The sequence below is a fragment of the Brevibacillus sp. NRRL NRS-603 genome (assembly GCF_003013445.1).
Classification (GTDB): domain Bacteria; phylum Bacillota; class Bacilli; order Brevibacillales; family Brevibacillaceae; genus Brevibacillus; species Brevibacillus formosus.
This window is the reverse complement of record NZ_PXZN01000031.1, coordinates 1-57,671: the sequence shown is the minus strand read 5'-3', so window position 1 is coordinate 57,671 and position 57,671 is coordinate 1. Positions and strand designations below refer to the sequence as shown.

General features: G+C 44.9%; 48 protein-coding genes and 1 pseudogene (1 of these 49 running past the window's edge). 35 read left to right on the top strand and 14 right to left on the bottom strand.

The genetic code is table 11. From position 1 onward, the window contains the following. The 5 genes from C7R94_RS22300 to C7R94_RS22280 all read left to right on the top strand — a co-directional run. On the top strand, positions 1-677 hold the 3' portion of the coding sequence (locus C7R94_RS22300) for a DUF4253 domain-containing protein (protein WP_106784830.1). 85 nt of this gene lie to the left of the window's left edge; only the last 677 of its 762 coding nucleotides appear in the window; the start codon falls outside the window, past its left edge; its stop codon occupies positions 675-677. 87 nt (positions 678-764) lie between these two features. Further along, a complete protein-coding gene (locus C7R94_RS22295; RefSeq protein ID WP_106784828.1) occupies positions 765-1,202 on the top strand; it encodes an SRPBCC family protein in 438 nt (145 codons plus the stop codon). A 138-nt stretch (positions 1,203-1,340) separates the two neighbouring features. Continuing rightward, positions 1,341-3,962 (top strand): winged helix-turn-helix domain-containing protein, encoded by a 2,622-nt coding sequence (locus tag C7R94_RS22290; protein ID WP_106784897.1) that lies wholly within the window; start codon positions 1,341-1,343, stop codon positions 3,960-3,962. Positions 3,963-4,044: 82 nt separating this feature from the next. Next, entirely contained in the window at positions 4,045-4,974 is a 930-nt protein-coding gene (locus C7R94_RS22285; protein WP_106784826.1) for an NAD(P)-dependent alcohol dehydrogenase, read from the top strand. 97 nt (positions 4,975-5,071) lie between these two features. Then, entirely contained in the window at positions 5,072-7,996 is a 2,925-nt protein-coding gene (locus C7R94_RS22280; RefSeq protein ID WP_106784823.1) for a DEAD/DEAH box helicase, read from the top strand. 65 nt (positions 7,997-8,061) lie between these two features. Here C7R94_RS22280 and C7R94_RS22275 read toward each other — a convergent pair whose 3' ends face one another. The 3 genes from C7R94_RS22275 to C7R94_RS22265 all read right to left on the bottom strand — a co-directional run bounded on the left by C7R94_RS22275 (position 8,062) and on the right by C7R94_RS22265 (position 13,094). After that, positions 8,062-8,907 carry a DegV family protein gene (locus tag C7R94_RS22275; protein WP_106784821.1) on the bottom strand — a complete coding sequence of 282 codons (846 nt, stop codon included), beginning with the start codon at positions 8,905-8,907 and terminating at the stop codon, positions 8,062-8,064. 219 nt (positions 8,908-9,126) lie between these two features. Continuing rightward, positions 9,127-9,984, bottom strand: a complete 858-nt coding sequence (locus C7R94_RS22270) for an amidohydrolase family protein (RefSeq protein ID WP_106784819.1) — start codon at positions 9,982-9,984, stop codon at positions 9,127-9,129. A gap of 14 nt (positions 9,985-9,998) precedes the next feature. After that, positions 9,999-13,094, bottom strand: coding sequence for a GNAT family N-acetyltransferase (locus C7R94_RS22265; protein ID WP_106784817.1), 3,096 nt, complete (start codon positions 13,092-13,094; stop codon positions 9,999-10,001). 136 nt (positions 13,095-13,230) lie between these two features. On the opposite strand from C7R94_RS22265, the gene C7R94_RS22260 reads away from it, so the two are divergent. After that, on the top strand, positions 13,231-13,950 hold the full coding sequence (locus tag C7R94_RS22260; RefSeq protein WP_106784815.1) for a metallophosphoesterase: 720 nt from the start codon (positions 13,231-13,233) through the stop codon (positions 13,948-13,950). A 72-nt stretch (positions 13,951-14,022) separates the two neighbouring features. Here C7R94_RS22260 and C7R94_RS30730 read toward each other — a convergent pair whose 3' ends face one another. Further along, entirely contained in the window at positions 14,023-14,214 is a 192-nt protein-coding gene (locus C7R94_RS30730) for an SGNH/GDSL hydrolase family protein (protein WP_233220632.1), read from the bottom strand. After that, complete coding sequence (locus C7R94_RS22255) at positions 14,215-15,237, bottom strand: GDSL-type esterase/lipase family protein (RefSeq protein WP_233220631.1); 1,023 nt, start codon at positions 15,235-15,237, stop codon at positions 14,215-14,217. It lies immediately after the preceding gene. Between the two features lie 164 nt (positions 15,238-15,401). Between C7R94_RS22255 and C7R94_RS22250 the strand changes: the two are divergent. The 6 genes and pseudogenes from C7R94_RS22250 to C7R94_RS22225 all read left to right on the top strand — a co-directional run bounded on the left by C7R94_RS22250 (position 15,402) and on the right by C7R94_RS22225 (position 21,595). Continuing rightward, positions 15,402-15,777 (top strand): annotated as a pseudogene (locus C7R94_RS22250) (3'-5' exonuclease). A 108-nt stretch (positions 15,778-15,885) separates the two neighbouring features. Next, positions 15,886-17,082 (top strand): DUF418 domain-containing protein, encoded by a 1,197-nt coding sequence (locus C7R94_RS22245; RefSeq protein WP_106784813.1) that lies wholly within the window; start codon positions 15,886-15,888, stop codon positions 17,080-17,082. A 159-nt stretch (positions 17,083-17,241) separates the two neighbouring features. After that, entirely contained in the window at positions 17,242-18,714 is a 1,473-nt protein-coding gene (locus C7R94_RS22240; RefSeq protein WP_233220630.1) for an S-layer homology domain-containing protein, read from the top strand. A gap of 300 nt (positions 18,715-19,014) precedes the next feature. Continuing rightward, positions 19,015-20,397, top strand: coding sequence for a TraB/GumN family protein (locus C7R94_RS22235; protein ID WP_106784810.1), 1,383 nt, complete (start codon positions 19,015-19,017; stop codon positions 20,395-20,397). Positions 20,398-20,539: 142 nt separating this feature from the next. After that, positions 20,540-21,043 carry a tellurite resistance TerB family protein gene (locus C7R94_RS22230; protein WP_106784808.1) on the top strand — a complete coding sequence of 168 codons (504 nt, stop codon included), beginning with the start codon at positions 20,540-20,542 and terminating at the stop codon, positions 21,041-21,043. Between the two features lie 150 nt (positions 21,044-21,193). Beyond that, positions 21,194-21,595 carry a DoxX family protein gene (locus C7R94_RS22225; protein WP_106784805.1) on the top strand — a complete coding sequence of 134 codons (402 nt, stop codon included), beginning with the start codon at positions 21,194-21,196 and terminating at the stop codon, positions 21,593-21,595. A 52-nt stretch (positions 21,596-21,647) separates the two neighbouring features. Here the strand turns inward: C7R94_RS22225 and C7R94_RS22220 are convergent, their stop codons facing one another. Beyond that, positions 21,648-22,622 carry a helix-turn-helix domain-containing protein gene (locus C7R94_RS22220; RefSeq protein ID WP_106784803.1) on the bottom strand — a complete coding sequence of 325 codons (975 nt, stop codon included), beginning with the start codon at positions 22,620-22,622 and terminating at the stop codon, positions 21,648-21,650. 181 nt (positions 22,623-22,803) lie between these two features. On the opposite strand from C7R94_RS22220, the gene C7R94_RS22215 reads away from it, so the two are divergent. The 3 genes from C7R94_RS22215 (at position 22,804) to mleBRB (ending at position 26,237) form a co-directional block, all read left to right on the top strand. After that, complete coding sequence (locus C7R94_RS22215) at positions 22,804-23,526, top strand: energy-coupling factor transporter transmembrane component T (protein ID WP_106784801.1); 723 nt, start codon at positions 22,804-22,806, stop codon at positions 23,524-23,526. Further along, positions 23,523-25,004 (top strand): ABC transporter ATP-binding protein, encoded by a 1,482-nt coding sequence (locus C7R94_RS22210; protein WP_106784798.1) that lies wholly within the window; start codon positions 23,523-23,525, stop codon positions 25,002-25,004. Before C7R94_RS22215 ends, C7R94_RS22210 begins: the two co-directional genes overlap by 4 nt. Before the next feature lie 387 nt (positions 25,005-25,391). After that, positions 25,392-26,237, top strand: a complete 846-nt coding sequence (mleBRB, locus tag C7R94_RS22205; RefSeq protein ID WP_106784795.1) for a BRB family alpha/beta fold macrolide esterase — start codon at positions 25,392-25,394, stop codon at positions 26,235-26,237. Between the two features lie 170 nt (positions 26,238-26,407). Here mleBRB and C7R94_RS22200 read toward each other — a convergent pair whose 3' ends face one another. Further along, positions 26,408-27,460: a 2,3-butanediol dehydrogenase gene (locus C7R94_RS22200; RefSeq protein WP_106784792.1), complete on the bottom strand. Its 1,053-nt coding sequence runs from the start codon at positions 27,458-27,460 to the stop codon at positions 26,408-26,410. 326 nt (positions 27,461-27,786) lie between these two features. On the opposite strand from C7R94_RS22200, the gene C7R94_RS22195 reads away from it, so the two are divergent. Continuing rightward, complete coding sequence (locus C7R94_RS22195; protein ID WP_106784790.1) at positions 27,787-28,818, top strand: LacI family DNA-binding transcriptional regulator; 1,032 nt, start codon at positions 27,787-27,789, stop codon at positions 28,816-28,818. 74 nt (positions 28,819-28,892) lie between these two features. Here the strand turns inward: C7R94_RS22195 and C7R94_RS22190 are convergent, their stop codons facing one another. Further along, positions 28,893-29,630 (bottom strand): cyclase family protein, encoded by a 738-nt coding sequence (locus C7R94_RS22190; protein ID WP_047070713.1) that lies wholly within the window; start codon positions 29,628-29,630, stop codon positions 28,893-28,895. Positions 29,631-29,846: 216 nt separating this feature from the next. Here C7R94_RS22190 and C7R94_RS22185 point away from each other — a divergent pair, with 216 nt between their 5' ends. The 8 genes from C7R94_RS22185 to C7R94_RS22150 all read left to right on the top strand — a co-directional run bounded on the left by C7R94_RS22185 (position 29,847) and on the right by C7R94_RS22150 (position 39,413). Continuing rightward, a complete protein-coding gene (locus C7R94_RS22185) occupies positions 29,847-30,263 on the top strand; it encodes a VOC family protein (protein WP_106784892.1) in 417 nt (138 codons plus the stop codon). Between the two features lie 144 nt (positions 30,264-30,407). Further along, entirely contained in the window at positions 30,408-32,411 is a 2,004-nt protein-coding gene (locus C7R94_RS22180) for a serine hydrolase domain-containing protein (RefSeq protein WP_106784788.1), read from the top strand. A 50-nt stretch (positions 32,412-32,461) separates the two neighbouring features. Next, a complete protein-coding gene (locus C7R94_RS22175; RefSeq protein ID WP_197241963.1) occupies positions 32,462-33,169 on the top strand; it encodes a response regulator transcription factor in 708 nt (235 codons plus the stop codon). Then, complete coding sequence (locus C7R94_RS22170) at positions 33,156-34,535, top strand: HAMP domain-containing sensor histidine kinase (protein WP_106784782.1); 1,380 nt, start codon at positions 33,156-33,158, stop codon at positions 34,533-34,535. The genes C7R94_RS22175 and C7R94_RS22170 overlap by 14 nt, the downstream gene beginning before the upstream one ends. Before the next feature lie 188 nt (positions 34,536-34,723). Further along, entirely contained in the window at positions 34,724-35,383 is a 660-nt protein-coding gene (gene catA, locus C7R94_RS22165; protein WP_106784779.1) for a type A chloramphenicol O-acetyltransferase, read from the top strand. Between the two features lie 81 nt (positions 35,384-35,464). Next, complete coding sequence (locus C7R94_RS22160; protein WP_106784777.1) at positions 35,465-36,628, top strand: PstS family phosphate ABC transporter substrate-binding protein; 1,164 nt, start codon at positions 35,465-35,467, stop codon at positions 36,626-36,628. A 187-nt stretch (positions 36,629-36,815) separates the two neighbouring features. Further along, positions 36,816-38,696, top strand: coding sequence for a molecular chaperone HtpG (gene htpG / locus C7R94_RS22155; RefSeq protein ID WP_106784775.1), 1,881 nt, complete (start codon positions 36,816-36,818; stop codon positions 38,694-38,696). A 114-nt stretch (positions 38,697-38,810) separates the two neighbouring features. Next, the gene (locus tag C7R94_RS22150; RefSeq protein WP_106784773.1) at positions 38,811-39,413 is read left to right on the top strand and encodes an MSMEG_1061 family FMN-dependent PPOX-type flavoprotein; all 603 of its coding nucleotides are present in this window, start codon (positions 38,811-38,813) and stop codon (positions 39,411-39,413) included. Positions 39,414-39,566: 153 nt separating this feature from the next. Here C7R94_RS22150 and C7R94_RS22145 read toward each other — a convergent pair whose 3' ends face one another. The 4 genes from C7R94_RS22145 to C7R94_RS22130 form a co-directional block, all read right to left on the bottom strand. After that, positions 39,567-41,615, bottom strand: a complete 2,049-nt coding sequence (locus C7R94_RS22145; protein WP_106784770.1) for a serine hydrolase domain-containing protein — start codon at positions 41,613-41,615, stop codon at positions 39,567-39,569. Positions 41,616-41,752: 137 nt separating this feature from the next. Beyond that, complete coding sequence (locus tag C7R94_RS22140) at positions 41,753-43,024, bottom strand: sensor histidine kinase (protein WP_106784768.1); 1,272 nt, start codon at positions 43,022-43,024, stop codon at positions 41,753-41,755. A 1-nt stretch (position 43,025) separates the two neighbouring features. Next, positions 43,026-43,766: a LytR/AlgR family response regulator transcription factor gene (locus C7R94_RS22135; protein ID WP_106784766.1), complete on the bottom strand. Its 741-nt coding sequence runs from the start codon at positions 43,764-43,766 to the stop codon at positions 43,026-43,028. Positions 43,767-43,968: 202 nt separating this feature from the next. Continuing rightward, complete coding sequence (locus tag C7R94_RS22130) at positions 43,969-44,634, bottom strand: DUF5701 family protein (protein WP_106784763.1); 666 nt, start codon at positions 44,632-44,634, stop codon at positions 43,969-43,971. A gap of 161 nt (positions 44,635-44,795) precedes the next feature. Between C7R94_RS22130 and C7R94_RS22125 the strand changes: the two genes are divergently transcribed. Beyond that, a complete protein-coding gene (locus C7R94_RS22125; protein ID WP_106784761.1) occupies positions 44,796-45,503 on the top strand; it encodes a MerR family transcriptional regulator in 708 nt (235 codons plus the stop codon). A 56-nt stretch (positions 45,504-45,559) separates the two neighbouring features. On the opposite strand, the gene C7R94_RS22120 is transcribed toward C7R94_RS22125, so the two are convergent. Next, entirely contained in the window at positions 45,560-47,389 is a 1,830-nt protein-coding gene (locus C7R94_RS22120; protein ID WP_106784759.1) for an adenine deaminase, read from the bottom strand. 108 nt (positions 47,390-47,497) lie between these two features. On the opposite strand from C7R94_RS22120, the gene C7R94_RS22115 reads away from it, so the two are divergent. Then, positions 47,498-47,839, top strand: coding sequence for a hypothetical protein (locus tag C7R94_RS22115; protein WP_106784890.1), 342 nt, complete (start codon positions 47,498-47,500; stop codon positions 47,837-47,839). A gap of 49 nt (positions 47,840-47,888) precedes the next feature. Here C7R94_RS22115 and C7R94_RS22110 read toward each other — a convergent pair whose 3' ends face one another. Next, positions 47,889-49,259, bottom strand: coding sequence for an amino acid permease (locus C7R94_RS22110; RefSeq protein WP_106784757.1), 1,371 nt, complete (start codon positions 49,257-49,259; stop codon positions 47,889-47,891). Between the two features lie 411 nt (positions 49,260-49,670). Here C7R94_RS22110 and C7R94_RS22105 point away from each other — a divergent pair, with 411 nt between their 5' ends. The 9 genes from C7R94_RS22105 to C7R94_RS22065 form a co-directional block, all read left to right on the top strand. After that, positions 49,671-50,414, top strand: a complete 744-nt coding sequence (locus C7R94_RS22105; protein WP_047070745.1) for a metal ABC transporter ATP-binding protein — start codon at positions 49,671-49,673, stop codon at positions 50,412-50,414. Then, complete coding sequence (locus tag C7R94_RS22100) at positions 50,414-51,274, top strand: metal ABC transporter permease (RefSeq protein ID WP_106784754.1); 861 nt, start codon at positions 50,414-50,416, stop codon at positions 51,272-51,274. Before C7R94_RS22105 ends, C7R94_RS22100 begins: the two co-directional genes overlap by 1 nt. A gap of 15 nt (positions 51,275-51,289) precedes the next feature. Then, positions 51,290-52,234 (top strand): metal ABC transporter substrate-binding protein, encoded by a 945-nt coding sequence (locus tag C7R94_RS22095; protein WP_106784752.1) that lies wholly within the window; start codon positions 51,290-51,292, stop codon positions 52,232-52,234. Between the two features lie 160 nt (positions 52,235-52,394). Beyond that, positions 52,395-53,114, top strand: a complete 720-nt coding sequence (locus C7R94_RS22090) for a YebC/PmpR family DNA-binding transcriptional regulator (protein ID WP_047070752.1) — start codon at positions 52,395-52,397, stop codon at positions 53,112-53,114. A gap of 1,063 nt (positions 53,115-54,177) precedes the next feature. After that, positions 54,178-55,302: a TIGR02391 family protein gene (locus C7R94_RS22085; RefSeq protein ID WP_106784749.1), complete on the top strand. Its 1,125-nt coding sequence runs from the start codon at positions 54,178-54,180 to the stop codon at positions 55,300-55,302. Between the two features lie 382 nt (positions 55,303-55,684). Further along, positions 55,685-55,885 (top strand): hypothetical protein, encoded by a 201-nt coding sequence (locus tag C7R94_RS22080; protein WP_106784747.1) that lies wholly within the window; start codon positions 55,685-55,687, stop codon positions 55,883-55,885. Between the two features lie 9 nt (positions 55,886-55,894). Next, entirely contained in the window at positions 55,895-56,437 is a 543-nt protein-coding gene (locus tag C7R94_RS22075; RefSeq protein ID WP_106784745.1) for an ABC-three component system protein, read from the top strand. After that, a complete protein-coding gene (locus tag C7R94_RS31035) occupies positions 56,418-56,672 on the top strand; it encodes an ABC-three component system middle component 6 (RefSeq protein WP_369835019.1) in 255 nt (84 codons plus the stop codon). Before C7R94_RS22075 ends, C7R94_RS31035 begins: the two co-directional genes overlap by 20 nt. Next, a partial coding sequence (locus C7R94_RS22065; RefSeq protein ID WP_199197955.1) for a hypothetical protein occupies positions 56,659-57,671 on the top strand: 1,013 nt, incomplete at its 3' end. The genes C7R94_RS31035 and C7R94_RS22065, both read left to right, overlap by 14 nt.

The window sequence follows — 57,671 nt, the reverse complement described above, 5'->3', positions numbered from 1 at the left end:
AAGATAAGCACAGTATTTTGGTCCTGCCTAGCTATAATATACTAGAGATGATAGAAGAAGCAGTGGACGAGGAGGGGTCACTCTCTGATTATGTACATAACCAGCTAGAGGAAGTTCACCGTTTATCCGTTGAGGATGTCTTTCGGCGAATTGTGGAATCTCGCCTGTTGTATACAGACATTGCATCTGAGTTGAAAAGCTTGGAAGGAAAGAACTTTGAAAGCATCTATAAGGCATATTCCCTTATATGGGAAGGGGATGAACTGCTCAATGAACAACTCAGTGAAACAGAGACGGAGTCTTTTCTCATAAGTGAAAAATGGGTGCAGGATCGGTTAGAAGATGATGCCCTGATTGTCATGGAATTGCCGATAGCATCTGGTTATGAAGCGCCGTTGTGGGTCCCAATGGGCGGCTATAATGAATGCCCACTGCCCCTTTACCAGTCCGTTATCGTAAAGCACTGGCAGGAGGCGTATGGGATCAAGATTCTCGCTGTGACAGAGGATACCTGGATTTTTCAAGCGGGTTCAAGACCGCAGACCTACCAGGAGGCCCTTAAGCTGGCGCAAGAGCATTTTATCTTTTGTCAGTACGTCTTGGATGAGTTGCCTTCATTAGGGCATTACGCTGATTATCTAATGAAACAGGATGTTTGGTATTTTTGGTGGGATTAACCTGCCATATTCCTGAAATATCTCCCGTGTTCCGACAATAAACATAACAAGATACCAAAGAACGCTGGGGGAAGGAATGAGCAAATCATGCCTCAAGGAATACATGATGTGGAGCTGAACCAGCCTATCGGGGCGGTATGGCAGTTTGTGAGTATAGTGGAGAATTGGGTTCCACTGGTACCTGGCTACATCAGCCACGAGGTAAACAACGAACGTCGTGTCGCTTGGACGTTTACAGGCGATATCGGCATCATGAAAAAGACGATCAGCCTGCAAGTGGATATCACCGAATGGACGCCTCCGACCGAGGTGAAGTTTACCTTGACGGGGATCAGCGGGAATTTTACTGGACATGGCTACTTCAAAGCAAAAGCATTGGGGGAGGCACGTACAAAAATGACGGGGTGTCTCGACATCACTGCCCATGGTGTGAAGGGCCCCATGATTAACTCCATTCTGAAATCCAATCTTCCCAAGACAACGAGAGAGCTCGTGGAGGCTATTGGAAAACGTATAACGAAATAGCATCCTTGCCACCAAAACGAAACACGCCAGCGCGGCGTGTTTTTTTGTGTCATGCATAAAGGAGGCGGCGCCAATACCGAATAAATCAAAAAGTCGGCGGAGTTGACGCTCAGAGACAGCGATCCTTATAATTTCTTTATGACGATTCCAATTGTAACCACCAAGCTGTATATGCCCCCGCCACGGTTGAAGACCGTTACCCGTCCTCGTCTGATTGAGCAGTTAAACGAGGGACTAAACCGTAAGCTGACGGTCATTTCAGCACCAGCAGGCTCCGGGAAAACAACACTTGTCAGTGAATGGCTCGACAGCGGTGAACGACCCTTCGCTTGGATTTCCATGGATGAAGGGGATAATGACCCTGCGCGTTTTTTTACATATCTCTTCACAGCGCTGCAAAATATTGGCCCGAATATTGGATTGGGCATATTGCCTTCGCTCCATTCTCCTCAACCTCTACCAATCGAATGGATGATCACGACTCTGCTTCATGAAATAATCGCAATACCAAACCCTTTTGTTCTTGTCTTGGATGATTACCACGTATTGAAAACGGGGCCGCTTGATGATGCCATCTCATTCCTGCTTGAACGCATGCCCCCGCAGATGCATCTGGTAATTGCGACCCGTGAGGAACCACGACTGCCTATTGCCCGGCTACGAGTACGGAACCAATTGAATGAAGTACGCGCATCCGATTTGCGCTTTACCTATTCGGAAGCAGCTGAATTTCTGGAGAAGGTGATGAAGGTAGAGTTGTTACCGGAAAACATCGCTCTGCTCGAATCCCGCACAGAAGGCTGGATTGCCGGTCTACAGTTAGCCGCTCTTTCCATGAAAGAACAAATAGATGTCGAAACCTTCCTTCCAACTTTTTCGGGCAGTCACCCTTTTATCCTCGACTATCTGGTGGAAGAAGTGCTTACCCAGCAATCTGCAAGCATTCAAGCATTCTTGCTGCATACATCCATCCTCGACCGATTGTCCGGTCCTCTTTGTGACGCCGTTTTGGGACAAAGTGATATCTGCTCAAGTTCTGGCCAGGAAACGTTAGAGTTCCTCGAACGCGCCAACTTGTTTATCGTCCCGCTGGACAGTGAGCGGCGTTGGTACCGCTATCATCATCTTTTTGCTGATTTGCTGCGGCAGAGGCTCCGTCAACGTTTTTCATCGACAATAAGCGAAGGCGAGCGAATCGTCAAAGAATTGCATATCCGTGCAAGCATCTGGTATGAAGACAATGGTTTTGAAATGGAAGCCTTTCATCATGCAGTGGCAGCCAATGATACATCGCAAGCAACAAGACTCGTAGAGGGGGAGGGGATGCCGCTGCTCTTTCGTGGAGGGGTAATCCCTGTACTGAACTGGCTGGAGTCGTTACCACACGAGGAGTTGGATGCAAGGCCAGCGCTGTGGGTGATGTACGCTTCTGCTTTGCTGATGACTGGTCAAATAACTGGCGTTGAACCGAAGCTGCTAGCCGCTGAAAAAGCAATGCAAGGGTTAGCGCAAGATGCAGGGTCCAGAGATACTCTTGGGCATATTGCTGCCATACGCGCCACATTGGCTGTGAGCAAGCATCAATCAGAGATCATTATGGCGGAGGCCAAGCGAGCCTTAGAGTACCTGCACCCTGACAATTTGCCTGTCCGTACAGCCACTACTTGGGCGCTGGGGTATGCCTATCACCTTCAAGGGAATCGTACCGCAGCCAGCATGGCTTACCATGAGGCATTATCGAACAGTGAGAGGCTTGGCCATGTCGTGATCACCATGATGGCTACGCTTGGACTAGGGAAGCTACAGGAGGCAGATAATCAGCTCCATATGGCGGCAAAGACTTACCAGCATGTACAAAAATTGGCTGGTTCTCCTCCCATACCAGCTGCTTGTGAAGCGCATCTGGGCTTGGCCCGAATTTTTTATGAATGGAACGACCTGCGTACAGCGGAGCATTATGGTCAACAGTCCATTCAATTGGCACGTCAGCTGGAACAAACGGACAGAGTCGTGGCAACACAGGTGTTTCTCGCAAGACTGAAGCTAGCACAGGGAGACGTTAGTGCAGCGGCTGCTATGATTGCAAATGCTGAGTACGTGGCTCGTAAGCATGGCTTTTTCATGCAGATGCCTCCTATTGCCGAAGCACAAGTCCTTATCTTGCTTAAGCAGGACAATCTGACAACGGCAGCCCGATTAGCACAGAAGCACGACCTTCCCATACTCCAAGCCCGTGTACTTCTGGCACAGGGAGATACGTCCACAGCACTTACGGTGCTCGAACCATTGCTCGAGCAGGCAGAGGCAAAACAGTTAGAGGATGAACGACTCAAGATCATGCTTTTGCTAGCGATTGTTCTGCATGTGCATGGTGATCAAGCAAAAGCTGCGCAAATGGTGAAAGATGCTTTGGTACTAGCGGAGCCAGGTGGATTCACTCGCATTCTTGTCGACGAAGGTATCCCGATGAAAAGGTTATTGTGTGATGCGGTAGCTTATGGAAAGATGCCACGTTATATAGAAAAGCTGCTTGCGGAATTAAAGCCCCACCATGCTGATTCTCTCATTGAGCCGCTTAGTGAGCGAGAACTTGAAATTTTACAGCTCATCGAAAAAGGATTATCGAATCGTGACATTGCCCAGCAGCTGTTCCTCGCACTCAGTACGGTGAAAGGGCATAACCGGAATATCTTTGACAAGCTGCAAGTACAGCGGCGGACGGAAGCAGTCGCACGCGCTCGCCAGTTGGGCTTGCTGTAAATTCCAAAACAATACTTAAGTATCTGTATATCAATACCGTGCTCCCGCTATACTCATGGCAAAGCAGAATAGGGGGATGTCAATGAGAGCCGTGGTATGCACGAAATACGGATCGCCCGATGTTTTGGAGCTAAGAGAAGTAGAGAAGCCTATCCCTAAGGAGAATGAAATCCTGATAAAAGTGCATGCAACAACGGTTACATCAGGAGACTGTAGAATACGCGCCTTCAAAAGTCCGTTCTTGCTCTGGATTCCCATGCGCCTGGTGCTCGGTCTCACAAAACCGAGAAATCCGATTCTCGGTGTGGAGCTATCTGGGGAAGTCGAAGCGATCGGAAAACATGTAAAACGATTTAAAACAGGCGACCAAGTCTATGCATTAAGCGGGATGCGATGCGGTGCACATGCAGAGTACATCTGTCTGCATGAAAACGCCATCGTAGGGTTAAAACCGACAAATGTTACACACGAAGAAGCCGCCGCGATTCCTTTTGGGGGAACGACCGCCTTGCACTTTTTTCGAAAAGGAAAGCTGCAAAAGGGACAGAAAGTGCTGATCTACGGGGCTTCCGGATCGGTAGGTACCTCCGCAGTGCAGCTTGCCAAGTATTTTGGCGCTGAGGTGACAGCGGTATGCAGCTTTGCCAATTTCGATTTGGTGAAATCGTTGGGGGCCGATACCGTCATCGATTACAGGAAAGAAGATTTTACGAAAAAAGAAGAGCGGTATGACGTTATATTTGATGCCGTTGGGAAAGCAACGAAGTCCCATTGCGTAAAAGCACTGGCACCCAACGGGATATTCCTGACAGTGGATGGGCAAGGGATTGCAAAGGTGCGGACGGAGGATTTGGTTTTCCTCAAAGAGTTGATGGAGGCAGGGCAGGTAAGAGCGGTTATTGATAGACGTTATTCGCTGGAGCAAGTACCGGAGGCACATCGATATGTGGAGACAGGGCGGAAGAAGGGGAATGTCGTGATTAAGGTGGAAGAGGTTAAAAAGGAAAATTGAAAAAGAGGAAATAACTGTATTATGATAGCTTTAGGGAAGGCGTTCCTCGGCCTTCTTTTTTTATTGTCTACTACTTGCGAAGGATTAGGAGAATGATATGGGGGCAATAGGTAAAGAAATCACACGGTATTTCAGGAGCGTAGTCGCGGCGAATACTCATACTGGAATTGACTTTAAGGTGGACCCATTTTATATTTTGAATCCAGTTGAGCTTATCAACGGACAGTTGGAAGCCGACGTCTGTAATAAAATCTTCTTGGGAGGAAACAAGGGTTTCGCAAATGAAGAAAACAAGTCTCAGAAGGACACTATCAATGTCCTGATTTGTGCCAAAACAGTGAAAACTGTCTTTGAGGCTTATGTCAAGATTCAAGAAGAAATAGAAGAATTGACTGGCCTATTTTTTATTCCAGCGATTCTTCATAGAGATGGAAAGCTTAGGTATGATAGCAGCGATAAGAAACTGCCATGGTTTCCAAGAGAGTACCTTCAGCCCATGGTGGAGCCAAAGCTGTCTGTTGGCTATGCGGATGAGGTTGACCAATTTATTAGTAACCATGTAGATCGAATAGAACAACTCAAGACTTGGTCCGATTACGTTGAATTTTTCAAAGCGTTTTATGAGTCTATTACCGGAGCTAAATTCGAACAAAACGAAATTCCAAATCGAGGCGATGATTTACCGATCGAGTTGGAGAGTAATGTGTATCTCTTTGTTGATAACACTGTAAATTCTACCTATCATGTCATGAATTTGTACAACCATTTGCTGGAAAATGATCTGCCTAAGGGTCTATATGAACGTTTCATTTCAACCAAGCCTGCTAAACTTGATTCGCTAATCGAGAATAGTCTGTCGAATATGAAGCTGCACGCTGGTCAAATGGGAGGAGAATTTCCTTTATCCCCTTCGCAAAGAGAGGCAGTCAATCATTTTAACCACATGAGAGACGGCGATATTCTGGCAGTCAATGGGCCACCGGGTACGGGGAAAACGACTCTCTTGCAATCTATTGTTGCCGATATGTATGTCAAAAGGGCAATAAAGAAAGAAAAAGCACCGCTTATTGTAGCGACATCGACGAACAATCAAGCAGTTACGAATATAATCGCTTCATTTGGAAAAATAAATAAGGTTGGGCTTTCTAATCTAGAGGAACGTTGGATTGAAGGGGTAACTAGTTTTGCTACATATTTTCCATCGGGACAAAAAGAAAAGGAAGCACGAAATAATGGTTATCAATTCACGAATTCTAGAGGAGAGCATTTTGTTGCCAGTGTTGAAGCGAGAGAAAATCTCGAAAAATCAAAGAGCAAACTGCTACAAAATTGCAATAAATATTTTGATACTGAGTATGTACAAATAGCTGACTGCCAAACAAAGCTACACGAAGAATTATTGTATTTTGAAGAGAGAAAACAAGCACTATTGGTTTTGTGTGACACGTTAAATCAATTTGAATGCAATGGGGAGAGAATAGATAGCTACCTCAATTTGTTGGAGGAAGGGATCGAGCAGGTTCAAAGGTCGATTCGAGACATTTCCAAGAGAGTTAAGGAGTGGGAAGGGTGTTACAAAAGAATTCCATTTTTCTTTAGATGGTTCTCGAAGCGTGTACAAACAGAGTTCACGCTATTCATGAACGAAGAAGAGTGGACTTTCTTGCAAGGCACTATGAAGCTAATCGAAATCAAAGAAATTTACAGCGTGCGTCTTGCTGAATGTAATCGAAAGCTTGCTGATCTTCAAAAGAAACGAGATGCTGTAAAGAAATGGATTGAGCAGTATGATAACGAATTAATTCTATTAAATCAACATGGAATCGAATTGCATGATGATGAAGCAAGCAAATATGATGTTTCAATTGACAAGATGAACGATCTGATAGATAAAAAGATTCGATACGTAGAGTTTTGGCTAGCTGTTCATTATTTTGAATGTCGGTGGGCAAGCGGGGAAGATGCATTAACCGAGAAGCAAGTTGGGAAATCTTTTAAAAATGTTTTGGAGAAGTTCTATAACCGGCTTGCGATGATTACTCCTTGTCTGGTGATGACTTTTTTCATGCTTCCGAAACAATTCTTAGCATATGGCGACCAAACTAATTTTTTTCTTTATAACTACATCGATTTGCTAATTGTGGATGAGGCGGGGCAAGTATCTCCAGAAATCGGTGCAGGTGCATTTGCACTGGCAAAAAAAGCGATCGTTGTTGGGGACGTCTATCAAATTGAGCCAGTGTGGAGCATAAACCGGGCATTGGATAAAGCACTTGCCCTTTCCAGTGGAGCGATTAAAGAATTGGGCAGTTATGAACAACTAGAATTATGCGGATTAAATGGATATGGCTCAAGTGTGATGAGAGTGGCCGCAAAAAGCTGCCGTTATCAAAAATATGAAGAGAGGGGATTGTTTCTATCTGAGCATCGTCGCTGTTATAACGAAATCATTGATTATTGTAACAAGCTCGTTTACAAAGGGAATTTGGAGCCGAAACGAGGAAAAGGGACGGAACATGCAGGGCGAGCCTTAAAACAGTGGCCTCAAATGGGATTTCGACAGATTAACTCTGAAAACTCTAGCAAGCAAGGAACGAGTCGATACAATCGACAGGAGGCAGCCAAGATAGCTGAATGGTTGAACGAGCATTTTGCACTCATTCAGGCTGCATATTCAAAGGAAGCAGAGCACAATTTGATTGGAATCATTACTCCGTTTAAGGCACAGGTTCGATGCATCCAAACAGAAATTGGAAAGCAAGCTCCTCATTTGCGTTCGAAGATAAGTGTCGGTACCGTTCATACTTTCCAAGGTGCCGAACGAAATGTCATTCTCATGTCCACCGTATATGGAAGGAACGAAGGTTGCTTTTTTATTGATGCAAACAAGAGTTTGATGAATGTTGCAGTGTCTAGGGCTAAAGATCACTTTTTTGTATTTGGCGATAATCAGTGTTTGAAAGACGAGCCTAGTAGTGCAAGTGGGTTGCTTATGGCAAGTCTAGTGGGGAATTCCATATAGAAGTTCAAGAAAAAGTCGCTTAGGTACTATCTTTCAATACCTGAGCGACTTTTTACGTTCAAGCCCTACTCATTTCTCCACGCAAGTGCCAACGTCCCCATCCCAGCATGCGCCCCAATCGTGGAGCTGATCGGCCCAACCAACACCTCGACATCGGAGTATTTGCTCTGAATTTTCTCTTTCAGTTCCAGCGCTTTTTCCAAGACGTTGCCATGCAAAATCTGCACGTGCTTCACGGAATAATTCTGTTTGGCGTTCTCCAGCTGTTCCAGCATGCGCTTGACCGCTTTCCCTTCGGTACGAACCTTTTCATATACTTCAAACAGCCCGTCTTTAATTTGGAAAATTGGCTTGATCTGAAGCAGATTGCCGATGAAATATTGCAAACCGGTCATTCGGCCGCCCTTGTAAAACTGGTCGAGACTGCCGACCAGGATGTAGTTCTCGAAATTTTTGTACTCTTCTCGCAAGGAAGCCGCGATCGCTTGATAGTCTTTTCCTTCTTTGGCTTGCTCGATTCCGTTTAAAATAATCGAGGTAATCGGGTACGACATCAGCTTGGAATCTACCGACTCGACAGGGAAGTCTACCATCTTGGCTGCTGTTGCACTTGTATTGTAGGTCCCACTCAGATTAGAGGAGAGGTGGACAGCAATCGCGCATTCATACTCTTCCTTTAATCGTTCGTAGAGCGTCACAAATTTTCCTAAGCAAGGCTGCGACGTTTTGGGAGCATAATTGGCCTTCACAATTTTTTGATAAAGCTGTTCAGGCTCTAAATCAATGCCGTCTTCATAAGTGCCATCTTCGAAGATAATCTCCAGTGGAACGACGTAGATGTCATGCTCTTCCATGAGGTGATCAGGTATGAGTGCGGTACTGTCTGTAACCCAGGCAATTTTTTTCTTCAAGGAAACATGTCCTCCCCCAATTTAGTAGAAACCTTGCTATCTCTTTACTAGCGAAAGCTTTGGGTCATAGTGGTCCGAGCCTGACCGTGTATAAGCAAACTCGCATATACTATCATAATACGGAAACTGTCGTTTTTTGTCGTAAATAGAAGAAGTTTTATTGAACAAATGAAAAATCCCATGTTTCTTCGAGAGGAAGACATGGGATTTGTATGCGGTCTACTCAACCAATGGCTTGATTTTGGGAAACACCTTCAATGCTGTCTTGTAAAACACATCCTCGTGATACTCCACGGGGATCAGGTCCTGGACAAACTGGATATACGGCTTCACTGGAGCCAACGGCCAGTCTGTTCCGAACAAAAACTTGTCGTAATGATCACAATAGGTGATCGCGTGGCGCAGATGGGAGAAGAAGAGAGGGGATTCGGCAAGTCGCTTGCAATTGGCTGCGTCACCTACCATTAAGCCGGAGAGATCTGCAAACATATTGCGGTTTTTATAAACAACTTCTGCCCCATCGAGTACCCACGGGTCGCCAAAATGGGCCATCATGAAATTGACGTCTCGATGCTTCACCGCCACCTCGTCCATTGTGAGAGGGTGGGAGTATTTTAAGAGTCCGCGCTCCGAGTACGTATCTCCGGTGTGGAAGACGACAGGCATCTGGTATTTGGCTGCGAGCGCATAGACGGGATCGTAGACGCTATCATAGGCGTAGAAGGGATAATAGCCCAGATAGATTTTCAACCCGACCACGTTGGGCTTTTGCAGGTCAGCTTCCAAGCGTGCCACTGCTGCTTCATCCAGTTTAAACGGGTTGATTCCCAGACAATAGACGAACTGCGGCGGCAGCTCGTCTGTCAGGTCTAGTCCCATAGGAGTGACAGCTTCCACATCGGGAAAGCCGTCTGGCTGAGTCTCTGTCAAGCCCATGCCGATCCCAAGGACTACGCCATTTTCGGCATATTCTTGCAAGAGACCAGCGACGGAGTAATCGACAAACGACTTTTCTGCCGCCGTCCGCTTGAATTCCTCGATATGGGATAAATGCATGTGCGCATCAATGATTTTCATTGTGAAGCCCTCCCTTATTTGGCAAAGCGAATCGCACGTAAGTCAGATAAGGCGTTGGATGGAAGCGTGTTGTCGGCAAACAGGAAAAAGACAGGCGGAGTAAAGGTCGTGCTGTTGTTTGGCAGATTCAGTTCGCGTATGACAGAAGCTACGGCCACTTCCTTGTTTGCGTATACCTGGAGGTCCGCAGTATCGAGGTCAGTAACGATATGCATCTGATCCTTGCTGTTAGCTCGCCTGAGTACATAATCGGAAACTTCAAGGACATCCAATTCACCTTGCGCCAGCTTGTAGCTGAGCTCCTCGCCATTCGTACCGACGGTTTTCAGCCATACCGCTTCGTCCTCGGTTCCAGGCTGCAAAAAGATGTCCGTGGACAATTCCTTGCCAGCAAAGTACGTTCCGGTATTCTGCTCGATCTCAACGGTGTGACAGAGGACAGGTGCTCCTGGCAGCAGCAAGTAATACTGGTGGCAAGTCAACCCGCGATACTTCTCCTGCTTTTTCACATGGTAGCTGACCTTGATTCCCTGCCACGCATTTTGCTTGTTGTCGACTAGCTCGACAAAGGAAGCCGTCCGCTCTTCCTTAACCAATGAAAACGCGCTTAACTCCTCCATATAGTTGCCAATTCCACCTGTCCACGGATTCCACCAAGATTTCGGCTTCCGCTCAGGGAATGCGCTGTCCAGCCACTCCTGCCCATTGCTTGTGAGCGAGTAGAGTGTCGAAGCAAAATCTGGAGCGGCTTTGATCCGCAATCGTCCATTGTCCGCGATATAGACCTGCTGTCCCTCTTCCACTGTTTGCTCCTGGATGATCTTGCCTTGACCAATTGGAAAAATCGCGCTCTGCAATTGCGACACATGCGTGGCAAAACGTCCTTCTACTTGCACGAGGTCATATGGTTTTTCCGGTGTCTTGAAGGTGAAGCCAGATTCCGTCTCTTCCTCAGCTTCTGTAAAGCTCTGCGTTTGTCCAGAAGCTGACTCGCTCAAAAGAGATGCCATCAGTTCTCCGTCCAAATATTGCTGCTTGTATTCTTTTACTTGTACATCCAGTTCCTTGCTTGTGACAAACGGATTTTGCCCATTCGCACTCAACTCCAGATGAGAGGTCAAGCTCAGGTCTGCTGGCAGTGGTTCTTTACGGGCAAAGGCGCGGAATTCTTTCCAGTCGGTATAGCTACCATGCGAGAAGTGAATCGGGCCAAACGATTTTTTTTCCTGCGGAGCAAGCATGCCGAGAGTGGTTTCAAGTGTGACGTACCAGCCTTGAATGTCAAAGCGGTATTCAGGAGGCCAGCACATTCCCCATGGGGCCGTTTCATCCTGTGTAAACAGCCAGTTTTCACTGACTAACTCAGCATCCCAATAGTCCATATCGCTGCCGTAGGAGGACGGTGTTTCCACATAACGGCCTTGGTACGGCACAATGGGGCGATGAAAACTGTGATGAAAGCCTTGGTTTAGCCACAGCTCAGCAGCCAGCTTGTCAGCAGAGTGGTTTTCTATCTCCAATCCGTGTTCTACGGTGCCATCTCCGAACAGGAGCGTTTTGCTAATCAACGCAATTTGCGGGTATGCACCGGAGCGGTACGTTGCCCGGATTCCGATGGCTCCTTTTTCTGCGATAAACGCAACTTTCTCGGCACGTTTCTTCGAGAACTCGCTGGAAAACGGTTTGCCGAGCTTGGGATAGAAGAGATTGGTTGGCTCCCCGCCTGTCCCGCCGACAACGGTCATCTCATTATCTTCTTTGTTCAAGTAGAGCGAATGGCGGCCATGGTGAACTTGCCAAGCCTGTTCCGTTTCTCCCGACACCATCGCACCGAGTCCCGTAAAGGCAGCCCCGATTTTTTTGGCAAAAGAAACCGATCTGCCATCTGCGAGCTTTGCCTCCACCTGTACGTTCGCTTCGTAAAAGCCGTGTTCAAACAGATCAGCTTTAAGCGGAAGCGACATGCGCTCTTTGCCAGACAGTTTCAAAGTGTGGCGTTGCTCTTGTAAGCCGAAAAATGAACATGCGGGCAGCTCGAATGAAAATTCGGCTTCTTCCGCAAAGTTGTTTTCCACGTCCAAATAAAACAGTTTTGTCTGTCCCGGATAAGAGAGGCCAGGTACATGTAAGGAAAGAGTAGCAGGGAACTTGGGAAGGATTCCTACCTCAAACAGCGCTGCCTTGCCGTTGATCAGCAGGTTGGTGCAGACACGCGGATGCGTACGCCAGATGCTTTGCTCTTCTGAGATTGGATCGACAAAAAAGTTTGCTGACAGTATGGTTTCCCCTGTTACAGCTAGCTCGTGCTGATAATCAAAGCGGATCGTGTCGCTCGGCTGCCCGTTTAACGAAATCTGTAACGGCTTGCCTGATTTGTTGACGATTCGGTAGTGAATCCGATACTCCCGTCCAAAGACCAGCTCCAGCTTTTCCACTTCGGCAGACACGAGATAATCTTCCGTCTCGATCGAGCGCATGCCTCGACCGCGCCGCTCAAACTCTACGCGCAAGCTCTTTTCTCCTTTTGCCCAGGAGTAGGTGAAGTAATCAAAGCCATTTTCCTTGCGTCCGTCTGGCTCTACGACGATCTCCCGTGTGGAGTCCTGATACCAGTCAAGCTCCTCAAAATAGTGGGCGATCGCCTCGGTACGGAGCACAGAAGGAATCATGTTCATTAGGTGAGTGGCGTCGTCCCGGTCTTCCCAGAAAAAGCCGAACTTCTTATACAACGGAACAGCCTTCGTGTTTCCTGCCCATGTATACAAATCAAGTCGCGGCCAGCCGAGCTCAATCGTTTTCTCCAGTGCGCATGAAAGCAGCATGCGGCCGACCTTTTTTCCGTGAAAGTCGGGACGTACATTGAGCAATGGGATGTAGAGGGCACCAGTATCTTCCCGATATTCGGCCAGGCTGCAATAACCAACGACCGTTTCGCCTTCCATTGCGAGATAGACGGTGATAGCGTCAGAGGCTGCTTCTTCTTGTCTGATTTGTTCGGCTGTCGTAATCGAATTTCCGCCTCCCCAGCTATCTCGGCTGGCATTCCACATATCTGCGACCGCTGCGGCCAGCTCAGGGCGGTAGGTGACAATTGAGATTGATGCTTCCATGCTTGTTAACACCTCGATTACATTGTTAAATGATGGATCTTCTAAGAGTAGTACGTTTGAACCATAGAATTGTTGCTAGTTTTCGGAAAAAGAATCTGAATATGAGATAATAAGAGTAAGCAGGAAGGAGGTAGCTATGAAACGGAAACTTATTATTGGTGATATCCATGGATATTTTCATGTACTTAAGCAGCTACTGGAAAAAGTAAATTATAGGCCTGTACAGGACCAGGTTATTTTTATTGGAGATTATATAAGTAGAGGACCTGAATCTTTAAAAGTTGTTTCGGAGATAAAGAGAATGGTGGAGGAGGAAGACGCAATTGCTTTAATGGGGAATCATGAATATTCTTTGATTGAATTTTTGGACTCTCGGAACCCTTCCTTTGATTTATTTTTTCTACATAAAATGGGTGGTATGAACGCAATAGACAGTTTTCTTCAAGGTGTTGAGGATTCAGTTTTTAACGACATAGAGCTTGTGAAAAGAACACTCAAAGTAGAGCGCAAAGAAGAGATTGATTTTATAAACCAGTTACCTTATTACTTTGAAGATGAAGGACATATTTTTGTACACGCAGGAGTTCGTCCAAGGAATTGGCGAGAAACAACACCTTCTGATTTTGTCTGGATAGGTGAGGATTTTATTGAAAGTCCAACAGACATTGACAAAGTTGTGGTATTTGGACATACTCCAACTTCTAGAATAAAATCGAATCCAGAACCCAATCATATTTGGTATTCGACAGAAGGTGATAAAATAGGAATAGATGGCGGGTGCGGCTATTTTGGTGGACAACTAAATGCGTTGGAAATCAATACGGAAGGATACAGGAACCACTTTGTCAAATGCTAAAATACACAGCCCCTACCCTAGTTAAAAGGTGGGGGCTTTTTGATGCTTCTTGCCAACTTACCGGTCATTTTCCTACTTTACAAGCCCCTTCAGGTAGTCCAGGAGCATCGGATAGAAATGCGGTTTGAAGTGAACGCCGTTGTCCGCGTATTGGATTTTGTTGGTGGCGAAGAGGGGTGACAAGTCCACGTAATCGACTTTGACTTCATCGGCCAACTGTTCAATCGCTTGGTTGAAGTCCGTAATGTTCGCATACTGCGGCACTTACTTCAGGGTTTCCTCGGAGACTGGCGGGATCGACAGGATGTGAAGGTTGGCCTTCGGCAGCTTGCTCCGGATGCTGTCGATCAGCTGGCGATATTGCTCGACGAATTCCTGCTTGTCCGACAATTTAATGTCATTGCTGCCCAGCAGAATGAATACATGCTCCGGTGCCCGGCTGGCGAGTTTCTCGACATTCATGAGGGCGAGAGAGAGCGTCGCGCCGCTCGGGGCGATAACGTTCGTCGTATCCACTTTGTTCAGATAGGACAACGCCCCCAGGATGGAATCCCCCAGGAAAACACTGTGCTTGAACGCTGCTTTGTAGGCTTCGTTCGTATCGGTGACCGCTGGACCGCGCGGCTGATTGGCCATATTCGTCCGCTCCTTCAAATAGCCCAGCAGGATTGGGTAGAATGCGTTCTTGAAATGAGAGCCGTCTTCATCGTATTGAATCTTGTGCTGCTGGAAAATGGGGGCAAGGTCAATGTAGTCGATTTCCTTCTCCTTCGCCATCTTTTGCAGGGCTGCGTTGAATGTTTCAATTTGCGGGTTCATGGACGCACCGAGCGGAGATGCGGCATCTACCGGCGTAATCGACAGTATGTAGACGCGGGCTTCCGGCAGGAGCTCCCTTATACGATTGACCAGCCGAGTGTATTTCTGTATGAATGTCTCCGTCGCTTCCTCCAGCGGTTCCCCGAGATCGTTCTGTCCCATTGATAGGAACACATGCGAAGGCCTGCGGCTCATGATCTCTTCGACGTTGTCCAGCGTAGATTGGACCGTTGCGCCCAATCCCCCCATGACATTCGCTTCAAGCAGCAGGTCATCGTTCGTCAGTCCTCCGATAATGGAGTCGCCTACGAACAAGCTGCTGTCGAACAATTCTTGGACGCTGCCTGCAGGTGCCTGTGTCGTAGCGAGCTGAGTCTGCCCCTTGTCGTCGGCCGCACCACAGGCGACGAGGGTCGATAGCATCGCCGCTGACAGAAAAATACTTACCCATCGTTGTACCATCTTCATACGCAATAACTCCTTCTTACAAGATAGTCATACCATAGAATAGAGAAATCAATATCGGGTGCAGATGAGAACAATATCGGTTGATCATGTAACAAGCATGCATTTGGTTGGCTGTAGTAGCTTTTAGGGGAAAATTGGTATACTTGCAGAGGGGAGGAATGACTATGAATTACATCATCTTTGACCTGGAAGCTACGTGCTGGGAAAACGACAGGACGAAGCAAAATGAAATCATAGAAATTGGAGCGGTAAAGCTGGATGAAAACCTTGCCGTGATCGGTGAGTTTCAAACTTTTATCAAGCCGAAGCTAAACCCCATTCTCTCAGACTTTTGCAAAAAATTAACATCCATTTCTCAAGAAAAGGTGGATCAAGTACCAACACGGAAAAATGATTGGAGCCGAGCGCGGTGTCGGGATGGGGAAGGCATTGCAGATGTTGAATATCCCACTCGAAGGAACACATCATCGTGGAATGGATGATGCCAGAAACATCGCCAAGATATTCGTCGCGATATTTGATCGGTTGAAGTTTTCCTGATCGTCCACCATACGCAAGCCACGATAAATGTGAAATTAAGGTAACGATAAGGTGCGATTTAGAAGCCATTAAGCTTAGCTCGTTACAATCAGGCTTGAGGTGATAGTCATGGAGCTAAAGCAGAACCGCGTTCGCATCATCGATGGCTTGCGGGGATTTAGTTTACTAGGGATTTTGATGGCGAATATGCTGATTTTCCAGTATGGGATTTGGGGAAGCCAAGAAATGGATTTATACGCCCTCCCCGATTATGAAATGACTGCTTACAAGCTAGTGAAAATAATTGTGGAAGGCAGCTTTATGCCGATTTTTACCTTCATGTTTGGTTTTGGCATGATCAAGATGCAGCAAAGCTTGGCTGCCAAAGGCTTGAGGCAAAAGCGCTACCTTACCCGCAGGTTTTTGATGCTGATCGGACTTGGTTTCCTTCATTCGTACTTCCTATGGGAAGGGGATATCTTGGCTTTTTATGGCATGATGGGCTTCTTTCTATTGCTGTTCATGAACCGTAAACCGAAAACTCTGCTCATTTGGGGGATTGTCTTACTCTGTCTCATCAGTTTAATGGGGCTAGCTCCAGATGATCCGAATGATCCTGCGAGTATTACCGATCCTGCCCGTATGGAAGCTTATGTGGTCAAAACTATGACCGTCTATGGCACGGGAACATACGAGGAGATTGTGCATCACAGAAGCAGTGAAGATCCGCTTGGTTTGCCGGAATACATGATGTTTGTTTTACTGTTGATCGCGCCGCTTATGAGCGCACCCATGTTTCTTTTTGGGATGTATGCTGCGAAGCGCAGGTGGTTCGAGAAGCCAGAGGAAGAACGAATCTCGTATCTCCGAAACACGCTGATCTTCTTGCCAGCGGGACTTTTGTTAAAAGCGCTACATGTGTATCTGCCGGGACGTTGGTGGAGTGGCGTCGGTGAGATATCGGGGGGAACCATTCTTGCCATCGGTTACATTTTCGCCTTTGTTTGGTTCTTTTCCAGAGGCAAGGAATCAGCTTGGCTGCCAAGGTTTGAAGCCGTGGGGAAACTTTCCTTAACCAATTACCTTATGCAAACCGTCATTTGTACGACGATCTTTTATGGATATGGACTCGGATGGTTCGGAAAGATCGGGGTATTGGCTGGCTGTGGATTAGCGATCGTGATTTATGTGGCACAGCTTTTATTAAGCCCGCTGTATCTAAAACGATTCCGTTATGGTCCAGTGGAACGACTATTGCGTATGTGGACGAATCTTTCGTTCTCCGGCAAGGCAAAGCAACGCCTGGAAAAACCTATTTCTGCTTAGTGCCAGAAAATAAAAACCAAGCAGCTGCTCTATTGGCTACTTGGTTTTTTGTTTTTGGCCTCTAAAAATATGAATCCTCTTATTGGTTTCCATCATATGATGTAAATGATTGGAAAAAAGATGATCGAATGGGTCATCGTAAAGAACGGAGGATGGGAATTGGGACGTTTTCAAAGAGCCGTAACGAGTCTTGTTTTCTTTAGCCTCTTTTGCTTGATCTTCCAAGCATCCATATTCGTGCCTGTAAGCCAAGCAGCAAGTGCTGAGGAAACGCCAGCCGCGGTAGAATCCACTGTAGATCTTCGTCACTTACAAGGAAAAGTCAATGAAATTAACGGCGAGAATTTGGTTCAGGAAAAATATACGCCCGACAGCTGGAGCAAGCTTGTGTATGCGCTGGATGCTGCAAAAGCCGTACTGACGAAGTCTAACGTCACCCAAGCAGAAATCGATGGTGCCTTGTCCGTGTTAGTCACAGCAAGAGAAGGGCTGAAGAAGCAGGATGGCACAGTCGACAAGAGTAAACTGCAAACGAAAGTAGAGGAAATTGCAGTGGAAAAGCTGCAAGAAAAAGATTACACGAGGACCAGCTGGAAAGAACTGCAGAATAGGCTGGAGCAGGCTTACTTTGTCCTGGATGATCCGAATGCGAGCCAGATTGTCGTAGATGTTGCCCTTGAGAAACTGATCAAAGCGAGACAAGATTTGAAGAGGCAAGATGACGCGGTCTATAAAAGAGAATTGAGAGCCAAAGTGGAAGAGATCGAGGACAAAGACTTGGATGAAGACGACTACACCAGATCAAGCTGGCGTGATTTGGAAGATGCACTTAAACATGCATGGGATGTCATCGACGATCCACATGCCACGCAGTCGGAGGTAGACGACGCTCTGTACGATTTGAAGAAAGCATGGAGAAATCTAAAGGATGACGATGATCGGGACAGAGACCGGGATCGGGACAGAGACCGCAAAAAAGATTCCTATACCACGCCGACAAACAGCTTTTTCACTGGAGGCAGCTCTACAGATAAGAAAGAGGAACGCCCTGCAGCCAATAAGAAAAGCAAGAGCCAACGTGGCTATATCAATGGCTATCCAGACGGAACGTTTCAACCGGATCGCACAGTAACACGTGCGGAGATGGCTGCCATTTTACTGAACGCTGAAATGGTGGGCCAGTCTTCTGTGAATAAGGGACGGTTCTTCGATGTAGCCGACAACTACTGGGCAGTAAATCCGATTCATCAAGCTAGTGCAGCCGGTATGATGAGCGGCTACCCAGATGGCACATTCCGTCCATCGGCCAACATTACTCGAGCGGAAATAGCTGCGGTCATCTATAAATACAAGGCCTTGCAAGGTGTGGGAGGGGGAACAGCCTTCTTTGATGTGAGGGGAGATCACTGGTCATCTCCAATCATTGCAGCGGTTGTTTCAAAAGGCTACATGGCAGGTTATCCTGATGGCACCTTCCAGCCTGAAAAAGCACTGACGCGTGCCGAAGCCGTAACGATTCTCAATCGCGTGCTGAATCGCGTGCCAGAGAACCAAGCTGGCCCGCAGAGATGGCCGGATGTCGTACCTGGTCATTGGGCGTATAAAGAAATTGAAGAAGCATCCATGAAGTAACGATTTCGAAAAAGGACTCACCCTCCTGTAAAATAAGAGGGTGAGTTTTTTAATGGGTGATGAACATGAGGAGTGTAAACAGATAAGGCTGGATTCGATATCATCAAAAACGCGCAGGCTGTGCGCAACAGGGAAAGCGTCGACGATCAATGTCGATGCTTTTTATGTATAGTGAAAAAGGTCGTATTTTCTATTCTTTTCTATCATTCGGTTATCTCTTCCAGAATGTTGTGGTATAATCTACCACTAAGATAGAATGGCACAAAATCATTCAGCTTAGAATCGAGAGGAGAAAGTTTCATGAAATTAAACAAACGCTGGAACAAACTGACTCGCTGGGCGGGTACAGGTGCACTCAGCTTGGCGCTTTTGCTAGGGTATGTGCTTCCAGTCCACGGGCAGACTCCCGTAGCTCCCATAATCAGTCCTTGGTCGGTGACCACGTTGAACGAAGGGGAGAAATACGGAATTTTTCCACTGGCGTGGTATGAAGAAGGGTCTTTTCAGCAATCGATTCCTGCTGACAAGTTTACTACCTTGATGGAAGGAACGGCGAAAAAGCTGGATCATCTGGGACTGAAGAAAAAGAACGCTTCTTTGTCTTTTTCGACTGATAAGGTCATTACGAGAGAAGCAGTCATTACTTCTTTGTACAAACTCCTGGCAAACTACGAACTGCCAGCAGCATTCGAAATGACCGGGGATAACCCGATTGACTACATGAAGAAAAAAGGCTTGGTCAAAGGGACTAGCGCAGGTCTCGAGCTGAATCAGCCAAGCACGGTTGAACAAGCGACAGTGATGGCGAGCAGACTGGTCGAGTTTGCATACGATACGGTGGGCGGCGGTGCCGAAGGTCTCATGTGGAAAGTGACCAACGGCAAAAACACCATGTACTTGCTTGGCTCGATTCACATGGGGATCGCAGATATGTACCCGATGCAAAAAGACATCCGGGAAGCGTATGATGAGTCGGATGAACTGTGGGTCGAAGCCGATATTATCAACGGTGACAATGACTATTTAACACAAAAGATGGTATACACGGATGGCACCACATTGAAGGACCACGTATCCGCGGAGACGTACCAAAAGGTGCAAAAATTGCTTGCCAAGCTGCAACTGCCAACCAATTCCTTTGACACCTACAGACCATTTGCTATTTCGTTGTCTGTGCCAACGCTTGGCTATGTTGACAGTGAAACGGATGTTCAGTTCGCGATGCTAACGGGTATCGACAGGTACTTCCTGACGAAGGCGATGCTGGATGAGAAGCCGATCAACGAGCTGGAAGGCATTAAGCTGCAAGCGGATTTGCTGTCAGGTGTACCGGCGGAGCAGCAGGAAAAAGAATTGAACATTATTTTAGATAGCGCTATGTCCGAAAAAGGGCTGGAGGACGGAACAAAGCTCTTAAAAGACATGCAGACGGAATGGGTAGAAGGCGATCTGAATGGCTTTATCCAGATCATGACGACGCATGGCGATTTCGGTGAGGGCGAAGTAAACCAGCGTTTGCTCGGTGAGCGAGACAAAAACATGGCTATGAAACTGGCAGAAGTGTTGGAGAAAGAAGGGGAAACGACTTCTTTTGTCGTGGTCGGTGCTGCCCACTTCTCGATGGAAGGTATGGTTATCGATCATTTGAAAGCCAAGGGCTATCATGTGCAACAATTGCAATAAGAGCTGGAATAGGAAGTGTCGGCGTACATGCTGGCACTTCTTTTTTGTTTACTGAAAAATTGCTTACCCGGACAACTGTTGCTAACATTCTCCAGTTGGTAGTAAAATTATACTATCTTGGCATACATAGGAGGTATTTTGCGTGGGCTTGTTTGATATGTTTAAGACAGACAAAGGGGAAGAAATGACCCCTCATTTTGGATTCGCATGTTCCTTGCTCTACATGATGAAATCAGATGGAGAAATGGACCATGAGGAAATCGGTCAATTGCTCGCTGTATTGGGCGGTGAAGAAAACAACGGCGTGATTGGTGTAGGTGCGAATAACAGACAGTTGCTCGAAAACGCAATGAAATATACACGCAATAACTCCATCGAGAAATTCTTGAGCGAAGTAACTCCATTGCTCACAGATGCTCAAAAAATGTGCATTCTGGTTAACCTGATCGATTCTTCTCTGGCAGATGGCCAACCTGAGCGTGAAGAGCAAGAGCTGTTTGGCAAGTTCTTGACTGCATTTAATATTTCGGAAGATCGTTTCCGTCCATTCTTTGAAGTAATCGTGTTGAAAAATGACCGTGGTGTGTTCGTAAATCAAAACCATCCAAAGAACCAACCAGGTTACAGAGTTACCCTTCCCGTTTAATCCATGATACGAATTCAAAACCTTCTCATTTGAGAAGGTTTTTTTCGTTTTTCGAAAAGGGCAGCTCCCCAAAAGAGCAATACAGAAGAAATGCTACCGCTGTGATTGTGCTACGATTTGTTTAGGAAAAAAATGAAAGGTGGGACCCCCATGCGGAGTCAAATTTCCAAAACACGTCTGTGGATTGCACGGATTATGAGCGGACTTGTCATTCTTTTTATGCTTTTTGACGGCGTATTCAAACTGATCCAACCTGCTCCTGTCGTAGAGGGAACCCTCGTACTCGGCTATGCGGAGCATCATATTGGCGTGATTGGAATTCTCGCCCTTGTATCAACAGTGTTGTATGCTATACCACGGACAGCAGTTTTGGGTGCGCTTCTGTTGACTGGATTTTTCGGTGGTGTCATTGCGACGCAGATCCGTGTCGATGCGCCACTCTTTTCCCATACGCTGTTTGCTGTCTACCTCGCGATTTTGATGTGGGGCGGATTGTGGCTGCGGGATGAGCGGGTGCGAAAGCTGCTTTTCGCTGCCAAAGAAGAAAAATGATAAACACAAAAGAGCTGTAGCCACATCATCGGCTACAGCTTTTTCCATTACCCTATTTGGTTGTAACTGTGAATCTCCGGTATTCGTTGGGCAACAGCCCGGTTCTTTTGCGAAATAGCTGGGAGAAGCGACTGGAGTTATGGTAGCCCACGATATACGCAATTTGATTGATATGTAAATCGGTGCTCGAGAGGAGCTGCTCGGCGTGAATCATTCGCTTGTTTTGGATATATTCGGTAATGGTGCATTGGTTCGCTTGCTTAAAGGTGTATTTCAGCTTGGTGAGTCCCATGCAGGCGATCCGGGTAAGGTGCTCCAAGTGTATTTCAGAGGCAAAGTGATCGTCAATATAGGCGGTCACAGCTGTCAGCCCGTCCAAATCCTGCCGGGATATGCTTTTCGTTGGATGCGTTTTTTTGTGTGCTTTGGCCTTTTCCACGATCAGTGATACTGCTTCTGCGACTTTCCCCTCGTAGTACAGCTTTGCGGCAATTCCCGTTCCCCGAAAATTCCGTATCTGTCTGAGCAAGAAAACAAGCTCCGCGAAATTCGTCATCCCATCTACCGTAATAAAGGACGAGCGCAGGTCCTTATACTCTACTGGATATTTGCTTTTCAAATAATCCTCGTAATATTCCGGCATGATTTCAATAGCTGTCGAGCGGATGGGGATGTTTTTGCGATAGCTGGCCCGATACACATTGTTATAGCCGATATGGACGCGGATGCAGCCGCTTGACAATCGTTTATACGGATTGAATTCTTCTCCAGAGACGGAATCGTAATAATTGAAGCTCAGGTACTTGGGTTGCTGGAATTCCAGAAACAAATCCTCGTAAAAGACGAAATCTTGGATCGAAATCGAGAACAGGTTGTCGCGCGTATAAGTCCAGTAGCGCCCCTGCCCTTTCTCTGGCAAAACAGAAAAGCAAACGCCTTCGGGATTGTATGGACCGTGGTCGTCGTCAGGATAAAAGCCGCATTGCATTAAACACGGTGTATGTAGTTCCGTCAGTATATCTTTCATTAAAGTCACCACCCATGCCGTGATCGGACGAAAACATACCATGAAAAGACGTATGTCTACCTGTCGTATTGCTAGAGATTATGATCATCATTATCATTACGATTTGTAAGGGGGAATGCTGCGTGCTTCTTCTCCCCTTAATAAGGTTGTGTGTGATCTCGGTTGTAGGGGTGTCTGTCGAATGAAGGAAGAAGCATATGAAAAAGAAACAACTCGTACGAGACGGCTCGGTCCCAGAACGCATCTGTTGGTGCTGGTCATAGCGAGTATCTTGGCCATGATCGTTCGTGATGATATGCAGGTGCATCTACTGGTGGCACTAAGTGTAGTGTACTTGGTATGGAATCACCTGTCCAGAAAGGCGTTTCAACTGGTCGTGTTCTATTGCGTATGCATGGCTTTTGTGTTTTTCATGCCGAATGCGTTGGCGTTAGGAACAATGAAGCTCATTGTCTACACGATGGTGAGAATGATGCCAGTCATCATGATTGGCACGGTTCTGATCTATACGCCACCCGGCAGTATCATGAGTGCGTTTGAGAAGATGCATGTCCCCAAGCCGATTTTGGTAATGATTTGCATTTTGATCCGTTTTTTCCCCGTGGTCATTTTGGAAATGAAAGCGATTCGTGACGGAATCCGCGCCAGAGGGATTTTTCCGCATTGGTACAGCGTACTGAAGCATCCGGCCATGGCCTACGAATGTTTTTTTATGCCATTGGTCGTCCGTTGCCTGAAGCTGTCGTCAGAACTGGCGTCGTCTGCTGAACTCCGCGGTATCGAGTGCACAAATGCGCGGACCTCTATCTACCCGGTTGGCTTCAAGATCACAGATGGCATCGTCGTAGGAGTTTATGCGCTGATAGGCTCGGCAATTTACTGGATGGGAGGGATGATTTCGTGATTGAGCTGAACGACGTCACGTTTCATTATGGACAGGAAGATGGAGGACATGACACTGAGACCGGCGTGAAAAATATCAGCTTATCTATAAAAGCCGGACAGTGTGTCGTCCTATGTGGGCGATCGGGCTGCGGCAAGAGTACGATTATGAGGCTGGTCAATGGTCTCGCGCCGAATTTTTATGTCGGACGTCTCACGGGTGAAGTAGGCATAGGCGGCAAAAGTCCTGCGAGCATGCTGCCCGAGGAGCGGACACGGCTAATGGGCGTTGTATTTCAAGACCCCCGCAGCCAATTTTTTATGGAAACCGTCCGGGATGAGCTGGCGTTTTCCGCAGAAAACATTGGCATGGCACCAGACGAGATTCGAAGCCGGATGGAAAAACAGGCGAGCCAGCTCGGGATTTCCCACCTGCTCGATACCTCTTTACATAAGCTGTCCAGCGGGCAAAAGCAACGGGTGGCTATAGCGGCCGCATCCGTTTTGACACCACCACTTCTTTTGCTGGATGAGCCTACTGCGAATCTGGACGCTTCCTCTACGCAAAACCTGATTGAAATCTTGGGCAAGCTCAAGCAAAACGGTACCACCCTGCTAATCAGCGAGCATCGGCTAGTTCCTTTTCTACCCGTTGTCGATTTGTTTGTCTGCATGGAAAATGGCCAAATCGCACGGACGTGGACCAAGGACGAGTTCTGCCAGCTGTCTCATGATGACGTTCGTATGTACGGTTTGCGTCATCCTGACATGACGCTTCCCGAGACAACAAAGAAACGGGAGCAGCCAGAGATGTCCACGTTCATGGTGGAAGGAAGAGGGCTTAGCTATTTTTATAAAAAGAAAAACGACGGCATCACCGATATCAACATCTCGCTTCCGCAGGGGAGCGTAACAGCGTTGACGGGAGAGAACGGTACGGGCAAGACGACACTATGCAAAATTTTATGTGGTCTTCTTCGTGAGCGAAAAGGGACGATTGTCCACCAAGGTCGTAAAATTTCCGTCAGCAAAAGACGGGCTGTGAGCTATTTGGTGATGCAGGATGCGGACTACCAGCTCTACGCAGACAGCGTCGGGAACGAAATCGTGTTGGGGAAAATCTTGAATGAAGAGCTCCGCGAAAAGGCGTATGAAGCGATGGATGCTTTCGGTTTGCGTGAGCTTCGCGATCGGCATCCTGCCTCACTATCCGGTGGAGAGAAGCAGCGGGTCACGATGGCAGCCGCCTATTGCTCCGAGGCAGAACTGATCGTGCTGGATGAACCGACAAGCGGACTTGACGGCGATGGAGTGCTGAAGGTGGCCGCATGGGTGAAAAAGCTGGCCGAAGCAGGCAAAACGGTTGTCATTATCACGCATGACCAGATTCTTTCCAAGCTGGCATGTGATCAAGTGGTTGAGCTGCGGCTTACCCGGGATGTTGAGACGATTTTTGCGGAGCCAGGGCTTCGAACAACGATTGAAACTGCCAATCGTTGACAGATGAAAAAGCATGTGGTAGGATGGTCACAACTTATCAGGGACGGAGGGTTACGTGTGGCAAATTAATTTTTCGATACTTTATTCGCACAACACAATCGATGAAATAGTGAGAAAAGGCTATGTTGTGTGCATACGAATCGGAAAATGGATTGCCGCTACGGTAACCCAATTGAATCATGGGCAAATAGGAGTGAGGAAGGCAAGCAAGCGTGATGCCCCCCTCTATTTGCATGATCTGCGAAGAGAATGGAACCAATCTAGTACAATCAGATGCTGGTATCTGATGTTCATGGTTTTCGTTTCTTCTTCCTTTTTCGATGACGTAAGCACAGGCAGCCTAGCCTGTGTTTTTTTATTTTAGTTCGTTGAGGAGGAAAACTTGCAATGGCAGAACAAATCTTAAAAGTAAATGGTGTGGAAATATGCGCGGAAAGCTTTGGGAAGCCCACAGATCCGGCGATTTTGCTGATTATGGGAGCCCAGATGTCCATGCTTTGGTGGGAGGAAGAATTTTGTCAGCGAATAGCCGACGCCGGACGCTTTGTTATTCGTTTTGATAATCGGGATGTCGGACGCTCCACGACCTACGAGGTTGGCCAACCGGGTTATACGTTTGAAGATATGGCGGATGACGCTGTTCACGTCCTAGATGTATTCGGCGTACAGCAGGCGCACTTCGTTGGTATGTCAATGGGCGGAATGTTGACACAAATGATTGCATTGCGACATCCTGAAAGAGTTCGTACCATCACATTGCACGCAACGTCCAATTTTGCTCCTGGCCTACCACCAATCGATGAGAAGCTGATGGAGTTTTTCAGCAAGATGGGGGAGATCAACTGGGAGGATGAGCAGGAGGCGTTAGAGGCGGCGGTTGCGGGTTGGAAAGTTCTCAGTGGTTCCAAACATCCTTTTGACGAGCAGCGCGTTCGTGAATTGGCCCAAATCGATATCGCCAGAAGCAACCATTATGCGAGTAGAAATAACCACGCCTTTGTGACAGCCACTGAACCGTACCTGTTGCGGACAGCGGAAATCGCTGTACCAGCTCTCGTGATTCACGGTACAGAAGATTTGCTCATCCCTTTCGCGCATGCCTTACATCTTGCGAATACCATTCCTGGAGCAGTCTTGCTCACATTGGAAGGGACAGGGCATGAGCTTCCACGGGGGGATTGGGATGTCGTCATCGAAGCGATTTTGAAGCATACGCAAGAAAAGGAAGCGTAATGACACTTCCTCCTCTTCGCAGAGCGCAAGGTTAAAAACCGAAGAGGGTAACGAAAAAAAACGGAGCGGAAAACAGGAATGAACCCTGCTTTCTCTCCGTTTTTTGTAGCGGAATGGCGTATGTCCTTCTGTGGAAGGAAATAGCACGATATTTATGGAATCGTTTTCGGTTATGCTCTCGGGCTAACGAGAATTTTCACCTGGTTTTTCTCTTTCAGCAGAGCTTCAAAACCGTTCTCCATGATGTCGTCGAGCTTGATGCGCTGGGTGACCAGCTTGTCCGCCGGGAAGAAGCCCTTTTCCATCAGGCTGATGACGGCAGGAAATACGTCGCGGTAGCCAATGATGCCTGTCATGCTGCGTTCTTTCATGACGATGTGATTCGGCTTGATTGGCGCTTCTCTTTCGAAGATGCTGACGATCATGATTTGTCCAGCGATTTTGGTAGATTCGATGGCTTGCGTAAGGACAGGAGGCACGCCTGTGACTTCAAAGGCGATATCTGCGCCGCCGTTTGTCCGGTTGTGAATTTCCTGGACGACGTCGTATTCTTTCGGATCGATGACGATAGCTCCCAGCTCAACTGCCTTGCTTTTACGTTCAGGGGACAGCTCTACTGCATAAATCTCAGCTGCACCTGCTGCTTTCAGTGCTTCGATAACAAGCAAGCCGATAGGACCAGCGCCGAATACGACAGCTTTGTCACCAGCTTTCAACTGACTCGAACGAACTGCATAAAGGGCCACGGCAGATGGCTCAACAAGAGCGCCTTGCTCATAGGAGAGACTGTCTGGAATTTTGTGGACCATGTGCTCATCGCAAGCCACATATTCCGAAAAGCCGCCACCACCACCGGCCAAACCGAGGAAGCCCATTTTTTCACAAAGATTGTATTTGCCTTGTCCGCAGGCAGCGCATGTTCCGCATGCGAAAACTGGCTCGACAACGACGCGATCGCCAACCTTGATGGTGTTCACGCCTTCGCCGATTTCCACTACTTGTCCGGAAAATTCATGCCCCATTACGATCGGGGCTTTTTCGCCTGTAAGTGGATGTTCAGCTCCCTGTGGGATGAAGATCGGGCCAGCCACGTATTCGTGCAAGTCGCTTCCGCAAATCCCGCACCACTCGACTCTGATTTTCACTTTACCTTTGGTTGCAACCGGTTCTGAAATGGTTTCCAAACGGAGGTCTTTCAGACCGTGCCAACGTAATGCTTTCATATCTGCCATCTCCTCGTTCGATTTGGATTCTATATGAAGTTCAGCAAGTAAAATAGGAAACGTTTCCGAAAAATAATATGTCATAAGTTTGGCATCTTGTCAATTTGATTCGGTAGGCGGGGTGTGCAATTGGCAGAGGTGAGGATGTTGATTCTAGCTAGGTTGAGAGGATATATAGGTGTTGTGCAACAGGTGCGGAGTTGCCTGCCATGTTTTGCTCACGCCTCGTTACCATAGGTTTTGTGTATGCTATAATAGCGGTAAGAAAAAATATTTTAGCTCGGAAACATAGAAAACGATTCCAATATGGAAAGGAAAGCAAGGCGTTGGACAAAAAAAATAAAGTGACAATAGAAGACGTAGCCAAGAAGGCAGGCGTAGGAATCGCAACGGTATCGAGGGCCATCAATGACAGCGGGGGAATCAGTCCGAAGACGAAAGCGTTGATTCTGGACGTGATTGACGAGCTGGGCTTTATTCCAAACACTTCCGCGCAAAGTCTAAAGGTGCGCCAAACCTATCAAATCGCACTGGCTGTCCCTGACATTCGCAATGCGATCATTCCGGATATCGCCTGGTCGGTCGAGCAAGCGGCCAAGCAGCATGGCTATCGCGTCGTACAAATTAATACAGCGGGAAATGCCCGAATGGAGCTTGAGACTGTACGTGAGGTCAAAAAGCTGCACGTAGACGGGCTGATTATCATGCCGCTCGCCTATCCGAAAACGTTGGTCCAGATGATTAACAAAGCGAGTGTTCCGGTTTCGATTATTAACTACGGAAAAAAGCTCGAAGACAATGTGAGAGCAGATGTGGTCAGCATGGCCCGTCAAGAAGGTCGGCTCGTCATGGAGCATTTGATCAAAATTGGCCGTACGCGAATTGCTTACGCAGGTGCGCCGAAGGACAAAATCGAGGAGCGGTATTTTGCCTATGAGGCGTCACTTCAGCACATCGATCCTTCGCTGGTGTACTTTGGTGAGGACTTCTCGTTTGAGACGGGCCTTCGTGCTGCTGATTACTTTTTTAGCCTGAAAAACATGCCGGACGCTATCTATGCGGTCAATGACATGGTGGCAATCGGGATCGTGAATCGGTTCAAAGAGCTCGGAGTCCGCGTACCAGAAGATGTCGCGGTCGTGGGCATTGACAACAATGTGTGGACGACGATTACGACCCCGCAAATCAGCTCTGTTTCGATTATGGGGGAAGAGGTGGCACGGCTGGCGACTGAGCTTTTACTGAAACGGATTCGTGAGCAGGGGGCAGGAGCGTACGAACGCGTGCAGTTCGAGCCGCGGCTGATTGTCAGGGAGTCCAGTGTAGCGGTTATCCGTAAATCCTCATTGGATACGTAGAGCATTTTCAGATGAAAAGCCGAGTGAAAGACAGGTGATCGGTGATGATACCTGACGTTTACTCGGCTTTGGCTTTAAGGCAATATGGCAAACGAACGAACAGGAAACCCGGAGGCTTTTTCAGGCTTTGGTGTAATGTTTACGATGACAGCACCTTTTGCCGGGAGCTTATCGAGATTTTTGAGCAGCTCTACTTGATAGGTGTCTTGATCGAGGACGAAATATTCACCCAAAAGTGCTCCGTTTTTCCGGTAATCGATCGTCGCATCCGTATCGAAGGTTTCGTGACCGACTGCTTTGATTTGTCTTTCCTCGAACAAAAATTTCAAAGCCTCCAAGGACCAGCCAGGAGCGTGATTGTTGCCATCTGCATCCTTATTGTTGAAGGCCTCCACATCTGGCCAGCGCTTGCTCCAATCTGTACGCAAGGCGACGAAGGAGCCGCTCTCAATTTGACCATGCTCGGTTTCAAAATGCAAAATGTCTTCCACGGATAGCGAATAGTCGTTGTTGGCTTCAGCTTCTTTTGATTTGTCGATGACGACGAGCGGCAATACGAGTTCCTTCAGCTCGATCTCGTCCAAGTAACGCTTGTTGCGCACAAAGTGAATCGGTGCATCCAAGTGGGTACCGTACTGTCCAGGAAAAGAGAAGCGCTGGGCAAAGAAGCCGTCGTCATGTGTGAACAGCGTTTGGAATTCGGCGGCGTCAAATGCGTGGAAGTGCGGGGACTCCGGACCGAATGTGTGCGTGAGATCTACCCATTCTTTTTGTTTTAACAGGGTAATTGCTTGAATTAAATCGTTTGCCATGTGCCCACCTCGTTACTATTTTTAGAATTTTCGCGCTTGTGCAACCAAGTTTATCCAATACTTTATCGCTTCTAATTCCGAGTGTCAATATCGCAATAATATGAATGAATGGTTTAAAAAAATAGCAATCGGGAAGAAGCGTTCGAGCATGATTCTGCTATTCTTAAAAGGAGAAGAATGAGTATCATCCAAACAAAACGCGAAGGAGAAATTCCCATGACAAAAGAGCTTTGGATCAATTTGCCTGTCAAGGATCTCGAAAAGTCCAAATCGTTTTTTGCCGCACTCGGATTCTCTTTTCATCCCCGCCATGAGAATAGCAAAGATGTAGCGGGCCTATTGATTGGTGAAAAAAACCTCTTGGTGATGCTTTTCCCAGAAGCTGCCTTTCAATCGTTTACACAAAATGAGCTGGCAGATACGAAGCGCGGAACGGAAGTGTTGTTTTCGATCGATGCCGAGAGCAGGGAAGCAGTGGATGAATTGGTGAATCGGGTGAAAGAGGCTGGGGGCATTGTTTTCAGTGAGCCGCGGGAGCATGGTCCGGGGATGTACGGGGCGGGATTCGCTGATTTGGATGGTCATCGGTGGAATGTACTGTATATGGATAGGAGACAGATATCGACAGAATAGAGAATCGTGCCCCTGAGAAATCAGGGGTTTTTGCATGAACAAGCAAAAAATTCATGTTCTATTAAGGTTGTATAGAAATGCGATTAAGATTGGTCGTTTACTCTTATATAGAAGGAAATAAGGGTAAAGGAGAGGAGCAATCTTATGAAAATGTTTTCGAAGTTACAGACATTAATGGCGACTGCACTTGTATTTACTATGAGCGTCAGCCTTGGAAGCGGAGTTGTTTCTCCACCAAAAGTGTTCGCATCTTCTGTATCTGGGCCGGATGATCCGAGAGAGGTAGAGCAATTTGCTGATGAATTTTTTAACCGATCCGAAATTAAGAACAACATGGCAGGAGCTGCGTTTGTAGTTGTAAAAGGAGACAAGGTCCTTTTTAAAAAAGGGTATGGATATGCGGATGTAGAGAAGAAGATTCCGGTCGATCCTGATCGCACCGTATTCCGTGTAGCGTCAGTAACCAAGGTTATTACAGCTACAGCCGTTATGCAATTGGCGGAGCAAGGAAAAATAGATTTGAACAAAGATGTATCCGCATATATGGGGGGTGCCCGGATTCCGAATAAGACAGGCACTCCTCTTACAATGAAACATCTGTTAACGAACTCCACTGGATTTGACTTTGGAGACACTTCTGACGGTTCAACAACCGACTTGAAACGGGAGGTTTCTTTAAAGAAATTCGTTATGGACAATCTCCCAAATGTCATTCGCAAGCCAGGAGAGTTTTACAGATATGACAACCTCGGCTTCACCATTCAAGGTTATGTTGTAGAACAAGTAGCAGGAAAACCATTTGGTGAATACGTGCAGGAACGCATCTTTAAGCCACTTGGCATGGAAAATAGTGATTTTCGACTTACACCCTCAATAGTCAAAGAGTTGGCTGTACCTTATAATCTTATCGGACAGCCGATCCCGACTTATGCAATGGTACCAACTGAGCTTCCTGATGGTGGAATGCTCTCAACTGGTTCTGATATGGCTAAATTCATGATTGCTCATCTCAATAAAGGAAAGCTTGGGAATGCGACGATTATGGAAGAAGAAACGGCAGCAGAAATGCACAGACCTCATCTTTCCGTGCATCCAAAGCTGAATAACATGGCCCTTGGTTTCGAATATGCCAACCAGCAAAATTACAATGGACAATATGTTATTGAAAAAGGAGGAGATTTACAAGGATACCATACCGGGATGTGGTTGATCCCGGAAGAAAAAGTGGGAGTATTTGTTACAGTCAATAAGGACTTCGAAATTCGTCTGCCTTTGATTAAAGCGTTTATGGATCATTACTACCCGAAAAATGAGCAGAAAAAAGGGATTGAGTTAGCGAAACAAGAACTCACGAAGTTTGAAGGGACATACAGCGATTTGCGAAACCGGATGTGGACGACTCGTATACGTGCTGAAGGCGGCAAACTCATTGTAAAAGACTCGCTGGGAGAACATGTCCTATATGAGGTGGAGCCACTCTTATTCCAGGATGAACAAGGTAGTAAAGCTGCTTTTAAGCTGAACGATCACGGAGATGTGCGGGCTTTCTATTACGAGTTAAAATCAGATAGTTGGGCAGAAAAAATGCCTGAGCCGCAACGTTATCAGGATGTGGAAAATGACCATCCATATGCGTCCTATATTTATCACCTGAGGCAGATCGGTGTCTTTGCTGATATGGAAGGAGACAATCGCTTTTCGCCCGAACAACAGATAACAAAAGGAGAGTTTGTTGGCTGGTTCATCAAGTGGAGTGGTATTGCCCCATCAAAGCATAAACCGATTTACACGGATCTTTCAGGTAACAAGTATGCGCGGGAAATTCAAGCAGCTTACGAGTTAGGTTTACTAAAAGCATCTGCGGATGGCAAATTTTATCCGAACGAGCCATTGACGCGTCAAGAAGCAGCAACCATCGTATGGCGCATGGCATTTGGCTATCTTCATGGAGAGCCGAAAAAAGCCAAGCTGAGTGGTAGGACAGATGCTTGGGCTTTAGAGGGAGTCCATTTCGTAGTGGCAAAAGGATTATACGGACCAGAAGTGGTGAAAGGCAGAGATGGTAGTGTCGATTATAAATCAGAGCAGCTGATGGTAAGGAAAGAAGCGGCTGCGTTACTATCTCGGTTCGCAGACCAATTATTTTAGTGTACAACAAGCCGTGACTTCTTGTTTGTGCTTCGTTGCGACATGAGGCGATGGAGGGAAATACAATCAAAACGATACTGATCATCGACGATGAAGCACAAATTCGTGAACTACTCAGTATTTATTTGAAAAATTACGGGTTTGCTACTTATGAAGCAGGTAATGGGGTTGATGCGCTGGCTGTATTCTCAAGCGTGCAAATCGATCTGGTTATTGCTGATATTATGATGCCGAAAATGGATGGATATGAGTTATTAAAAAAGATGCGACATATTTCCGAAGTTCCGTTTTTGTTCCTGTCCGCGAAATCGGACGATATGGATAAAATTATTGGACTTCAGCTTGGCGCTGACGACTATGTGGGGAAGCCCTTTAACCCCATAGAAGTCGTCAGCAGAGTTCAAGCGTTATTCAGAAGAATGGATGTATTTTCCAAAGGTGAAAAGCAGAACCATGAGATCATACAAGTTGGCGATGTCATGCTCGATTTGATGAGCTGTAAGCTGTACAAAAATGGACAGCAGAAAGAAGTGACATCGTACGAGTTCAAGATTTTGTCTTTACTGATGAAGCATGCAGGGAGAGTTTTTACAAAAGCGTCCATTTACGAGCATGTTTGGGGACAGGAGTACATTGGGGATGAAAACCTAATCATGGTCTATATCAGCAAACTCAGGGAGAAGATTGAAGATAACCCGAGAAAGCCGACTTATCTTATTACGATCAGGGGGTTAGGCTACCGTTTTGAAAAAAAATGAGAGCATCCCCGACAAGCGGCCGTTAAAACAACTGTTTTTTCGACACTATGTTGTGATAAGCGGTTTGTTCCTATTTGTGATTATGATTGCTCTTTTGGGGACAGACCTGTTGATGGACAACTATTTTGATAAATCGCCTGATTTGACCCGAGTGGACGGCAGTAAAATATACCAGTACCCTTTTGAAAAGATGGATGGTCGGTTGTTAGACGAGTACGGCGGCTGGTTCGAGATCGTGGATGAATCGGGGACAGTCATCTATGTAAAAGGCAACAAGGAAGACAATATCATGACATATAGCGATGGGATGCTGTACGCTAAAGTGGACATACTGCGAAATGATGATTCAATTTTCTACCATGCCTATCGAGTGCAAGGGCCAGAGGGTGAAAACTATGTTCTGTTATGGAAAATTCCTCAGCGGTTGGAAAATATATCATTGGCGCTTGGAATCTTAATAGCGTTGTTTGTCATTCTGTTGTTCATCGCCCTTTATTTCTACACTCGGTACTCCGTCTTGCAGATGAAGAAGCCTCTCCGGCAAATTGTAGAGGGCATTAAAGAAATGGAAGGCTTCAATTATCAGAAGAGGCTTACATTTTCGGCTGAAATGGAATTTGCAGAAATCCGGGAAGCGTTTAACGGAATGGCAGAACGACTACAGCAGACCTCGGCAGAGAAAGAAGCGGTAGCGAACAACAAAAGAAACATGCTGCTGCATTTGTCTCATGATCTGAAAACGCCGATTACCTCCGTATTCGGTTATTCTCAGTTGTTGCTGGATAGGCCGGAGCTAGAAGAAGAGCAAAGGCGTCAGTATGTTCAATATATTAACGACAAATCGTCTTATATGGCCCATTTGATTCAAAATTTGTTCGAGCTGGCAAAGCTGGAAGACCAGCAGGTAAGACTGGATCAAGAAAAGGTGAATATTAGTAAGTGGTTTATGCAGCTTGTTGCAGAATTTTATCCGGAGATAGAAGATAGGGGATTTCAGCTGGATGTGAAAATTCCAGAGGAGCCGCTGTTTGTCATGTTCGACAAAATGCATATGAACCGCGTTATTACGAATTTGATCGGTAACTCACTAAAACATAATCCTCCGGGAACGCAGCTATTCGTTTCATGCGAGAAAATAGAGGCCGGCGTTGTTCTGTGGTTAGGTGATAACGGTACAGGTGTTCAAGAGGATGTGAGGGAACACATTTTTGAAGAGTTCATAAAAGGGAGTAATCCTGTGAAAGATAGCACCGGACTCGGTCTAGCCATTTGTAAAAAAATTATAACGTTACATCAGGGGACCATTCATTTGGAAAGAGATCAACGGTATACGACTCTATTTAAAATAACTTTGCCTCTTGAATGAACGGTACTGTCCGGGAATGTATGGGGCAGGCTTCGCTGATTTGGATGGTCATCGCTGGAATGATGTCAGAAAGAGATGCAAATGGTATGCTGGAGGGGCAGGATTGGAGAAGGGGATGGTGTTATGAAAAGGACACGCAAAATCACCTCCTAAAATCATGATGTTTTCGATTTTAGGAGGGATATCCAATGAAATTTCAGCGAATCGATCTAGATAATTGGAGCAGAAGGTCTTATTTCGAGCATTATCTGAACCGAGTGAATTGCACCTTTAGTATGACGGCCAACATTGATATATCGGAATTGCTTCCTGCCCTACGGCAAAAGGGGATGAAGCTGTACCCGGCTTTTCTGTATATGGTGACGAACGTTGTCAATGCGCATCGCGAATTTCGAACTTCCTTCCATACGGATGGCGAGTTGGGCTATTGGGAGAGCATGATACCCAGCTATACTTTTTTTCACCAGGACGATCAAACTTTTTCTACGATGTGGACGGAATTCGCTGACGAGTTCCCTGTGTTTTATCAAAATTACGTAGCGGATATGAAAAGGTACGGGGACAACAAAGGTCTTGTAGCGAAAGAACCGGAACCGCCCTATACTTTCCCGGTCTCGTGTATTCCCTGGGTTAGCTTCAGTGGATTTAATCTGAATATTTCGGGAGATGGGCGGTATTTGCTGCCAATCATTACAAGTGGAAGGTATTTCGAGCAAGGGGGCAAAATGTTGCTGCCAGTTTCTTTGCAAGTCCATCACGCGGTTTGTGATGGATATCACGCCAGTTTGTTCATCAATGATTTGCAAAAATGGGCAACAAATTACAAGGAATGGTTAGGTGTTGAGTGAATTGGCTCGTTTGGTATGCTTCTCCTTCCAAATCTCTTCCAATCATTTATAATAACGGTAGGAAAACTGGGAGGAGAAGGAATGAACAAAGAAATGGTAGGGAAAATCTTCGGCTGTATTGTTTTGGGTGCGATCATCACGGTGATCGGAGTCGTGGCGATGGTGATGACTGCTCTGAACGCCCAGGGAAGAGTTTATTGCCTTCTCGTCGCTGTCACGACGTTTGTTTTTATCATCTACATAATCGGCCAAATGTTCGCCCCGCAAAAGAGTCGGTTATGGAACCGAGCCCTTTTTGTCTATTTTCTCTTTTGTACGCTGCCAGTTGCAGGATATGAGATCAGCAGCTATTACCATAACAGCATTCCTGTGGTCAGTGAGGCGGAGGTCGATCTGAAACAGTATAAACCATTTAGTACAGACTCCAAAATTCAAAAGCTTGATCGACCAGCGACACTGTCGTTACAATCTGATTTGCCCAAAATAGATGGGGCGACCGCCTTGTATCCTCTTTACGCCTCTTTTGTGCAGGCTGTTTATCCCGAGAAGGATTACGACCTTTACGACAGCGAAGTCATGGTAAGCAAGACGCCAAAAGCGTACGAAAACTTACTGGATGGCAAAGTCGATGTCATCTTTGCGGCAGCTCCTTCCGAGGAACAGCTTCTGGCAGCAAAAGAAAAAGGCCTAGAGCTGAAGCTGACGCCAATCGGAAGGGAAGCCTTTGTCTTTTTTGTCCATGCAGAGAATCCTGTTCAGGGACTCACTACCAAGCAGATTCAGGACATTTATGCGGGAGACATCATTTCCTGGGATGAAGTCGGTGGCAGCTATGAGATCATTCGTGCCTTTCAGCGTCCACAAAATAGCGGGAGTCAGACGATGCTGCAGAAGATCATGGGAGATAAAGAGCTCATGACCGCGCCACAAGAAGATGTGGTAACAGGAATGGGTGGAATCATCGAGCAAGCAGCCAACTACAAAAATTATTCGAATGCCATCGGTTACTCGTTCTTGTTTTATGCCACGGAGATGGTGCGAAACGGAAACATTCGTCTGCTCGCGATTGATGGGGTAACGCCTAATAAGGAAACGATAAAAAACAGAGCGTATCCGTTTGCAGCGGAGTTTTACGCAGTAACAGCCGGGACGGACAATCCGAATGTAGAGAAGCTGATCGAATGGATTTTATCTCCGCAAGGACAAGAATTAGTAGAAAAAACGGGCTATATTCCGGTGAAATAATAATTAGCATGCAAAGAAGACCCTTGGGCAATTGACCCGAGGGTTTCTTCTTCGCTCTCTCTTTGTCGCTGGTTCATATTGACAGAAAAATCTAAGACTGTTATAAAAATAGTGAATAGCACTCGCGAGGTGAGAGTGCTAACATAAAAAAAGGAATACATAAGAAGTCCGGAAAGGTGGGTATTTCATGGAAAAAAAGCAGTTTCAAGCAGAATCTACACGCCTCTTGGAAATGATGATCCATTCTATTTACACACAAAAGGAAATCTTTTTGCGCGAGTTGATCTCCAATTCGAGTGACGCGATTGACAAAATTTACTACAAGTCGCTCGTCGATGATCAATTGGTGTTCGATAAAGAGAACTATTACATCAAAGTAACGGTTAACAAAGACACCAGAACTTTGACTCTGACAGATACGGGAATCGGCATGACGCAGGATGAGCTGGAAAATAATCTGGGTGTCATTGCGAAGAGCGGGTCTTTGGCGTTCAAAAAAGAAAACGACGCGAAGGATGGCTACAACATCATCGGTCAATTCGGCGTAGGTTTCTACTCCGCTTTCATGGTTGCCGACAAGGTTACGGTCATCAGTAAAGCACTGGGCAGCGACACTGGGTACAAATGGGAGTCCAGTGGTGCAGATGGCTACACGATCGAGCCTTATCACAAAGATTCTGTCGGGACTGAAATCATTCTCGAAATCAAGGAAAATACAGAAGAAGAGAACTACGACGAGTTTTTGGAGGAGTACCGTTTAAAAGCGATTATCAAAAAGTACTCGGACTTCATTCGTTACCCGATCAAAATGGACGTTACGCAGCATAAGCCAAAAGAGGGCAGCGAAAACGAGTACGAACAAGTGACGGAAGAACAAACCGTGAACAGCATGGTTCCGATTTGGCGTAAAAATAAAAGCGAGCTGACAACTGAGGATTACGAGCAGTTTTATGCGAGCAAGCATTACGGCTTCGACAAGCCTCTGGCGCACATCCATATCAATGCTGATGGAGCCGTTGTTTATCAGGCGATTTTGTATATCCCGGAGAGCATGCCGTTTGATTACTACTCGAAGGAATACGAAAAAGGTCTGGAGCTGTATGCGAACGGTGTACTGATCATGAACAAATGCGCGGACCTGCTTCCAGACTACTTCAGCTTTGTCAAAGGGATGGTTGACTCCGAGAGCCTGTCTCTCAACATTTCCCGTGAGATGCTCCAGCATGACCGCCAATTGAAGCTGATTGCAAAAAACATCACGAGCAAAATCAAAAGCCAGCTGCAAAGCATGCTGAAAACAGAGCGGGAGAAATACGAGCTGTTCTACAAGTCATTTGGCAGACAGCTGAAATACGGCATGTACAGCGACTACGGAAGGCATAAAGAAACGCTGCAAGACCTGTTGATGTTCTACTCTTCCAAAGAGAAAAAGCTGGTGACGCTAGAAGAGTACGTAGAGAGAATGCCAGAAGACCAAAAGTACATCTACTACGCATCTGGCGAGTCGATCGATCGAATCGAAAAGCTGCCGCAAACAGAGCTCGTATCCGAGAAAGGCTACGAAATCCTGTACTTCACAGATGACGTCGATGAGTTCGCGATCAAAATGATGATGAACTACAAGGAAAAAGAATTCAAATCGGTATCAAGCGGCGATTTGGGGATCGAACCGGGCGAAGAGGAAAAAGCAGCAGAAGCCGAAAACGAAAACAACAAAGAGCTGTTCGACTATATGGCATCGCTGCTCGAAGGAAAAGTCAAAGCCGTAAAAGCCTCCAAACGCTTGAAGTCACACCCTGTCTGCCTGTCGACAGAGGGTGAAGTAACGATCGAAATGGAAAAAATCCTGAATGCGATGCCGAACAATCCGAATGTGAAGGCAGACAAGGTGCTGGAGATCAATGTGAACCATGCGGTGTTCCAGTCGTTGAAGGGTGCATTTGACACAGACAAGGAAAAGGTCAATTTGTATACGGCCCTCCTGTACAATCAGGCTCTCTTGATCGAAGGCTTGCCGATTCAAGACCCGGTAGAGTTTACGAACGACATTTGCAAAGTGATGGTGTAAGGCAAAACAAGGGGATGCGATTTACGCATCCTCTTTTTCTCGTATTGATTTTCCCGTTGCAAGGGACTTATGATGGAAGGCAAGGATATACATAGAGAGAGGAGAGTTGAACCTATGTGGAATCCGTTGGAAGTAAAAAATCTCATCACCAGCGCAGAAGAACTAAAAAGCCTGGTAGGAGAACCGCATGAGGCGGTTGTGAAAAAAAGCATCGCGCAGGTTGAGTCACATGTAATTCATTACGTGTCCTTGTCGCCGTTGTTTTTCTTGTCTACAGCAGATGCTTCAGGCAGATGTGACGTTTCCCCGCGGGGCGACGAGCCAGGCTTCGTTAAAGTGCTGGATGATCACCATATTATTTTTCCAGAGCGAATGGGAAACAGACGGGTCGACTCTTTGTTGAATATCATCACCAATCCGCATGTAGGTATGATTTTCCTGATTCCTGGTCTGGAAGAAGTGTTGAGAATCAACGGATCAGCTCGCATTACGAAAGATGCAGAGCTGCTCGCCGCACAAGGATGGAAGGGCAAAACAAGCGGCATGGGCGTGATTGTGAAGGTAGAGGAATGCTTCCTCCATTGCCCGCGCGCATTTAAACAAGCAGGCTTGTGGAAAACGGATTCATGGCCAGAAAAAGAGGCAATGCCTTCGATGCTGGAAATGTTTCGCGCCCATTTGAAAATAAATGGCGTTACGTGGAATGAAAAAGAATAAGAAAGAAAAAACCTTGAATGAGCTTTACAACTCATAAAAAAAGATAGTAAGGATTGAATATCCCTACTATCTTTTTTTATCTAGGGAATCGAACATTGGACAAAATCAAAAAGCTCGCTGGTAATGCGGGACTTTTATGCTTACATCTATCTATTAATCAAATTTAATTTTAAATACATCACCCGCATTCCCACCAAAAACGATCATCCCACTTTCAGGCAGTACTACCGAATGATTGTTACTTGCCTTTGAAAAGTTCACAGTCATTCCATTCTTGTCATAAACGGCGAATCCACCGCTTACCGGAGTCTCAACGTTCATAACTCGGTTGGCTGATTTTGCATCGATTTTATACCAGCTAGCCTTACCATCCGATGGTATGACGCATAATGAATCTTTCCCATCATTAAAGGTTGGAATAGCATCTTCACTGATATAGGATAATCCATTGATCTTTACATACTCTTTTTGGTTCTTGTGATAGAAATTCAAATCAAAAGCGTCTCTTCCGTTTGCAACAGGGATTTGAATTACATTTACTGCTTTATTGTTGTCAACAATTTTAGTGCCTGAAGCGAATCCATGGCTGATATCAACTGATATATCTTTGGTCACAAGCGCATTGTTTAGATACAACACTGAAGTGATCTTTTCATCTAAAGCGTAGTATTTTTTTCCATTTCTATGTTCCCATACCGTTTTCACTGACTGTTTTAGTGGATTGGAAGCTAACTTTTGAAATTCATAGGTTACCGAAAACGATTGACCTAATCCTGGAGTATTTATATATGCGTTAAGTTTTAAATAGGTTTTTCCATTCTTCGCTCGGTCAAAGCTTATCGTTGCATTCCCATCGTTGTTTTTGAACTGTCCATTGCCGGTATATACATATTTTTGCGGCGGGACCCCTCCAAATGCTAGATCAGGTAAATGAATCTCTCCGTTCTTTATCTCCAGTTTTACCGTTTTACCTACACTACCGTATAACCCAGAGTATGCAAGCATACCGGATGGCATGTCCACTTTCACTGGAGGTTCAAATGTTTTTTCAGGTAGAATTTCTTTTATGATGCCTTTGGCTCTTAGATATTCCAATAAAATATTCGATGCAAATGAACTATTATAGGTACCACTGCCTCCCGATGAAAGCACAGCAATCGTAATATCATGTTCGGGTAAGGTAACCAAAGCAGCGTGATACATAATCGTATCTCCACCTTTAAATAATGCTGTTATTCCGTAATCACTAAACGGTGCTAAACGGACAGCATCCCAGCCAAGACCATAGTTAATCGAGTTCGTCTCTTCCGGAACCCACACACCTTTTCTATACTCATGACTTTGCATAGCCTTTGCAGACTTCTCAGATAAAATATCCGTTCGATTCCCGATTAATACTTCACCGAATTCAGTTACTTCTTCAGCCGTGGAGTAAAGACCACCTGTCCCTATGATATTGATATTCTCAACGGGTAAAGCTTGATCCAACCCAGGAAAATAAGTTTTTATGAGCCTGTCTCTATCAAAAGAATCAAGTGGTGTTTTGGTAGAGGTCAATTGAAGAGGATCAGAAATATAGGTTTCAAGAAATTCGCTATAACTTAAACCGCTCACTCGTTCAATCAATATTTCAAGCAGCTGAAAACCATCATTGCAATATACCGAAAACTCGCCGGGGGTAGACTTTAAGCTTTCGGATTGTAATCTTACCAATAATTCATCATGATTTTTCGTATCATTATCATCAAATAAAAAACTATTCCCATATTGACTACCGTAAATTCCTGAAGAATGATTCATCAACATACGTGGCGTAATCTGTTTATATCGTTTATCTGCCATTTTAAAGTCCTTGATATACGTGGTTAGCGGCTTATCAATATCAATTTTTTTAGAATCAGCCAGCACCATCGTTGCAGCAGTCACGTACATTTTACTTACCGAGCCGATTCCAAACATCGTGTCTTCGGTGATCGGACTTTTGGTCGCTTTATCGTATACACCAGCACTGCCTGATAAGACAATGGATCCATGATCCCTAATTGCATATTGCAATCCACTTGCACCATATTCGGATACGATCTTTGAAGCCTGCTCCTGTGCCTTTTCTTCTACAGTATCAGGATTCGTTAGAGCAAAAGCAGGGGTGACCGGTATTGCCATAAGAATAGCGCTCATGAATACAGAAACCACCTTCTTCATTATTCATTCCTCCTCGTAATTCTTGCTGTATTGTACTTGCTGAAATGATCATACGAGGAAAAGGTCTGCTAGAATAAAAATGACCCTGAAACGAAAAAAACAATCCCTAAACAACATGTTGTCTAAGGATTGTTGCTTTAATATGGAAGCAGGACCATATTGTTAAATTCTTTATGTTTCGTTTCTATGGTCATATGACCACCATACTTGTCACAGATTCTAGCTATGTTTGTTAATCCAATACCATGAAATTCCGCGTTTGGTTTTTGGCTGCGCAAATAGGCAAATTCATTCTCCATATGATTCAAGATGTGAATGAGAAGGGTAGACTCGGTAGAATATATTTTGATTAGAATGTACCTATCTTCTGCAATTTTTACTCGTTTAGATGCTTCAATTGCGTTATCTAGCATATTTCCTAGGGCTACACATAAGTCATAACGGTCAATATTTACTTCCTGGGAATATAGGTTAATCTTCGTATCTATTCTGATACCATTGGCTTGTCCGATATTAAGTGTATTTGTGACAAGGGCATCTATAGCCAGATTCCCCGTATTAACACGATGATAGGCTCCTTCGACTTTATTTAAAGTAGTCTTGATATGTTCCATTGCCGCTTCTAACTCATTTCGCTTAATACATTCTTCGATATACAAAAGCTGTTGGTTCGTATCATGAATGATTCGTTTAATCGATTTGAAGCTGTGAACTGTTTTTTCGTAATTCGCATCTTGATAGTCCATTTGATGTTGCAACTGCGAATTCTCATGCATAAATTGAAATTTATCAACGATATTATCAAAAATATAGAAAATGATAACATTTAAGAGAAGAAATCCAATGACGGAAATGAAAGAATAAACGTCCTTATAAGTTAGAATACTCAGCTGGTATATACTTACAACAGGAATAACCAAGAATAATACGTAGTAACGATTATCCAAAGAGAAGCTTCTACGTTTTGCAAGTAGTCGTATGATCTGAATGATCGCAAACATGATCATGGAACCGAGTAAAATAGCTTTCGTATTGGCTATTTGATCTTGTTCATTTATAGGGTTAAAGCTAAAGTCAACTGAATCTAGGGAATAAAATAAATAGAGCGATATAAAATAAGAGAGAGATACTAAAACACAGTAAAGCATAGAAAAAGTAAACTTCGTTTTAAATTCTACTGTATAAGATTGCGCAAAACTAAATATCACAAGAAAAGATAGCATCGAAGATAAAATGAGAGAAGCTGGTATAACTAGATATAGGTAATCGAGCACCCCAAAGATAATAAAGTAAATGAATCGGTTTTGTTTTTTAGCTGAATTATCTAATACCGAATTGAAGAAAAAATTAACTTGCAAACCCATCAGAAGTATAATGCAAAAGACAATCGGAAAATTATTTTGAATCATATCAATCGACCTTCATAATCATAAATTTGGTGTAAGTATCTTTTACCTCTTTCATTTTAGAACGGCCTATAGGCAATTCCTTCCCATTGGACATGAGAACCACTCCGCTAGCAAATTTCTTCACATGTAGCAGATTAATAATAATGGAACGATGGATTTGTATGAAGTTACAATCCTTTAAGGCCAGAGCATAGTCAGAAATGATGCCTTTGCTTTCATAGGTTTGATTCGTGGTCGTAAAATGAAGCTTGCTTTTTATGGTTAAGCTTTTGGCAGCTTCAATACTAATAATTTCATCATATTTTAATACGACTTCTTCATAGCCTGACTTGATGACCATATACTTTTTATCAAGTGCTTGAAAGTATTGGTGTAGCTTGATGATTTTCTCCTCCAAGATCGAAGGTGCAATAGGTTTTATCAAGTACTGGAATGTCATGACGTCAAAACTTTCCATCATATATTTTGGGTAACTTGTCAGAAAAATAATTTGTTCATCCAGGTTATTTAACCCTCTTATTGTTCGAGCTGTTTGAATTCCGTTCATTCCACTCATTTCAATGTCCAAAATTAAAATATGAAATGGAATTTCATGGCGCTCATAATAAGATACCAACTGCTCTCCCGAGTCGAATGATTCAATTACAAATTCAATATTTGTCTTTATCGACAATGTAATTAGAATGCTTTTAACAAACTCTCTATGTTTCTCCTCATCATCGCAAATAGCCACTCTATACATAAATGATGTACCCTCGTTCCATTCCCTTTATTTTAAAGTTCTATCATAAACATGATACAACCTATAGACTTTATATAGATAGCTTTTGGATGAAATGCAAATTTGAATCCCTTAAATCACTTCTCACGTGATAAAGGCCTAGAAAAGAGCCTGTATCTACAATTACTTGGCAAACGTAGATACAGGCTTTTAATTTTATTGTCTAATCCTGCTTATGTATATTGAATGTGAAATCAAGGTTTTTTTCGTCCAAACGAGCTTGGCAGGAAGCCGAACCGAGCCAGGTATGTGGATTGCCAGCCCAGCACCAGCCTAGCTTCGGTTTATTTTCGCTGATCCACATGGCCGTTACGCGTCGGTCGCCACAACGAGAGCCGAGCAGAGAAAAGCCGTTGTTTTTCTTTACCCGATCCGGGAAGTGAGTGATGAGGGCAATTCCTTCCTCTAGCGTGAGTGGGGAACGCTGTTGCTCCATGAGGATGGGCATCGCGTCATTCGGAGTGACGTTCAGCGTCTCTTGTCCCGTATCAATTCCGGTCATCAGGTAAGCCATTCCTGTAGGAATCTCTATGCCCTCGATAGGTGTAAACCGCCGGATTTCTTCTGCATCCATGACACTGAAGCCAGCTTTCTTTTGCCGCTCGATGGCTTGCATCGCTTTTTCTCCGTCGAACCAATCACCTTTCACCACGAGAACAAAGGGGACGAGGCCCTCTTGGTGGTCGTCTTCTTGAATGGGGAGAGCTTCTGCCAGTGGTTGCAGCGGGGCCAGATTTTCCCTAAACTCATCTGCTGTCATGCCCGCCATTTTAGGATAGCCCTTTTGAATGAGCGTTGTCAGTTGCCTTTCGAATTCAGCTTTGTGCATGGGTCATGCGCCTCCTTCCACTTGTCACATTCATCTTACAACATTGGTGCGAATTCTAAGGTTTCTCCAAAATAAAAGGAATAAAGTAGATTGGAATTGAAATAACCTTACAACTAAACTTTAATCTTTGTGGAAGAAAATCGGTTAGGAGGCTGTTTGCCATACGCCCTATTGATATTGCACGCAAGCTGAAGCTGAGCACGAGCGCATTGCGCAATTATGAAGCGCATGGGTTGGTTCCGCCTGTAGAGCGGTCAGCGAGCGGCTACCGGAAGTATACGGAGGAGCACGTTGCTTATTTTACCTGTATTCAAGCCATGTCTCCTGGTTTTGGGATGGATGTGACCGCGCAGGTGATGCGGCTGATCCAGGATAGACAGTTGCAAGGTGCTCTGTGGCTTGTGAATGAGGTACAGGCTAATTTGCATCGGGACAAGCAGTTAGCCGAACGAAACGTGGCGATGCTTGAAGACGGCCCAGCAGGAAAGGGTGAGGAAGCTGAAAACAACGAATGGATGACGATTGGGGAGGTAGCAGCCATGTCTTCACTGCCCAGCTCAACCATCCGCCACTGGGAAAAGGTTGGACTCATTAAGACTTCCCGCGATGAGAAAAATGGCTACCGTCTCTTCAATCGCTCGCAAATCCGCAAAATCATGCTGCTTCGTACGCTGCGACCTGCTGTCTATTCTTTATCGGTTGTGGAGTTAAAGGAAGCCATCGCGAACATGAATGAAGAGGATGTAAAAGAGGCGCGAAATATTGCTTTGGAAACGCTGCGCTATCTGGATCAGATGAATCTCGTACAAATGCGTGGAGTTTTCTATTTCTATCAATTATGCAAAGTGGTTCAGTTGGTCGAAGAATGAGATGGCCAAAAGAGAAAACCCTCTTCTGCTCATTCGCAAAAGAGGGGATGTCATCGTTATTCAACAAAGAGTGATACTCGCTCAAATCCTGCATCTGAGATGCGAATCAAGCCCGTATCCGATATGTGCAACGTCGGTATGACGACCAGAGCAAGCAAAGACAATGTCATAAAGGCGTAGTTCATCGTGCAGCCCGCCTTCACCAACGCTCGGCTAATCTCCATGGATTGCTGCACAACTGTTTCATAAGACTCGGTCGACATCAGTCCAGCTAAACGCAACGGAAGCTCGACAATTTCGCCGTCTCCAGTCACGACAGCGATACCGCCTTGCATGCGGATCACAGCATTGGCTGCTTGTGCCATCCGCTCATCATCGTTTCCAATGACAAGCACGTTATGGCAGTCGTGGGCGACAGTCATGGCAATCGCTGCTGGCTGGTTAAATCCGACATTGCCGACAATCCCGATGCCAGAGCCGCCTGTTTTCCCATGGCGTTCGAAAACAGCCATTTTGCACAACGAGCTCTCGGGCGTAATCTGTAGCTCACCATTTGCGACAGCTACATCGACAAACACTTCGTCCGTCTCTACGTGATTTTCGCGGACAACTGCCACGCGCGTCTGGATCGTCCCGGACGGAACAGGGGTCTTGATGATGAAGTCAGATGGTGTGAGCTCAGCCTTGATTTTCACCGAGTTGACGGCAAACTCAGGGTAAGGGAACGGAGGGAGTTCGAGCGTCATTTCACCGTTTTCCGCCACTACTTCACCGCGTGCGATCGTCATCACGACATTTACATCAGCCAGATTTCCGTCGAGCAAAATGATATCGGCGATGATACCCGGTGCAATCGAGCCTACATCCCTTGCGACACCGAATCGCTCTGCTGTATTGATGGTCGCCATTTGGAAGGCAGTAACGGGCTTCACCCCTTGCGAGATCGCATGTCTGACAATGAAGTTCATATGACCTTCTTCTTTCAACGAGTCACAGATGCGGTCATCGGACACGAGCATCATCCGGCGGGAGTCAATGCCCTGTTCGGTGTGTGCTTTGATCGTTGCTGCAACATCGTGCCAGGCTGAGCCGCGGCGCATTTTGGCATACATGCCGAGGCGTACGCGCTGTGCGACATCTTCGCTGGTCACACACTCATGGTCGCCGGTTACACCCGCAGCTGCATAAGCAGCCAGACGCGGATCACTTGACGGCCATGTATAGTGACCGTCCACTACTTTTCCTGCCCGCAGTGTTGCTTGAATCTCTCCAATCATTTTCGGGTCTCCGTACACGACACCAGGGAAATTCATGACTTCTCCGAGCGCGATCATATCTGGTCCCCAGCTCAATGCTTCCGCGACCTCCGCTGGTCCAAATTCTGCCCCGGCCGTTTCAAAAGAAGCATCCGTTGAAGGGACGCAGGAAGCGACCTGCATGTAAGCAGCCATTGGTGTTTGTCTCGCCTCATCCAGCATGATCCGCAAACCAGGAAGACCGAGAACATTCGAGATCTCATGCGCATCGAAAAAACCGCCTGTCGTTCCGAGCGGCAGCACCGCATTGGCGAACTGCGTCACGGACAGCATGCTGCTTTCGATATGACAGTGCCCGTCCAACAGTCCCGGTGCCATATACTTTCCTTTTGCATCAATGATCTTGGTGGATTCATCAGTCATCCCTTCCACAAAAGGACCGACATAGGCGATACGGGTGCCGACGACAGCGATGGACATATTCGGCAAGATTTCACCGGAGAGAACATTGACGAGAGTGCCGTTATGGATGAAGAGGGTCGCTTTTTTCTCCCCTCTGGAAAAGGCAACGAGATCAGGAATGCAATCTGCGAGTGGAGGTCTTGCAAAGGACGAATGCTGCTGTGTCATGTTTACTATCACCTCATGCTGGATTTGGTTTTTTACATATCGTACACATCGAAGGAGAAGGAAGCTAGTTTTCTTTTAGAAAAAATTTTGATGAAGAGGGTGCAGTGTATGACGAGAGTAAAAGTCAGGTATATAAAAATATCGTCCTACCTAAAGCTGTGCGTGGGAGCTGGGGTTTCGATCGGGGTATTGGATGGGACCATCCGTTTTCTATTATTGCTCGTAATGGGACAGTTTAGCGCTTCGGAAGCTTTGATTTTCAGTATGCAGGTGAAGGGATGGACAGCGGGAATCTTGCACGTGCTTTCCGTACCGCTGCTGTATGGCTTGGGTGCATTACTGTTTGGTTTTGTCTCCTATTTTCCATTTATGTACTATCTCAAGTGCAAGAAGGGTCTTGTGATCGAAGGAGTATTTGAAGGGGAGCATCGCGAGGACATTCCAAAATAAAGCACCTCCCATTTTCACCGTTGTTGAAAGTGAAAACAGGAGGCGCTGCCTAGTGCTCTGTTACCTCTATTTCATTTGTCTTGGTTTTCCGCAGTTTGTAAATCGTAACGAGTAAAATAAACCACACAGGCGTGATGAACAAGGCGACGCGTGTATCATCCGCAAGTGCCAGCACGACCAGAATGAAGGCAAGGAATGCCAGGATCAGATAATTGGCAAAAGGATAGAGCGGCATTTTAAATGAATTCGCTTTTGCTAAATCTGGTCTCGTTTTACGATATTTCAAATGACAGATGACGGTGATTCCCCAAATAAAGATAAAACAGACGGTCGAAACACTTGTGATCAGTGTAAATACGCCCTCTGGCATGACGTAATTCAATACAACGGCGATAAGGATAACAACTGTCGAAAAGAATAGTGCATTTGCCGGGACCTTGTTGGCAGTCAGTTTGGTAAGGGGCACAGGTGCATTCTTTTCTTTGGCAAGGGAGTAAACCATCCGGCTTGTACTAAAAATGGCGCTGTTACATGCGGAAGCGGCGGATGTCAGTACGACGAAGTTGACGATACCGGCAGCGGCTGCAATACCAATCGCTGCGAAGACCTGCACGAATGGACTCTCCAACGGGTTGATCGCGTTCCAAGGATAAATGCTCATGATGACGATGAGTGCGCCAACGTAGAAAATCAAAATCCGAATCGGGATTTGGTTAATCGCTTTTGGAATGACTCGTTTTGGGTCTGCTGTTTCACCGGCTGTCAGACCGACGAGCTCGATTCCAACAAATGCGAACACGACCATCTGGAAGGAGAGAAGGAACCCATTAAAGCCGTTAGGGAACATACCGCCATGACTCCAGAGATTCGTGAAGGTGGACGCACCTGCATTCGTAGAAAAGCCCTTGATGATCATGAAAATACCGACAAAAATCAGGGCGAGAATCGCTATAACCTTAACGAGAGCAAACCAAAATTCCATTTCTCCAAAAAGCTTCACTGTCGCCAGGTTCATGATTAACAAAATCACGAGGGCGATTAAGCCTGGCATCCACTGCGGTATTTCCGGAAACCAAAATTGCGTATACAGGCCAACAGCTGTCAGGTCGGCCATGGCGATGGAAATCCAGCAAAACCAGTAAGTCCAGCCCGTGACAAATGCGGCCATATTCCCCAAATAGTCTTTGACGAAGTCCACAAAAGAATGGTAGTTCAAATTGCTCAAGAGGAGCTCCCCGAGTGAGCGCATGATTAAAAAGCAGATGATGCCCGTAATCAAGTAAGCAAATAAGATGGATGGGCCGGCCAAATGAATCGATTTTCCTGCGCCCAAAAATAATCCTGTTCCGATTGCTCCGCCGATCGCGATGAGTTGTACGTGTCTGTTTTTTAGACCTCTCTCCAATTTTTGATCCTGCATACGATCCACCTCTCTATATATTTAGTTAGTTTTTAATTTTTAGATTTTTACTAAGCAGATAATGTTCATATTAACATAACTATTGTTGTTTCACATATGTTTATTTATTTTTATAGAAAAAAAGCATTTAATTATGAACGAAATAGGAACATCTTGGAAGTGTTGGCTCTTTTAAACAAAAGGCTGCACTTTTTTTGTATTTCAGAAAAAAGAAGATATTGACATGAGAATGGAAATCATTTAATTTTGCATTAGGGCAACTTTTTTATACGTGGGCATATTAGTTTGATTCGGGGAATATTATTGGTACAAGACTACATTGTTGTGTTCAGGCATAAGTTCCGTGTAGGAATTACCCGTTTGGTTTTTGGGCGGGATTATATAACGGGATATTATTTGGAGGGAAAAATCATGGATTCTGCTATTGCAGTAAGGGACCTGCATGTCTCTTATTTTGGGAACGAAGTTGTTCGGGATGTCTCGTTTGATGTTGAGCTAGGGAGCATGGTTGGAATCATCGGTCCTAACGGGGCAGGGAAGTCAACCCTGATCAAAGCGCTGTTGGATCTCATTCCGAGAGATAAGGGGAATGTGCGGATTTTTGGGAAAGAGACAAATGAATTCCGGAAAAAAATCGCTTATGTACCACAGCGGAGCATGATTGATTGGACATTTCCCATCACGGTCATGGACACTGTACTGATCGGAACATATCCAAGTGTTGGGCTGTTCAAATTTCCGAAGAAAAAGGAAAAAGCATGGGCGCTGGAATGCCTGAGAAAGGTAGGGCTGGAGGATTTCCGCGACAGGCAGATTGGGGAGCTCTCAGGCGGGCAGCAACAGCGTGTCTTCCTGGCAAGGGCACTTGCGCAAAAACCGGAGCTGCTGCTTCTGGACGAGCCGTTTGTGGGGATTGATGTGGCGAGCGAGGACACCATCATTCGTATTTTGAAAGAGCTGCAATTTCAGGATAAAACCATCGTGGTCGTCCATCATGACTTGTCCAAAGCATATGCGTATTTTGATCAGCTCCTTTTAATGAACAAGGAATTGATCAAGTTTGGTACGGTCGATGAAGTGCTGAATCGAGAAGTCATGTCGAGAGCATATTCCTATCAGCTACCATTTCTCGAAAAGACCGAGGTGCTTGCATAATGGATTTCTTGATGGCAATTGGACAGTATGAGTTTTTGCAAAAAGCATTGTTTACATCTGTAGTGGTTGGGTTAATTTGCGGAGTCATCGGTAGCTTTATCATCTTGCGTGGAATGTCGTTGATGGGGGATGCCATCTCACACGCTGTTTTGCCCGGGGTGGCCCTCTCCTATGCTTTTGGAATTAATTTCTTCGTGGGTGCTGTTTTAACAGGTGTGCTCACCGCTGTTGGAATTGGCTACGTGAGCCAAAATAGCCGCATCAAGAACGACACGGCAATTGGAATTTTGTTCACGTCCGCCTTCGCAATCGGAATCATCATGGTTACGATGCTGAAAAGCAGTACGGATCTCTATCACATTTTGTTCGGGAATGTATTGGCTGTGCGTTCGTCAGACATGTGGGTGACAGTTGGCATCGGGGTTATCGTCATCGTGACAGTCTACGCTTTTTTCAAAGAACTGTTACTGACTTCGTTCGATCCGACCATTGCGGCTGCCTACGGCTTGCGTAACAACCTCATTCATTACTTGCTGATGACCTTGTTGACGATGGTAACAGTCGCTTCCTTGCAAACCGTAGGAATCGTGCTCGTCGTCGCCATGCTGATTACACCGGCTGCTACTGCCTATCTTTTGACAGACCGTTTGTCGATCATGATCTTCTTGGCTGGCGGTTTCGGGATGCTGTCTTCGGTTATCGGCCTTTATTTTAGCTTTACCTATAATTTGGCCTCTGGTGCTACGATTGTCGTCGTTGCAACTGTGTTATTCTTCCTGGCCTTTCTCTTCTCCCGAAAACACGGGGTAGTGTGGAAATCAATCCGAGCCCGGCAAAAACGAGTCGAGCTCTTAAAGTAAAGGAGAATTATCGTCATGAAAAAGTGGAATCTGTTTTTCGTTTTTCTTATATCAACTGTGTTGATGGCAGCGTGTGGTGCTCCGCAAAGTGCGAACGAGCCCACGAAATCAGATAGTGATAAGCTTCAGGTCGTAACCACGTATTCCATCCTGTATGACATCGTGAAAAACGTTGGGGGGGATCGGGTAGAGATCCATAGTCTCGCTCCAATTGGCTCCAATCCGCATGAATATGATCCACTGCCTGCTGACGTGCAAAAAACGACGGATGCAGACGCGGTTTTCTACAACGGACTGAATTTGGAAGCAGGTAACTCCTGGTTCGATAAACTGATGACCACAGCAGGCAAAACAGGTCCAGACGCACCCGTTTTCCGACTCAGTGAGGGCGTAGCAGCCAAGCACTTGACGACCAAAGGCAAAGAGAGCGAAGAAGACCCGCACGCTTGGCTAGATGTACGCAATGGCATCAAGTATGCGGAGAATGCAAAAAATGCCTTGATCAAGGTGGACCCAGCGCACAAGGAAACGTACGAGCAAAACGCCAAGAAGTACATCGAACAGCTGACTGCTCTGCACGAGGAAGCGGTGAAGCAATACAACCAGATTCCAAAAGAACAGCGTTTGCTTGTGACGAGCGAGGGAGCGTTCAAATATTTCAGCGAAGCGTACGATTTTGAAGCGGCATACATTTGGGAAATCAACTCGGAGAACCAAGGAACACCAGAGCAGGTCACACAGGTGGTTGATACGATCCGTGCGAAAAAAATCCCGGCTCTGTTCGTAGAGACAAGTATCGATCCACGCAGCATGGAGATGGTATCGAATGAAACGGGTGTACCGATTGTCGGGAAAGTATTTACGGACTCTCTCGGAAAGCCGGGAGAAGATGGCGATACGTACATCAAAATGATGGAATGGAATATCAAGACGATTTACGAAGGATTGACCAAGAAATAAGCCTGGCAAAAGCAAAGCACAGCTCTCCTAATCAGGGGCTGTGCTTTTAAATTCTTCCACTGCTTAACATATTTCATATGATTGAGGTATAATAGGCTAGTGTGTAAAAGGAATCCGGAGTATTCATATTTAATCTGTCATATTGAAAGAGAGTGGGATTATGGGTCGTAAATGGAACAATATCAAAGAGAAGAAAGCTTCTAAAGATGCGAGCACCAGTCGTATTTACGCGAAGTTCGGGAAGGAAATTTACGTAGCGGCAAAGCAAGGCGAGCCGGACCCAGAGTCCAACCGTGCTCTGAAGGTCGTCCTGGAGCGTGCCAAAACGTACAGCGTACCGAAAGCGATTATCGACCGCGCGATTGATAAAGCAAAAGGCGGCTCTGATGAAACCTTTAGCGAGCTGCGCTATGAAGGCTTTGGGCCAAACGGCTCCATGATCATCGTGGATGCACTGACCAACAACGTAAACCGCACAGCTCCTGAGGTTCGTGCCGCTTTCAACAAAAACGGCGGTAACATGGGCGTATCCGGTTCTGTTGCTTATATGTTTGACCCAACAGCGGTATTTGGCTTGGAAGGCAAATCCTCTGATGAAGTGCTGGAAATCTTGATGGAAGCGGACGTAGACGTGCGTGACATTTTGGAAGAAGACGGTGCTGTCATTGTTTACGCAGATGCCGAGCAATTCCACGCTGTACAAGAAGCACTCAAAAACGGCGGCGTCACAGAGTTTACCGTAGCTGAACTGACCATGCTGCCGCAAAACGAAGTAACGCTGACAGAAGATGTACAAGCTCAATTCGAAAAGCTGATTGATGCTTTGGAAGACTTGGACGATGTGCAGCAGGTTTACCATAACGTTGATTTAGGTGAATAATGATTTCGATGGGGAAGACCTTTGTTTTAGGACAGAGGTCTTTTTTATGTGGCTTCGGATTGGCTGCGGTGAGGAGAAGAATATTTCCAGTCTAGGCTCCAGGCTCCGTCCCGCTGAGGGATGAGACTGTCCGCTCCGAAGGGATTTGCGGGGAAACGCAAAAGTGGTAGCCGCTTCGTCGCGTGGGCACGGTTGCGTTTCTGTTGCCCGCAAATCCCTTCTCCGCTGGGTAGGACTCCACAAGTCGCTACGTCTGGAAATATTCTTCTCTGTCGTAAGTGATGAGGTTCTTCAATCTTTCAGGGCATTTATAACCCGTTTAACATTAGTAGCTCGTAGAGGACATGAGAAAATAACGAGTATGACAGGGAGTACTCCGACTACATTTAGTTCAGGATACGAATTAACTAATCAGTTCAAGCAAGGTAGAATTTGGTTTGCCCCAATTGTATTGAGTCGGATAGAAAGATAATACCAAGACCAGTACTAAGCTCATATTTCAAAAGTACTGATAGTTGCGAAGAGAAAAATTAAACAAGGTGTCATGAAAAAATGTTTGTAATAGCAAACGAAGAAGTAGTACCTCTCCAAGAACTTTCTCAGAATTTTGTGGGGTTTCTACTTCTGTTTCGTTCACTGAAAACGAAAGCCGAACTCTGAGTTAGATACCTCCGATGCTTCATTTCACACAAAGTAGCTGCATCAATGATTGTCAAACCTCTTGCTTATCAAGTATTTAATAATCTTGCCTAAAGAAAATATTTGCAAAAAAGGTGGAAACGATCGTTTGTATACAGATCACAATATGTCAACATTTTGACGAGCGTTAACAGAGGCTTTAGCGGCAGTTAATGTATCTAGGAGTTCGTTTAATGATTCTCGTATCGGGAATTTTGTTTGTAGGTTCATCTTAGTTAGGGTCAGTGTTTTTAGCGGTGGTTTGGATTGATTCATGTCTTTCAAGTCATTGAATAACTCTATATGTGTACTTATAGATAAATACCAAAATGTGGTACAATGAGAAGCGATATATGGCTAATTCGTAATACTAGAGGTGAAATTTATGGATTTGAAAGTTAATATTCAGCAAGACTTGTGGGAAGCAATAGAGAAAAACTATGAAAATGAGAGTTACTCAAGTGCCATCTTAGATACAATCCATTTATTAACAGAAACTATTAGAAATAAAACAGGCTTAGAGGGAGATGGCGCAAGTTTAATAGGACAAGCATTTAGTGGCGATAATCCTAAGATACAAATTAATAAATTGCAGACTGAGTCTGAAAAGAATGTACAAAGAGGAATGCAAGAATTAATAAGGGGCTTGTATACAGCCATAAGAAATCCAAGAAGTCATGATAAGCATAGCGATACTAAAGCTGAAGCTGATGCCATAATATATTTTATTGATTATTTATTGAAAATTATAAATAAGTCGAAGGCGAGTTTTGAAGAAACTACATTCTTAAATAGGGTATTTGAGAAATATTACGTAAAAACAGAAGAATACTCAAAATTATTAGTTGATGAGATTCCGAAACGCCAGAGAACAAATATTGCTATAGAAGTTATTTTGCAACGAAAGAAAGGAGATGTGTACAATCTTGAGAGTTTTTTAGCAGCCCTTTTTGATGAGTTAGATGAGAACGATATTTCCCAAGTATATAAAGTAATTAGTGAAGAATTAAAGTACACAAGTTCAGACGAAGATATACGAACAATTTTACATATAGCTCCAGGAAAGCTTTGGAGCAGAGTAGATAAAGTGGTAAAAATCAGGATAGAAAACATGTTACTAGAAACTGTTATATCGGGTAAATATGATACTTTAAATAAGAGGTGTAGATTTGGTTCACTGGGGACTTGGATTAAAACAGAGCATTTAACGAATTTTGAAGATATTAGTCAGTGGACTCGAGTGGTAGTCAATAAAGTAATAGAGGGCGATGACGAGGAAAGAGCCTATATCCAAAATTACTTTTGGCACAAAATCTGTGCGGCGAATAGGAAAAATTTACATAACGCACTTGAATATTACTTCAGAAAAGGGCTACAGAATAAAGATGATGCGATAGTGAAACAATTAAAATTTCAAATACAATTCGATGAAAATCATCCGTGGTGGAAGGTTTTTGAAGAAGAATTAATAGAATATCCTGAGATAAAATATATAGATTTTCCATTTTGAAGAATTGTAATAAATTGATTAGGTATGTGGATTATGCTATTGGTGATAGTGAATGTCGGTAAACAAAAATTTAGTTTTAGATACAGGACGAGAAGACAATACGTTCGCCAAGCTCCATTAACATTGATACTAAGAATGTTGTAAAGTACCGCATGATGGACAGTTGAAAGCGTAAAGTCTTAAGTACCTAGCATTTGAGGCATCAATATGATGCTTCTTTTTTATGACAAGAATCGGGGAGCAAACTAGTTGCTTTGTAAAAACGACTCGAGATACAAATTTATTTCTGGAACTAACTCGAACAATGTAATGAGTTAAGAGGATTTATCTGGAAATATGTAGAATTGTATCGTTTAGGAAAATAGAACTAGGGGGGAATAAATTGAGTAACCTTGATATCTTTAATATTGTTGCAGGTGGTATTTCTATTATTTCATTCTTGGTATCTTTGTATGCAGCCAAAACTGTATACACAATTAAAAAGCAGATTAACAAGACAAATAGCGACAATACTGTTCAGACAACAAATGGAGTAAATTCACCTATTTATTCTTCTAAGGGTGATATGAATATTAACAGGTAGGTGAAAAAAGTGAGCTTTGAAACTTATGGTGAAAATTCTCCAATATACACATCCCAAACTATGGTTATTAATCAAAATGCGACGCCAATTGTAATTGATCCAAATGAGATGGGAGAGCTAATAAATATCTTCTTCTCTAAAATAAAGGAGTTGCGAGAGTTATCGACTGCAACGTTCAATGAAAAACTTAAAAGAACAGATATAAAAAAGAAGAACAGTATTAATGGTATGTCACCTGGATACTATGGAGCAGCTATAAAAAATTACATCCCTTATTTTAATGAGATTGATATTTATTTAAGTGAACCTGCGAATGAATTAGAGAATAAACGCTATAGGTTTATTGCTCGTGACGTAAACAGAAAAATTGCAGCATTTAAAAAAAGATTTGGAGCTTTTGATGAAACTTTTGAATATGTTATAACTAAGTTTACTGCAGAAGCAGGGCAGAAATTTGAATTGGATTTTCGGAAAAAAGAACTAATACCGATACTGTTGGCTTATATGTATTACTTCTGTGATATAGGTGAGAATGATGAAGCTGACACCTAATAAGCATTTTAACGTGCAAAAATCCCTTCTTGTTAAGACTACATTTCTAATAAACATTTTGGTGTCAGAACCATATGTGAAATTTGATGAGTTGTATCGAAGATATATTGCCAAAGATTCGGGAAATGATTTTAAATCATTTATATTAGCATTAGATTTATTGTTTGTCTTAGGAAAAATACGTTATTTTAAAGATAATGATACAATAGGACTGATAATTAATGAAACTAAATAAATTATATTGTTCTGAAAAGGACGCTTTTGAAGATATTTACTTTAATGAAAAATTAAATATTGTTCTTGCTGAAATCAGAAGGCCAGAAAACAAGCGTAAATCAAGCCATTGTCTTGGGAAGTCAATGTTAGCTTCATTAATAGATTATTGCCTATTAAAAATAATAGGTAAAGAATACTTTTTAAAGAAGCGTTACGAATTGTTTGGGGGCTTTATTTTTTTCTTAGAAGTTAAAATAAGTGAAAACGACTATATAACAATTAGACGAGCAGTAGAAGCGAAATCAAAAATTGCTGTAAAGAGACATTCTCTTGGACAACAAGATTATAGGTTGTTGCAAGATTCACAGTGGGATTTTGTAGGCGGCTTAAAAAAAGCAAAAAACCTAATAGAAGATGCTCTGAGTTTTGAAATTTTACCTAATCGAAACTACAGAGAGTCTCTAGGATATTTTTTAAGAAGCCCTGAAAGCTTTAGTAATGTTTTTAGATTACCAAAGTACATGCAATCAAACGATATTGAGTGGAAACCGATTGTGGCAGAACTACTTGGTTATAAATCAGAAAACATCATTTCTAAATATAAGAAGGATAAACAGCTTGAGGATATTAATAACGAGTTAACAACTTCAGTACAGAATGAATATGAAACTAACATTCAAGAGGAAAGATTAAAAGTAGTGCTCTCTTTAAAATCTGAAGAACTAGAAAAGAAAGAACAGCAGTATGATAGTTTTGATTTTGCAGAAGCTGATATTGAAAAACCAGAAAGTTTAGTCACAGAAATTGATGAGCAAATTTCAGTTTTAATTAAGAATAACTACTATTTAAAAAATAAAATTGAACATGCTAAGAAATCAATATTATATTTTGACTTTGACTTAGAAGAAATAAAGGAGTTTTATAATGAAATTGGCATATACTTCGAAAAGCAACTAGAAAAAGACTACTCTGATTTAGTTCTATTCAACAAAGAAATATTAAGTGAAAGAAATGAAAT

What these genes read in the sequence shown, in the direction of transcription:
- C7R94_RS22295 (WP_106784828.1), top strand. Translation starts at nt 765, where the DNA reads ATGCCTCAAGGAATACATGATGTGGAGCTGAACCAGCCTATCGGGGCG.
- C7R94_RS22290 (WP_106784897.1), top strand. Translation starts at nt 1,341, where the DNA reads ATGACGATTCCAATTGTAACCACCAAGCTGTATATGCCCCCGCCACGG.
- C7R94_RS22285 (WP_106784826.1), top strand. Translation starts at nt 4,045, where the DNA reads ATGAGAGCCGTGGTATGCACGAAATACGGATCGCCCGATGTTTTGGAG.
- C7R94_RS22280 (WP_106784823.1), top strand. Translation starts at nt 5,072, where the DNA reads ATGGGGGCAATAGGTAAAGAAATCACACGGTATTTCAGGAGCGTAGTC.
- C7R94_RS22270 (WP_106784819.1), bottom strand. Translation starts at nt 9,984, where the DNA reads ATGAAAATCATTGATGCGCACATGCATTTATCCCATATCGAGGAATTC.
- C7R94_RS22265 (WP_106784817.1), bottom strand. Translation starts at nt 13,094, where the DNA reads ATGGAAGCATCAATCTCAATTGTCACCTACCGCCCTGAGCTGGCCGCA.
- C7R94_RS22260 (WP_106784815.1), top strand. Translation starts at nt 13,231, where the DNA reads ATGAAACGGAAACTTATTATTGGTGATATCCATGGATATTTTCATGTA.
- C7R94_RS22255 (WP_233220631.1), bottom strand. Translation starts at nt 15,237, where the DNA reads ATGAAGATGGTACAACGATGGGTAAGTATTTTTCTGTCAGCGGCGATG.
- C7R94_RS22245 (WP_106784813.1), top strand. Translation starts at nt 15,886, where the DNA reads ATGGAGCTAAAGCAGAACCGCGTTCGCATCATCGATGGCTTGCGGGGA.
- C7R94_RS22235 (WP_106784810.1), top strand. Translation starts at nt 19,015, where the DNA reads ATGAAATTAAACAAACGCTGGAACAAACTGACTCGCTGGGCGGGTACA.
- C7R94_RS22225 (WP_106784805.1), top strand. Translation starts at nt 21,194, where the DNA reads ATGCGGAGTCAAATTTCCAAAACACGTCTGTGGATTGCACGGATTATG.
- C7R94_RS22220 (WP_106784803.1), bottom strand. Translation starts at nt 22,622, where the DNA reads ATGAAAGATATACTGACGGAACTACATACACCGTGTTTAATGCAATGC.
- C7R94_RS22215 (WP_106784801.1), top strand. Translation starts at nt 22,804, where the DNA reads ATGAAGGAAGAAGCATATGAAAAAGAAACAACTCGTACGAGACGGCTC.
- mleBRB (WP_106784795.1), top strand. Translation starts at nt 25,392, where the DNA reads ATGGCAGAACAAATCTTAAAAGTAAATGGTGTGGAAATATGCGCGGAA.
- C7R94_RS22200 (WP_106784792.1), bottom strand. Translation starts at nt 27,460, where the DNA reads ATGAAAGCATTACGTTGGCACGGTCTGAAAGACCTCCGTTTGGAAACC.
- C7R94_RS22190 (WP_047070713.1), bottom strand. Translation starts at nt 29,630, where the DNA reads ATGGCAAACGATTTAATTCAAGCAATTACCCTGTTAAAACAAAAAGAA.
- C7R94_RS22185 (WP_106784892.1), top strand. Translation starts at nt 29,847, where the DNA reads ATGACAAAAGAGCTTTGGATCAATTTGCCTGTCAAGGATCTCGAAAAG.
- C7R94_RS22180 (WP_106784788.1), top strand. Translation starts at nt 30,408, where the DNA reads ATGAAAATGTTTTCGAAGTTACAGACATTAATGGCGACTGCACTTGTA.
- C7R94_RS22175 (WP_197241963.1), top strand. Translation starts at nt 32,462, where the DNA reads ATGGAGGGAAATACAATCAAAACGATACTGATCATCGACGATGAAGCA.
- catA (WP_106784779.1), top strand. Translation starts at nt 34,724, where the DNA reads ATGAAATTTCAGCGAATCGATCTAGATAATTGGAGCAGAAGGTCTTAT.
- C7R94_RS22160 (WP_106784777.1), top strand. Translation starts at nt 35,465, where the DNA reads ATGAACAAAGAAATGGTAGGGAAAATCTTCGGCTGTATTGTTTTGGGT.
- htpG (WP_106784775.1), top strand. Translation starts at nt 36,816, where the DNA reads ATGGAAAAAAAGCAGTTTCAAGCAGAATCTACACGCCTCTTGGAAATG.
- C7R94_RS22150 (WP_106784773.1), top strand. Translation starts at nt 38,811, where the DNA reads ATGTGGAATCCGTTGGAAGTAAAAAATCTCATCACCAGCGCAGAAGAA.
- C7R94_RS22145 (WP_106784770.1), bottom strand. Translation starts at nt 41,615, where the DNA reads ATGAAGAAGGTGGTTTCTGTATTCATGAGCGCTATTCTTATGGCAATA.
- C7R94_RS22140 (WP_106784768.1), bottom strand. Translation starts at nt 43,024, where the DNA reads ATGATTCAAAATAATTTTCCGATTGTCTTTTGCATTATACTTCTGATG.
- C7R94_RS22135 (WP_106784766.1), bottom strand. Translation starts at nt 43,766, where the DNA reads ATGTATAGAGTGGCTATTTGCGATGATGAGGAGAAACATAGAGAGTTT.
- C7R94_RS22130 (WP_106784763.1), bottom strand. Translation starts at nt 44,634, where the DNA reads ATGCACAAAGCTGAATTCGAAAGGCAACTGACAACGCTCATTCAAAAG.
- C7R94_RS22120 (WP_106784759.1), bottom strand. Translation starts at nt 47,389, where the DNA reads ATGACACAGCAGCATTCGTCCTTTGCAAGACCTCCACTCGCAGATTGC.
- C7R94_RS22115 (WP_106784890.1), top strand. Translation starts at nt 47,498, where the DNA reads ATGACGAGAGTAAAAGTCAGGTATATAAAAATATCGTCCTACCTAAAG.
- C7R94_RS22110 (WP_106784757.1), bottom strand. Translation starts at nt 49,259, where the DNA reads ATGCAGGATCAAAAATTGGAGAGAGGTCTAAAAAACAGACACGTACAA.
- C7R94_RS22105 (WP_047070745.1), top strand. Translation starts at nt 49,671, where the DNA reads ATGGATTCTGCTATTGCAGTAAGGGACCTGCATGTCTCTTATTTTGGG.
- C7R94_RS22100 (WP_106784754.1), top strand. Translation starts at nt 50,414, where the DNA reads ATGGATTTCTTGATGGCAATTGGACAGTATGAGTTTTTGCAAAAAGCA.
- C7R94_RS22095 (WP_106784752.1), top strand. Translation starts at nt 51,290, where the DNA reads ATGAAAAAGTGGAATCTGTTTTTCGTTTTTCTTATATCAACTGTGTTG.
- C7R94_RS22090 (WP_047070752.1), top strand. Translation starts at nt 52,395, where the DNA reads ATGGGTCGTAAATGGAACAATATCAAAGAGAAGAAAGCTTCTAAAGAT.
- C7R94_RS22085 (WP_106784749.1), top strand. Translation starts at nt 54,178, where the DNA reads ATGGATTTGAAAGTTAATATTCAGCAAGACTTGTGGGAAGCAATAGAG.
- C7R94_RS31035 (WP_369835019.1), top strand. Translation starts at nt 56,418, where the DNA reads ATGATGAAGCTGACACCTAATAAGCATTTTAACGTGCAAAAATCCCTT.